50 protein-coding genes and 1 pseudogene (2 of these 51 running past the window's edge) are annotated in these 57289 nt (G+C 72.9%); 17 read left to right on the forward strand and 34 right to left on the reverse strand.

The window, feature by feature from the left end; all coding sequences use genetic code 11:
* The 3 genes in view from AB0E85_RS01340 to AB0E85_RS01350 are tightly spaced (at most 42 nt apart) and all read left to right on the forward strand, a layout consistent with a single transcriptional unit that may run on beyond the window.
* Positions 1-1734 carry the 3' portion of an acetate--CoA ligase family protein gene (locus AB0E85_RS01340; protein WP_361921232.1) on the forward strand. 492 nt of this gene lie to the left of the window's left edge, so only the last 1734 of its 2226 coding nucleotides appear in the window; its start codon lies beyond the left edge, outside the window; its stop codon occupies positions 1732-1734.
* The gene (locus tag AB0E85_RS01345) at positions 1734-2519 is read left to right on the forward strand and encodes an enoyl-CoA hydratase-related protein (RefSeq protein WP_361921234.1); all 786 of its coding nucleotides are present in this window, start codon (positions 1734-1736) and stop codon (positions 2517-2519) included. The genes AB0E85_RS01340 and AB0E85_RS01345 overlap by 1 nt, the downstream gene beginning before the upstream one ends.
* Before the next feature lie 42 nt (positions 2520-2561).
* A complete protein-coding gene (locus AB0E85_RS01350; protein ID WP_361921236.1) occupies positions 2562-3179 on the forward strand; it encodes a flavin reductase family protein in 618 nt (205 codons plus the stop codon).
* Positions 3180-3194: 15 nt separating this feature from the next.
* Here AB0E85_RS01350 and AB0E85_RS01355 read toward each other — a convergent pair whose 3' ends face one another.
* Entirely contained in the window at positions 3195-4316 is a 1122-nt protein-coding gene (locus tag AB0E85_RS01355) for a class I SAM-dependent methyltransferase (protein WP_361921238.1), read from the reverse strand.
* Between the two features lie 168 nt (positions 4317-4484).
* On the opposite strand from AB0E85_RS01355, the gene AB0E85_RS01360 reads away from it, so the two are divergent.
* Positions 4485-4952, forward strand: a complete 468-nt coding sequence (locus AB0E85_RS01360; protein ID WP_361921240.1) for a hypothetical protein — start codon at positions 4485-4487, stop codon at positions 4950-4952.
* Between the two features lie 19 nt (positions 4953-4971).
* On the opposite strand, the gene AB0E85_RS01365 is transcribed toward AB0E85_RS01360, so the two are convergent.
* Positions 4972-6273 (reverse strand): MFS transporter, encoded by a 1302-nt coding sequence (locus tag AB0E85_RS01365; RefSeq protein ID WP_361921241.1) that lies wholly within the window; start codon positions 6271-6273, stop codon positions 4972-4974.
* Between the two features lie 71 nt (positions 6274-6344).
* Here AB0E85_RS01365 and AB0E85_RS01370 point away from each other — a divergent pair, with 71 nt between their 5' ends.
* On the forward strand, positions 6345-7358 hold the full coding sequence (locus AB0E85_RS01370; protein WP_361921243.1) for a helix-turn-helix domain-containing protein: 1014 nt from the start codon (positions 6345-6347) through the stop codon (positions 7356-7358).
* Here the strand turns inward: AB0E85_RS01370 and AB0E85_RS01375 are convergent.
* From AB0E85_RS01375 to AB0E85_RS01385, 3 genes are all read right to left on the reverse strand, one after another.
* Positions 7348-8397 (reverse strand): Zn-dependent alcohol dehydrogenase, encoded by a 1050-nt coding sequence (locus tag AB0E85_RS01375; RefSeq protein WP_361921244.1) that lies wholly within the window; start codon positions 8395-8397, stop codon positions 7348-7350. The two genes, AB0E85_RS01370 and AB0E85_RS01375, sit on opposite strands and share 11 nt — an antisense overlap.
* Entirely contained in the window at positions 8397-9545 is a 1149-nt protein-coding gene (locus AB0E85_RS01380; RefSeq protein ID WP_361921246.1) for an acyl-CoA dehydrogenase family protein, read from the reverse strand. The genes AB0E85_RS01375 and AB0E85_RS01380 overlap by 1 nt, the downstream gene beginning before the upstream one ends.
* A 112-nt stretch (positions 9546-9657) precedes the next feature.
* Positions 9658-10572, reverse strand: a complete 915-nt coding sequence (locus AB0E85_RS01385) for an SDR family oxidoreductase (protein WP_361921248.1) — start codon at positions 10570-10572, stop codon at positions 9658-9660.
* A gap of 104 nt (positions 10573-10676) precedes the next feature.
* Between AB0E85_RS01385 and AB0E85_RS01390 the strand changes: the two genes are divergently transcribed.
* Positions 10677-11603: a cyclase family protein gene (locus AB0E85_RS01390; RefSeq protein WP_361921250.1), complete on the forward strand. Its 927-nt coding sequence runs from the start codon at positions 10677-10679 to the stop codon at positions 11601-11603.
* 469 nt (positions 11604-12072) lie between these two features.
* Here AB0E85_RS01390 and AB0E85_RS01395 read toward each other — a convergent pair whose 3' ends face one another.
* The 4 genes from AB0E85_RS01395 to AB0E85_RS01410 form a co-directional block, all read right to left on the reverse strand.
* Complete coding sequence (locus AB0E85_RS01395) at positions 12073-12549, reverse strand: ATP-binding protein (RefSeq protein WP_361921450.1); 477 nt, start codon at positions 12547-12549, stop codon at positions 12073-12075.
* A 442-nt stretch (positions 12550-12991) separates the two neighbouring features.
* Complete coding sequence (locus AB0E85_RS01400) at positions 12992-14029, reverse strand: acyl-CoA dehydrogenase (RefSeq protein ID WP_361921452.1); 1038 nt, start codon at positions 14027-14029, stop codon at positions 12992-12994.
* Positions 14030-14034: 5 nt separating this feature from the next.
* Positions 14035-15168 carry an acyl-CoA dehydrogenase family protein gene (locus tag AB0E85_RS01405; RefSeq protein ID WP_361921252.1) on the reverse strand — a complete coding sequence of 378 codons (1134 nt, stop codon included), beginning with the start codon at positions 15166-15168 and terminating at the stop codon, positions 14035-14037.
* The gene (locus AB0E85_RS01410) at positions 15168-16364 is read right to left on the reverse strand and encodes an amidohydrolase family protein (protein WP_361921254.1); all 1197 of its coding nucleotides are present in this window, start codon (positions 16362-16364) and stop codon (positions 15168-15170) included. The genes AB0E85_RS01405 and AB0E85_RS01410 overlap by 1 nt, the downstream gene beginning before the upstream one ends.
* A gap of 89 nt (positions 16365-16453) precedes the next feature.
* Between AB0E85_RS01410 and AB0E85_RS01415 the strand changes: the two genes are divergently transcribed.
* Positions 16454-17956 carry an AMP-binding protein gene (locus tag AB0E85_RS01415; RefSeq protein ID WP_361921256.1) on the forward strand — a complete coding sequence of 501 codons (1503 nt, stop codon included), beginning with the start codon at positions 16454-16456 and terminating at the stop codon, positions 17954-17956.
* 172 nt (positions 17957-18128) lie between these two features.
* On the opposite strand, the gene AB0E85_RS01420 is transcribed toward AB0E85_RS01415, so the two are convergent.
* Together AB0E85_RS01420 and AB0E85_RS01425 are read right to left on the reverse strand one after the other, a co-directional pair.
* The gene (locus AB0E85_RS01420) at positions 18129-18641 is read right to left on the reverse strand and encodes an EF-hand domain-containing protein (RefSeq protein WP_361921258.1); all 513 of its coding nucleotides are present in this window, start codon (positions 18639-18641) and stop codon (positions 18129-18131) included.
* Positions 18642-18809: 168 nt separating this feature from the next.
* Entirely contained in the window at positions 18810-19190 is a 381-nt protein-coding gene (locus tag AB0E85_RS01425) for an STAS domain-containing protein (RefSeq protein WP_030849533.1), read from the reverse strand.
* 362 nt (positions 19191-19552) lie between these two features.
* Between AB0E85_RS01425 and AB0E85_RS01430 the strand changes: the two genes are divergently transcribed.
* Both AB0E85_RS01430 and AB0E85_RS01435 read left to right on the forward strand, forming a co-directional pair.
* Positions 19553-20134 (forward strand): sigma-70 family RNA polymerase sigma factor, encoded by a 582-nt coding sequence (locus AB0E85_RS01430; RefSeq protein ID WP_361921260.1) that lies wholly within the window; start codon positions 19553-19555, stop codon positions 20132-20134.
* A complete protein-coding gene (locus tag AB0E85_RS01435) occupies positions 20131-21450 on the forward strand; it encodes a zf-HC2 domain-containing protein (RefSeq protein WP_361921262.1) in 1320 nt (439 codons plus the stop codon). Before AB0E85_RS01430 ends, AB0E85_RS01435 begins: the two co-directional genes overlap by 4 nt.
* A gap of 105 nt (positions 21451-21555) precedes the next feature.
* Here AB0E85_RS01435 and purU read toward each other — a convergent pair whose 3' ends face one another.
* Complete coding sequence (purU, locus tag AB0E85_RS01440) at positions 21556-22437, reverse strand: formyltetrahydrofolate deformylase (RefSeq protein ID WP_107456893.1); 882 nt, start codon at positions 22435-22437, stop codon at positions 21556-21558.
* A gap of 71 nt (positions 22438-22508) precedes the next feature.
* A complete protein-coding gene (locus AB0E85_RS01445; protein ID WP_033312170.1) occupies positions 22509-23009 on the reverse strand; it encodes a hypothetical protein in 501 nt (166 codons plus the stop codon).
* A 117-nt stretch (positions 23010-23126) separates the two neighbouring features.
* Between AB0E85_RS01445 and AB0E85_RS01450 the strand changes: the two genes are divergently transcribed.
* Positions 23127-24437 carry an ABC transporter substrate-binding protein gene (locus AB0E85_RS01450; protein ID WP_361921264.1) on the forward strand — a complete coding sequence of 437 codons (1311 nt, stop codon included), beginning with the start codon at positions 23127-23129 and terminating at the stop codon, positions 24435-24437.
* 43 nt (positions 24438-24480) lie between these two features.
* Here the strand turns inward: AB0E85_RS01450 and AB0E85_RS01455 are convergent, their stop codons facing one another.
* Positions 24481-26553: a hypothetical protein gene (locus AB0E85_RS01455; protein ID WP_361921266.1), complete on the reverse strand. Its 2073-nt coding sequence runs from the start codon at positions 26551-26553 to the stop codon at positions 24481-24483.
* Between the two features lie 201 nt (positions 26554-26754).
* Complete coding sequence (locus AB0E85_RS01460; protein ID WP_361921268.1) at positions 26755-28140, reverse strand: transcriptional regulator; 1386 nt, start codon at positions 28138-28140, stop codon at positions 26755-26757.
* A gap of 305 nt (positions 28141-28445) precedes the next feature.
* Here AB0E85_RS01460 and AB0E85_RS01465 point away from each other — a divergent pair, with 305 nt between their 5' ends.
* The 3 genes from AB0E85_RS01465 (at position 28446) to AB0E85_RS01475 (ending at position 31590) form a co-directional block, all read left to right on the forward strand.
* Positions 28446-29108: a bifunctional DNA primase/polymerase gene (locus tag AB0E85_RS01465; RefSeq protein WP_097217294.1), complete on the forward strand. Its 663-nt coding sequence runs from the start codon at positions 28446-28448 to the stop codon at positions 29106-29108.
* Positions 29109-29209: 101 nt separating this feature from the next.
* Positions 29210-30001, forward strand: coding sequence for an ABC transporter ATP-binding protein (locus tag AB0E85_RS01470; protein WP_033312174.1), 792 nt, complete (start codon positions 29210-29212; stop codon positions 29999-30001).
* Complete coding sequence (locus tag AB0E85_RS01475) at positions 29998-31590, forward strand: transporter (protein ID WP_361921271.1); 1593 nt, start codon at positions 29998-30000, stop codon at positions 31588-31590. Before AB0E85_RS01470 ends, AB0E85_RS01475 begins: the two co-directional genes overlap by 4 nt.
* Before the next feature lie 431 nt (positions 31591-32021).
* Here AB0E85_RS01475 and AB0E85_RS01480 read toward each other — a convergent pair whose 3' ends face one another.
* Complete coding sequence (locus AB0E85_RS01480; RefSeq protein ID WP_361921272.1) at positions 32022-32939, reverse strand: alpha/beta hydrolase; 918 nt, start codon at positions 32937-32939, stop codon at positions 32022-32024.
* A gap of 648 nt (positions 32940-33587) precedes the next feature.
* Positions 33588-34280, reverse strand: a complete 693-nt coding sequence (locus tag AB0E85_RS01485; RefSeq protein WP_020276329.1) for a metal-dependent transcriptional regulator — start codon at positions 34278-34280, stop codon at positions 33588-33590.
* A 270-nt stretch (positions 34281-34550) separates the two neighbouring features.
* Between AB0E85_RS01485 and AB0E85_RS01490 the strand changes: the two genes are divergently transcribed.
* Positions 34551-35306, forward strand: coding sequence for an SIS domain-containing protein (locus tag AB0E85_RS01490; protein WP_361921274.1), 756 nt, complete (start codon positions 34551-34553; stop codon positions 35304-35306).
* Positions 35307-35412: 106 nt separating this feature from the next.
* Here AB0E85_RS01490 and AB0E85_RS01495 read toward each other — a convergent pair whose 3' ends face one another.
* Positions 35413-36867 (reverse strand): PAS domain-containing protein, encoded by a 1455-nt coding sequence (locus AB0E85_RS01495; RefSeq protein WP_361921276.1) that lies wholly within the window; start codon positions 36865-36867, stop codon positions 35413-35415.
* 411 nt (positions 36868-37278) lie between these two features.
* Here AB0E85_RS01495 and AB0E85_RS01500 point away from each other — a divergent pair.
* Positions 37279-37588: pseudogene (locus AB0E85_RS01500) on the forward strand (hypothetical protein).
* A 20-nt stretch (positions 37589-37608) separates the two neighbouring features.
* On the opposite strand, the gene AB0E85_RS01505 reads toward AB0E85_RS01500, so the two are convergent.
* Positions 37609-38709, reverse strand: coding sequence for a citrate synthase 2 (locus AB0E85_RS01505; RefSeq protein WP_033312181.1), 1101 nt, complete (start codon positions 38707-38709; stop codon positions 37609-37611).
* Between the two features lie 284 nt (positions 38710-38993).
* On the opposite strand from AB0E85_RS01505, the gene pdxH reads away from it, so the two are divergent.
* On the forward strand, positions 38994-39662 hold the full coding sequence (gene pdxH, locus AB0E85_RS01510; protein WP_361921278.1) for a pyridoxamine 5'-phosphate oxidase: 669 nt from the start codon (positions 38994-38996) through the stop codon (positions 39660-39662).
* A gap of 3 nt (positions 39663-39665) precedes the next feature.
* On the opposite strand, the gene AB0E85_RS01515 is transcribed toward pdxH, so the two are convergent.
* The 8 genes from AB0E85_RS01515 to AB0E85_RS01550 all read right to left on the reverse strand — a co-directional run bounded on the left by AB0E85_RS01515 (position 39666) and on the right by AB0E85_RS01550 (position 46574).
* A complete protein-coding gene (locus tag AB0E85_RS01515; protein WP_361921280.1) occupies positions 39666-40067 on the reverse strand; it encodes a DNA-binding protein in 402 nt (133 codons plus the stop codon).
* Complete coding sequence (locus tag AB0E85_RS01520) at positions 40064-40312, reverse strand: type II toxin-antitoxin system CcdA family antitoxin (protein WP_361921282.1); 249 nt, start codon at positions 40310-40312, stop codon at positions 40064-40066. Before AB0E85_RS01520 ends, AB0E85_RS01515 begins: the two co-directional genes overlap by 4 nt.
* Before the next feature lie 54 nt (positions 40313-40366).
* Positions 40367-40978 carry a TetR/AcrR family transcriptional regulator gene (locus AB0E85_RS01525; protein WP_062927511.1) on the reverse strand — a complete coding sequence of 204 codons (612 nt, stop codon included), beginning with the start codon at positions 40976-40978 and terminating at the stop codon, positions 40367-40369.
* Positions 40966-41700 (reverse strand): enoyl-CoA hydratase family protein, encoded by a 735-nt coding sequence (locus AB0E85_RS01530; RefSeq protein WP_361921284.1) that lies wholly within the window; start codon positions 41698-41700, stop codon positions 40966-40968. Before AB0E85_RS01530 ends, AB0E85_RS01525 begins: the two co-directional genes overlap by 13 nt.
* Entirely contained in the window at positions 41697-43265 is a 1569-nt protein-coding gene (locus tag AB0E85_RS01535) for a 4-coumarate--CoA ligase family protein (RefSeq protein ID WP_361921286.1), read from the reverse strand. The genes AB0E85_RS01530 and AB0E85_RS01535 overlap by 4 nt, the downstream gene beginning before the upstream one ends.
* A 39-nt stretch (positions 43266-43304) precedes the next feature.
* Complete coding sequence (locus AB0E85_RS01540; protein WP_361921288.1) at positions 43305-44426, reverse strand: acyl-CoA dehydrogenase family protein; 1122 nt, start codon at positions 44424-44426, stop codon at positions 43305-43307.
* A 57-nt stretch (positions 44427-44483) separates the two neighbouring features.
* Complete coding sequence (locus AB0E85_RS01545) at positions 44484-46328, reverse strand: biotin carboxylase N-terminal domain-containing protein (protein ID WP_361921290.1); 1845 nt, start codon at positions 46326-46328, stop codon at positions 44484-44486.
* Positions 46329-46412: 84 nt separating this feature from the next.
* Positions 46413-46574 carry an Arc family DNA-binding protein gene (locus AB0E85_RS01550; protein ID WP_361921292.1) on the reverse strand — a complete coding sequence of 54 codons (162 nt, stop codon included), beginning with the start codon at positions 46572-46574 and terminating at the stop codon, positions 46413-46415.
* A 28-nt stretch (positions 46575-46602) separates the two neighbouring features.
* Between AB0E85_RS01550 and AB0E85_RS01555 the strand changes: the two genes are divergently transcribed.
* Positions 46603-47829 carry a transposase gene (locus AB0E85_RS01555; protein WP_361921294.1) on the forward strand — a complete coding sequence of 409 codons (1227 nt, stop codon included), beginning with the start codon at positions 46603-46605 and terminating at the stop codon, positions 47827-47829.
* A 48-nt stretch (positions 47830-47877) separates the two neighbouring features.
* Here the strand turns inward: AB0E85_RS01555 and AB0E85_RS01560 are convergent, their stop codons facing one another.
* The 7 genes from AB0E85_RS01560 to AB0E85_RS01590 all read right to left on the reverse strand — a co-directional run.
* A complete protein-coding gene (locus AB0E85_RS01560; protein ID WP_361921296.1) occupies positions 47878-49476 on the reverse strand; it encodes a carboxyl transferase domain-containing protein in 1599 nt (532 codons plus the stop codon).
* Positions 49473-51143 carry an acyclic terpene utilization AtuA family protein gene (locus AB0E85_RS01565; RefSeq protein WP_361921298.1) on the reverse strand — a complete coding sequence of 557 codons (1671 nt, stop codon included), beginning with the start codon at positions 51141-51143 and terminating at the stop codon, positions 49473-49475. Before AB0E85_RS01565 ends, AB0E85_RS01560 begins: the two co-directional genes overlap by 4 nt.
* Positions 51144-51174: 31 nt before the next feature.
* Positions 51175-51969 carry a TIGR03084 family metal-binding protein gene (locus tag AB0E85_RS01570; RefSeq protein WP_361921300.1) on the reverse strand — a complete coding sequence of 265 codons (795 nt, stop codon included), beginning with the start codon at positions 51967-51969 and terminating at the stop codon, positions 51175-51177.
* Between the two features lie 263 nt (positions 51970-52232).
* Complete coding sequence (locus tag AB0E85_RS01575; protein ID WP_361921302.1) at positions 52233-52835, reverse strand: DinB family protein; 603 nt, start codon at positions 52833-52835, stop codon at positions 52233-52235.
* A 67-nt stretch (positions 52836-52902) separates the two neighbouring features.
* Entirely contained in the window at positions 52903-53868 is a 966-nt protein-coding gene (locus AB0E85_RS01580; protein WP_361921304.1) for an EamA family transporter, read from the reverse strand.
* Positions 53869-54030: 162 nt separating this feature from the next.
* Entirely contained in the window at positions 54031-55167 is a 1137-nt protein-coding gene (locus tag AB0E85_RS01585; protein WP_361921306.1) for a peptidoglycan bridge formation glycyltransferase FemA/FemB family protein, read from the reverse strand.
* 120 nt (positions 55168-55287) lie between these two features.
* Positions 55288-57289, reverse strand: partial view of an FAD-binding and (Fe-S)-binding domain-containing protein gene (locus AB0E85_RS01590; RefSeq protein ID WP_361921308.1) — the 3' portion only. The gene runs 902 nt beyond the window's last position; the window shows 2002 of its 2904 coding nt (coding positions 903-2904); its start codon lies beyond the right edge, outside the window — the gene reads right to left on this strand; the stop codon is at positions 55288-55290.

Consider the following 57289-nt stretch of genomic DNA (forward strand, 5'->3'; position numbering starts at 1 on the left):
CTGGCCGCCGCCGTCGAGCAGTCGGGGCTGCGGCTGCTGGGGCCCAACACCAACCTCAACGCCTTCGAGCGGTTCCGCGACGACCTTCAGGGGCCGGCGATCGCGCTGATCACCCAGTCCGGCCACCAGGGCCGCCCGGTCTTCGCCCTCCAGGAGCTCGGCATCCGCCTCTCCCACTGGGCCCCGACCGGCAACGAGGCAGACCTGGACAGTGCCGACTTCGTCTCCTGGTTCGCCGAGCAGCCCGAGGTCGGCGCCATCGCCTGTTACCTGGAAGGGCTCAAGGACGGCCGCTCCTTCCTGCTCGCCGCCGACCGGGCCGCCCGGCGTGGAGTCCCGGTCGTGGCCGTCAAGGTGGGCCGTACCGAGACCGGCGCCCGCACGGCCGCCTCCCACACCGGCAAACTCACCGGCGCGGATGCCGTGGTGGACGCGGCGCTGCGCCAGTACGGCGTGATCCGGGTCGACGGGCTGGACGAACTCCAGGACACCGCCGCCCTGCTGGCCCGGGCCCGGCCGCCGCGCGCGGACGGGGTCGTCGTCTACTCGATCTCGGGCGGCACGGGCGCGCACGTCGCCGACCTGGCGACCGCCGCCGGCCTGAGCCTGCCGGTCCTGTCCGAGGCCAGGCAGGCCGAGCTGCACCAGTGGATACCCGAGTACCTGAACGTCGCCAACCCGGTCGACAACGGCGGGCATCCGGTGGGGGACGAACGCGGCCGGAAGATCATCGACGCGATCCTCGGCGATCCGGCGGTCGGCGTGCTGATCTGCCCGGTCACCGGGCCGTTCCCGCCGCTCAGCGACCGGCTCGTCCGGGATCTGGTGGACGCGGCCGAGCAGACCGACAAGCTGGTCTGCGTGGTCTGGGGTTCGCCGGTCGGCACCGAGCCCGCCTACCGCGAGGTCCTGCTCGGTTCCTCCCGCGTGGCCACGTTCCGCACGGTCGGCAACTGTCTCACCGCCGTCCGCGCCTACCTCGCCCACCACCGCTTCACGGCCCGCTACCGCTCACCCTTCGACGAGGCCCCGCGCACCCCGTCGCCGTCCTACCGCAAGGCGCAGGCGCTGATGCAGCCCGGCCGGCAGCTCAGCGAGCACGCAGCGAAGCAGTTGCTGCGGGCGTACGGCATCCGCGTCCCGCGCGAGCAGCTGGTGACCAGCGCGGCGGCGGCCGTCCGCGCGGCCGGGCTCGTGGGCTACCCGGTGGTGATGAAGGCCTCCGGGGCGCGCATCGCCCACAAGACCGAACTGGGCCTGGTGAAGATCGGATTGACCTCGGCCAGCCAGGTCCGCGACGCCTACCGGGAGCTGACCGACATCGCCCGTTACGAGGACGTCGCCCTGGACGGCGTCCTGGTCTGCCAGATGGTGGAGCACGGTGTCGAGATGGTCGTCGGTGTCGCCCACGACGACCTGTTCGGACCGACCGTGACCGTCGGACTCGGCGGTGTGCTCGTCGAGGTGCTGCGCGACACCGCCGTGGGGGTGCCGCCCTTCGGGGAGGAGCAGGCGCGGGACATGCTCGCCGGGCTGCGCGGACGGGCCCTGCTCGACGGCGTGCGAGGACGGCCGGCGGCGGATCTGGACGCGCTGGTCGAGGTCGTCCTGCGCGTGCAGCGCATGGCCCTGGAACTCGGCGACCAGCTCGCCGAGCTGGACATCAATCCGCTGATGGTCCTGCCGCAGGGGCAGGGCGCGGTGGCGCTCGACGCGCTGGCGGTGTGCCGCTGATGCCGGCCCTCCTGCACGCGACGGCCGGCCAGGTCCTCTCCCTCACCCTCAATCGGCCCGAGGCGCTCAACGCCCTCACGCCGGACCAGCGGGACGAGATCGTCCGGCTGCTGTCCGAGGCGTCGGCGACCCCCGCGGTGCGGGCCGTCGTGATCACGGGGACGGGCCGGGCCTTCTGCTCCGGAGCGGACCTCCGGGGCACCGGGACATCCGGCGAACGCCTCCCGGGCGATGTCGCCCGCACCCTCCGCACCGGCGCCCAGCGGCTGATCGGCGCCGTGCTCGACTGCGAGAAGCCGGTGATCGCGGCGGTGAACGGCACAGCGGCCGGCCTCGGCGCGCATCTGGCGTTCGCCTGCGATCTGGTCCTCGCGGCCGAGTCCGCCCGCTTCATCGAGGTGTTCGTACGCCGCGGACTGGTCCCCGACGGCGGTGGCGCCTACCTCCTGCCCCGTCTCATCGGCCCGCAGCGCGCGAAGGAGCTGATGTTCTTCGGCGACGCGCTCAGCGCGCCGGACGCCGAACGCCTCGGGCTCGTCAACCGGGTCGTCCGCGACGAGGAGCTGGAGAAGACGACGCACGCCTGGGCCGAGCGCCTCGCCTCCGGACCGACCCGGGCTCTGGCACTGACCAAGCAGCTCGTCAACGCCTCCCTCGACACCGACCGCGCGTCCGCCTTCGCCGCCGAGGCCGCCGCGCAGGAGATCAACATGACGACGGCGGACGCACGGGACGGCGTGCGCAGCTTCGTGGAACGACGGAGCGCGGAGTTCGAAGGGCGCTGACTCTTCCTATCTGACGAAGCGTCAGTTTCAATGACGGATGTGATGGGACAAGCAGGGATGGCGGAAGCCGCCGTCCGCTACCTCAGGTCGAACCGCACACCCGCCCCGGAGCCCGTCGAAGCGATGCCGCGCCCCGATCTGCGCTGCGTCGCCGAGGACGAGCGCGCACCACTCGACCCGCGTGAGTTCCGGCGCGTCCTCGGCACCTTCGCCACGGGCGTCGCGGTCGTCACCGCACCGCCCGCCGCCGACGGCGGCTCCCCCGCCGGCTTCGCCTGCCAGTCCTTCACGTCCCTCTCCCTCACCCCGCCCCTGGTGGCCTTCATGGTCGGCCGTACGTCGACCACGTGGCCCCTGATCGCCCGCGCCGGGGTGTTCTGCGTGAACGTCCTGGCCGCCGGCCAGGGCGAGTTGTGCCGCGCGTTCGCGGTGAGCGGGGCGGACAAGTTCGCGGGCGTCGCCCACGACGCCGCGCCGGTGTCGGGCTCGCCCCGGCTGGCGGGCGCCGTGGCGTGGATCGACTGCGCGATCCACGCCGTCCACACCGGCGGCGACCACCTCATCGTGGTCGGCCGGGTGAACGCCCTCGGCACGGCGGACGACCCGTCCGAACCGCTGCTCTTCCACCGGGGGCGCTTCACCCGGCCGGCACACCCGTAGGGCCCGTCGTCCGGCTCACGCCACCGCCAGCCGCCACAGTGACGTGACCTCGGCGGCCCGTGCGGCGTGCAGCGGATCACCGGTGTCCCGCACCCGCGCGTGGCGCGGACGGGTGTCCAGCCGGCCGACGACCCGTAACCCGGCCTCTTCCACGGCGGCCATCAACTCCTCCCGGCCACGCAGCCCGAGCCGTTCGGCGAGGTCGGACAGGACGAGCCAGCCCTCACCGCCGGGTTCCAGCCGGCCGGCGAGCCCGCCCAGGAAGCCACGCAGCATCCCACCGCCCGCGTCGTAGACCCCGAGGTCGAGGTCGGAGGCGGGCCGGGCGGGCACCCAGGGCGGGTTGCAGACGACGACGCCGGCACGTCCCCCGGGGTACAGGCCGGGCCCGGTGACGCGGACCGTCGCCGCGAGCCCCAGCCGCCGCAGGTTCGCCCGGGCGCACTCCCGTGCCCGGGCGCTGACGTCCGTGGCCACCACCCGCGCGGCCCCGCGCCGGGCCAGTACGGCGGCCAGCACACCGGTGCCCGTGCCCAGGTCGAACGCCGTCCGCACGGCACCGCCGCACGGCATGGGCGCCCGCGCGACAAGATCGACGTACTCGCTCCTGGTCGGCGCGAACACCCCGTAATGCGGGTGGATCCGCGCGCCCAGGGCCGGTACGTGCACGCCCCTCTCCCGCCACTCCCGGGCGCCGATCACACCCAGCAGTTCCGTGAGGGCGACGGCGACCGGCCCCCCGGCCGGCGGCCCGTAGGCCTCGTCGCACGCCCGTCGCACATCCGGGGCGCGGCGCAGCGCCAGGGTGTGGTCGTCCTCCAGCAGGACGAGCAGCTTGCCGAGCACGCGGGCGCGGTGGGCGCGGAAGCGGCGTTGCGCGTGGAACACCTCGGCGGGAGGACCCGCCGCATCGGGCGCGCTCCGGCCGACGCGGCGGTCCAGGGCGCGCAGCAGTTGCCGGGCGTTGTGGAAATCCCCGCGCCACAGCAACGCGGTGCCCTCACAGGCCAGCCGGTGGGCGACGGCGGCCCGCATCCCGTCGTCGGCGACGACGACCCGGCGGGGCAGGGGCAGCCCGGACTCAGAGTGCCAGCGGGCGGAACGGGGTCGCACCTCGACCCAGTGGATCGTGGACACGGCAGACTCCTCGGAAGATCGAACGTGAGTGAACGCGCGACGTCACGACGATCACGTCGCCGAGGACCATGCCGAGTGTCATCGACTCACCTTTCGAGGAAGTGCGGTGGCCGCGTTCAGAATAGGCCGACCGGGCGGAGCGTCGCGTCGGACCAGGGAGGCAGAACCGTGAACGCCGAAGACAGACCACGGGAACCGGCCGAGCACGCCCGCTTCGCCGCTCACCTGGCCGAGCTGGAACAGGTCGGCGAAGCACGCGAGATGGAGCTGGTCGGCGGCGTCCTCGCCGACCCGGACCGCGTCATGGCCGAGGCAGCCGTGGTGCGGCACCTCGACCGCCGGGCCGCACAGCTGTGGCCGGAACCCGCCTGGGAGGAGTGGGCGGCGGCCGTGGGCAGGGTGGTGACCGGACGGCCCTTCCTGGTCCGTCGCCTCCAGGAGTGGTCCCTGTTCCGGGCCCTCGCCCTCCGACTCCCGTGGCGAACAGAGGACTTGCTGGCGTCGTCGGACTGGCTCCAGCTCAAGGCCGCCGCCGGACCGAGCCCTTGTGCCCTCGATGTCCTCGCCGAGAGCGGCCGGACGAAGAGGATCCGCAACGCCGCCCGGACGAGCCGCGCGCGGCGGACCGAGGGCTGAGGACCGGAAACGGCCCGGTTCAGGTCGCGACCGGCTCGCTCCCCGCCCGCCGCCGGATCACCAGCGCCATCAGCGCCGCCGCCGCGCACAGCGCCCCCGACGCGTACCAGACCACGTCGTACGACCCGAAGGCGTCCCGCGCGACGCCGCCCAGGAAGGCCACGAGGGCGGCGCCGACCTGGTGGGAGGCGAGGACCCAGCCGAACACGATCGCGCTGTCCTCGCCGTACTGCTCGCGGCACAGGGCGAGGGTGGGCGGGACGGTGGCGACCCAGTCGAGGCCGTAGAAGACGATGAAGAAGATCATCGGCGGGTGGACCGCGGGCCCCAGCAGGAGCGGGAGGAACAACAGCGACACGCCCCGCAGCGCGTAGTACACCGCTAGCAGGCGTCGCGGCTCGAAGCGGTCCGTGAACCAGCCGGAGGCGATCGTGCCGACCACGTCGAAGACGCCGATGACCGCGAGCAGGGAGGCGGCGGCCTGGACGGGCATGTGGTGGTCGTGGGCCGCGGGGATGAAGTGGGTCTGGATCAGGCCGTTCGTGGAGGCGCCGCAGATCGCGAAGGTGCCGGCGAGCAGCCAGAACGGGCCGGTGCGCACGGCCTGGAGCAGGACGGTCACGGCCCGGCGGGCGGCGCCGGGAACGGGCGGCGGCTTCGGCACGAACTCGGCGGCGCCGTACGGCTTCTGGCCCACGTCCGCGGGGTGGTCGTGCAGCAGGAGCCAGACGAACGGGACGACCGCGAGCGCGGCGAGGGCGACCGTCACGGCGGCCGGGCGCCAGTCGTACCGGTCGATGATCCAGGACAGCAGGGGCAGGAAGATCAGCTGGCCGGAGGCCGAGGCGGCGGTGAGGATGCCGCTGACCAGACCGCGCCGAGCGGTGAACCAGCGGTTGGTGACGGTCGCCGCGAAGGCCAGCGCCATGGAGCCGGAGCCGAGACCGACCAGCAGACCCCAGCAGAGCATCAGCTGCCACGCCGCGGTCATCCACACCGTGAGCCAGGAGCCGGCCGCGATCACGGTGAGCGCGACCGCGACGACCCGGCGGATGCCGAAGCGGTCCATCAGGGCCGCCGCGAACGGGGCCGTCAGACCGTACAGCGCGAGGTTCACCGAGACAGCGGCGCCGATCGTGCCGTGCGACCAGTCGAACTCCTCGTGCAACGGGTCGATGAGCAGGCCCGGCACGGAACGGAAGGCGGCGGCGCCGATGATCGTCACGAAGGTGACGGCGGCGACGAACCAGGCGCGGTGCACCCGCGCGCGACTCGGCTTCGGCGGCTGCCGCACAGCCGCTCCTTCGGTTGTCTGGGTCACGCCATAGAGCTTCCGACCTGCGGCCCGCTCCATCGAGTGGCCCGAAGGCCAGCATTCGTTAGGATCGGGCCATGAGCCGTGAGCCGGAGTTCCGCCCGCACCGGGTCGTCGTCCTCGCCCTCGACGGTCTGCTCCCCTTCGAGCTGGGCATCCCGCACCGCATCTTCGGCCGCCCGAGGGACGCCCGGGGGCGCCTGCTGTACGACGTCGTCACCTGCTCGGTCCGCCCGCCGGGCCCGGTGCGGACCGACGCCGACTTCGCCGTCCAGGTCGAGCACGGCCCCGAGATCCTGGCCACCGCCGACACCGTGATCGTCCCGGCGTCGTACGAACTCGGCCCGGTCTTCGAACAGGGCGTGCTGACCGGCGAACTGGCCGCCGCCCTGGCTCACATCCGCCCGGGCACCCGGCTCGCCTCGATCTGCACCGGCGTCTACGTCCTCGCCGCCGCGGGTCTCCTCGACGGCCGCCCCGCCACCACGCACTGGGCCGACGCCGACCGCTTCCAGCGGCTCTTCCCGCACATCCGGGTCGATCCGGACGTCCTGTTCATCGACGACGGCGACGTCCTGACCTCGGCGGGCGTCGCGGCCGGCATCGACCTGTGCCTGCACATGGTGCGCCGCGACCACGGCACGGCGGTCGCCAACGACGTGGCCCGCCGCACGGTCGTGCCGCCGCACCGCGACGGCGGTCAGGCGCAGTACATCCACCGGCCCGTGCCCGACCCGCAGCAGGCGACCACGACCTCGGCCCGCGCCTGGGCCCTGGGCCGTCTCCACGAGCCGATCCAGCTGCGCGACATGGCGGCGCAGGAGTCCATGTCGGTGCGCACCTTCACCCGCCGCTTCCGTGAGGAGACCGGCGTCAGCCCCGGCCAGTGGCTCACCCAGCAGCGCGTGGAGCGGGCCCGGCAGCTCCTGGAGTCCACCGACCGCTCCGTCGACCGGGTGGCGCGGGAGGCGGGCTTCGGCACGGCCCAGTCGATGCGCCAGCACCTCCAGTCGGCCCTCGGTGTCACGCCCACCGCCTACCGGAGCACCTTCCGGACGGAGAAGGAAACCGCCGCCGCCCTCAGAAGGTGAGCACCGCCCGCGCCACCCGCCCCGCCTCCGCGTCCGCCGCCGCCTTCTCGAAGTCCTCGACCGGATGGGTCCGGGTGACCAGTTCGTCGAGCAGGAGCCGCCCTTGGCGGTACAGCCCGGCGTACAGGGCGATGTCCCGCTGGGGGCGGGAGGAGCCGTAGCGGCAGCCCAGGACGGACTTGTCGAGGTACATCGACGAGACGCGGAAGGACGCCTCGGCCGTGGCGGGCGGGACCCCGAGCAGGATCGCCTGGCCGTGCCGGTCCAGGGAGTCGATGGCCTGCCGGATCAGCTCCACCCGGCCGACGCACTCGAAGGCGTGGTCCACGCCCGTGGGCAGCAGCTCGCGCAGGCCCTCGGTGGACGTCAGGAAGTCGGTCGCGCCGAACCGGCGTGCCGCCTCCTCCTTCGCCGGGTTGGCGTCGACGGCCACGATCCGCCCGGCGCCCGCGAGCCGGGCCCCCTGAAGCACGTTCAGGCCGATGCCGCCCGTCCCGATGACCAGGACGCTGTCGCCGCGGTCCACCCGGGCCCGGTTCAGTACGGCGCCCACCCCGGTGAGCACCCCGCACCCGATGAGCGCCGCCGAGGCCATCGGAATGTCGTCGGGGATCCGCACGGCCTGGACGGCCTTGACGACCGTGCGCTCGGCGAACGCCGAGTTGGACGCGAACTGGTGCACCGGCGAGCCGTCGTGGCGGAACGGCCGGCCCGGACGTCCGATGGCCTGCCGGCACATGGTCGGCCGGCCCCGGTCGCACTCGGCGCACGTACCGCAGTTGGCCAGGGTGGACAGCGCCACGTGGTCACCGGGCGCGACATGGGTGACGCCCCCACCCACCGCCTCCACGACCCCGGCTCCCTCATGGCCCAGCACCACGGGCACGGGGAAGGGGATGGTCCCGTCCACCACCGACAGATCGCTGTGGCACAGTCCGGCCGCCGCGATCGCGACCCGCACCTCACCCGGTCCGGGCTCGCGCACCTCCAGGTCCGTCACGACCCGGACCTGCTTGCCGTCGAAGATCACGCCTCGCATCACACGGCCCCCTTGGGCTCCCTGGGCAGGCCGAGCACGCGCTCGGCGATGATCGTGCGCTGGATCTGGTCCGAGCCGCCGTAGATCGTGTCGGCCCGGGAGAAGAGGAACAGGTGCTGCGCGGCGTCCAGTTCGTACGGCTCGCCGGCCGACCAGTCGGTGGGGCCGACGGCCGCCCCCGCGCCCCGCACCAGCACCGCCAGCTCCCCGAGCCGCTGGTGCCAGCCCGCCCACAGCAGCTTGGCCACGCTCGGGGCACCCGCGTCACCGGAACCCCCCAGCGTGCGCAGGGCGTTCCAGCGCATCGCCCGCAGCTCGGCCCACGATCGCACGAGCCGTTCCCGTACGACGGGGTCGTGCACCGCGCCCGACGCGACGGCCGCGCGCACCACGCCCGCCAGTTCCTCGGCGAACCCGATCTGCTGGGCCAGCGTGGACACCCCGCGTTCGAAGCCGAGCAGGCTCATGGCGACGCGCCAGCCGTCGCCCTCGCCGCCGACGACGTGCTCGGCGTGCGCGCCGTCGAAGAAGACCTCGTTGAAGTCGCTGGTGCCCGTCATCTGGCGGATGGGGCGGACCTCGATCCGGCCGGGCTGGTCCATGGGGACGAGGAGGAAGGTCAGCCCGTGGTGCCGTACCGAGCCGGGTTCGGTCCTGGCCAGCACGAAACACCAGTCGGCCTCGTGCGCGAGCGACGTCCAGATCTTCTGCCCGGTGACGCGGTACGCACGGCCGTCCCGCTCGCGCACGGCCGCGGTACGGATCCCGGCCAGGTCCGACCCGGCGCCGGGTTCGCTGTAGCCCTGGCACCAGAGTTCCTCGCCGGCGGCGATCGGCGGCAGGAACCGCGACTTCTGCTCGTCGGTGCCGTGGGCGAGGAGCGTGGGCGCGAACAGGTTCTCCCCGATGTGCCCGGAGCGCGGGGGCGCGGCGGATCGCGCGTACTCCTCGGCCCAGACGACCTGCTGGGTGAGGGTGGCCCTGCGGTTCCCGTACCCGTCCCCGCCCCACCCGAGCCCGATCCACCCGGCCGCACCGAGGGTGCGCTCCCAGGTACGGCGGTCCGCAACGCCGCTGACGTGCGCGGCCAGCCAGTCACGGGCTTCACTGCGAAACGCGTCGTCCTCCGGCCCGAAGTCGAAGTCCATCAGGGTGCTCCTCTCGATGCCGCACGGGCGGATTCCCCAGGGGCGCGGGGAACTGCGCGACAAGCCACAACGCACCCGCACCCGCACCCGCCGAAAGGACCGAAGTCCCCGGCTACCGGGCGTTCGGCCGCTCCCCCCGACCCGCCGCCCTCTCCATCTCCCGCACGCGCTCCAGCAACGGCATCGGATCCACCCCCACCGACCCGGGCAGGAACTCCGCGATCCGTTCCACGGTCCATCCGCCGGAGGCGTACGCCGCCCGCAGCTCCCGCGGCTGTGCCCACACCGCGATCTTCGCCCCGGCCACGGTGTACACCTGCCCGGTGATCCCCTCCCGGGAGGCGGCGTCGGACAGCAGGTACACCACCAGCGCGGCGACGTCCTCCGGCTCCCCGATCTCGGCCAGTTCCATCGGCACCCCGGCCGACATCCGGGTCCGTGCGACCGGCGCGACCGCGTTCGCGGTCACCCCGTACTTGTGCAGCCCCAGCGCCGCGCTGCGCACCAGCGAGACGATCCCGCCCTTCGCGGCGCTGTAGTTGGCCTGGGAGACGGACCCCTGGTGGTTGCCGCTGGTGAAGCCGATGAGCGTCCCGGACCGCTGCTTCCGCATGACCGCGGAGGCCGCCCGGAACACCGTGAACGTGCCCTTCAGATGGGTGGCGACGACCGGGTCCCACTCCTCCTCGGTCATGTTGAACAGCATCCGCTCGCGCAGGATCCCGGCCACGCAGACCACACCGTCCAGCCGCCCGTACGACTCCAGCGCCACATCGACGACCCGCTGTCCGCCGGTCATCGTGGAGATGTCGTCGGCGACGGCCACCGCCTCCCCGCCCGCGGCCTCGATCTCCTTGACCACGGCCCGGGCGATCTCGCTCGCCGGTGACGCGCCGTCGACCGAGACGCCGTAGTCGTTGACGACGACCTTCGCCCCCTCGGCCGCCGCCGCGAGCGCCACCGCCCTGCCGATGCCCCGCCCGGCCCCCGTGACGGCGACGACCTTGTCTGCCAAGAAGTTCCCCACGCCCGGCCCCTTCCCGTCCCACGGTTTCTGACGGACCGTTAGATTCTTGTGTGCCGAATTCTACGGCCCGTCAGATACGGGAAGACAAGCCCCGCGGAGGACTCATGTCGCTGCCGGACGTGTTCCACGACATCGCCAAGCGCGTGAACAACTGGGGCCGTTGGGGAGCCGACGACGAGATCGGCACCCTGAACCTGATCACCGACGAGGTCGTCAGGCGGGCCGCGGCGACCGTCCGCACCGGCCGGCGCGTCCCCCTCGCACTGCCCCTCCAGCAGGACGGCGTGCAGACCGGCATGATCCCCGGCCGCGTCAACCCTCTGCACACCATGGTGCAGATCAACCAGGAGATCTTCGGGCCGGGCGCGGTCGCGTGCAGCGACGACGTCGTGACCATGGGCCTCCAGGCGGCCACCCACTGGGACGCCCTGTCCCACGTCTCGCACTCCGGCCGGCTCTACAACGGCCGCCCCGCCCACACCGTCACCGCACACGGCGGTGCCGGCTTCAGCGGCATCGGCACGGTCCGGCACGTCGTCTCGCGCGGGGTACTGCTGGACGTCGCCCGGGCCCGCGGCACGGACCGGCTCGACGGCGGGTACGCCGTCACCCCCGCGGACCTGGACGCCGCCGAGGAGCTGGCCGGCACGCGGGTGCGGGCGGGGGACGTCGTGCTCGTGCGGACCGGACAGGTCCAGGCGTACCTGGGCGGGGACCGGCACGGCTACGCCTACCCCTCGCCGGGGCTGTCGATCCGGACACCGGAGTGGTTCCACGCGCGCGATGTCGCGGCCGTCGCCGACGACACCCTGACCTTCGAGGTGTTCCCGCCCGAGGTGGAGGACCTCTGGCTCCCCGTGCACGCCCTCGACCTCGTGGAGATGGGCATGCCCCAAGGCCAGAACTGGAATCTCGAAGAGTTGTCCACAGCCTGTGGAGAAGAGGGCCGGTACGTCTTCCTGCTGACCGCGACCCCGGAGCCCTTCACCGGGGCGACCGGCTCCCCGGTGGCTCCCGTCGCCGTCCTGTAGGCAGCCGGTCCGGGACCCGCCCGCCGGGCGCCCGGCGGACCGGCGCGACCGGGCCGCCATCCCCCTACAGCCGGATGGCGGCGCCGCGCTGCTCGCCCCGAGCACGGCAGCGCGCGCCGCCACCCGACTCCGGCGCTCCCGCCCCGACTCCCCGCCCCTGTAGGGAGCCGACGCCGAATCACGACCCGCACTCGCCGAGGGCTGCCGTCCGCCGAAGCCCTCGTCGTCCCCTCACGGCGAATCGCTGCCCACCAGCGTGAGCAAACGGTCACGACGCGTCAACAGGAGTCCGGAGAAATATCGCTTATGCGGCTTTTGCCGTAGGCGCGCACGGAAGCACGTCCCGGCGCATCGCCGCATGCCCTGACGGAACCAGCCGACCCGCCGTGCATCCGTGCCCCGGCCCCGCCGCACGAACCCGCGGCATGTGCCGCCGTAACCCCACGCCCGGCCGGAACGGGCGGCGGTGCTACACCGCCTCGTACGCCAGACCCTCGAAAGCCGCCCCGCCGCACGCCACCGCGCCGCCCCCGCACGACGTCGTGAGATCCGGGGACTTCGCACACCGGTCCACCTCGCACCAGATGCGCTTTCCGGTGGCCTCGACGCTCCAGCCCCAGCGGTCGGCGAGGCCGTCGACGAGCGCCAGGCCCCGGCCGCCGGTCGCGTCGTCGCCGGCGCACCGGGGCACGGGGGCCCGGCCGCTGCGGTCCGCGACCTCCAGACGGACCGTGGCCTCCTCCGTCACCACGTGCGGCAGGGACAGCCGCAGGACGGCGGGACGGCCGGTGTGCACCACCGCGTTGGTGACGAGCTCGGAGACGAGCAGGATCAGCGTCTCGGCGAGGGGTTCGTCGGCCTGTATGCCGGACCCGGCCAGGCGGGAGCGGGCCCACCGCCGGGCCCGCCCCACTTCTGCGGGGTCGGGCCGGATCTCCAGCTGCACTTGAAGCACCTGCACCGCTCACACCATCCGAACCGGCGGACACTTAGGCTCGCGCCTCACGAGGGCCACGATCGTAGCCATTTTCTGCATGGCCAGAACAACGGCCGGGACAAGGATCACGGAACGTGAATCCCTTGTGGGACAGCATGGTTGACGTACAGTCACGCCAACAAGCGCTTCGGGCATATTCCAGCGCGAAGGAGTACCCGTGCGGCATACTGTGCGACGCTCGCCGCGGGCAGTCGAACAGGCGGCGCCACGGGGTCGCACTGCGCTCGGAGCCACTCGCATCTGACACAAGGTACCGGAGCGGGCAATCGACTCCAGGCCGTTACGAGTCACACTGAGGACACAAGCCGATATCAACGCTCCGTAATTCCGGTATGCCACGATCCGTGACATCCATGGGAGCGGTCCCGCGATACCGCAGCCAGACGGCCCGTCAGACCGTCCCGGGCGTCAGAGCCGCCGCGAGCAACTCCTCACTCTCCGTTACCCCACCCGCACGCTGGGTTCGAACCCATGCGCGTTTCAGATGCAGATGGACCTCGGACTCCCAGGTGAAGCCCATCCCGCCGTGCACCTGGAGACAGTCGCGGGCGCCCCGCACGGCGGCCTCGTCGGCGAGGATCCGGGCCGCGGCGATGTCGGCCGGGTCGGCGGTCACGGCAGCCGCGTACACCGCTGCGCGGGCCGTCTCCGCACGGACCAAGATCCCCGCGCACAGATGCGCCACCGCCTGGAAGGCTCCGATGGGCCGTCCGAACTGTTCGCGCGCCCGGGCGTGTTGCGCCGCCAGTTCGCAGACGCGGCCGGCCGTGCCGAGTTGCTCGGCGGCGGTGAGCAGGACGGCGACGGGGTCGGGGGCGGGACGCGCGGCGGGCACGCGGTGCAGGGGCGTCAGCGGGTCGAGCGAGCGCAGCGGCACGGCCCCGCCGGCGTCCCCGCGCACGGCGTCCGCCTCCGCCAGCCACTCCACGAGCCCGCCGTCCACGGCAGCCACCACCGTCTCCCCGGTGGCCGCACCCGGTACGGCACCGGCCGCGAGGTGCGTGGCGACGAGCGGCCCGGGCAGCAGCGCCCGTCCCGCCTCCTCGAACACCAACACGGCCTCCACGAGCCCGAGTCCGACCCCGCCGTCCGTCTCCGGCACCCGCAGTGCGAAGAACCCGAGGTCACCGAGGGCCCGCCACAGTCCCCGGTCGAGCCGCGGCGACCCGGCCGCGCGCCCCGCCTCCGGCCCGCCGGCCCCGCCGGGTCCCCCGGAACTCCCCGCCCCGGCCTGCCCCCTGCCGCCAGGCGCCGCTGCCTCAGGGGCCACGCCCGCACCACCGCCGCCCGGCTCCCCTTCCTCGCGTACACCACCCCCGTCGGCCTCCTCCACCGCCGCCCGCAGCGCCCGGCCGTCGAACCGCCGCGCCAGCGCCTCGCGCACCCCGTCCCGCAGTGCCCGCTGGTCGTCCGTCAGCCGGAACCGCACGGCGCTCACCGTCCCTTCGGCAGGCCGAGGATGCGCTCGGCGATGATGCTGTGCTGGACCTGCGAGGTGCCGGCCGCGATGGTGTACGCCAGGGCGGAGAGCCGGTCGGGGGTCCACGGCCGGTCCAGGTCGAGGCAGTCGGGCCCCAGCACCTCGGCGGCGGCGTCGTAGAGCTCCTGGCGGGCGTGCGAGTAGCGGAGCTTGAAGACCGAGCCGCCCGCGCCCGGTACTCCGCCGCAGGCCTCCGCCGCGCTCACGTTCCACTGCGTGAGCCGCCACAGCGCCCGGAACTCCGCATCGAGCCTGCCCAGCCGGCGCCTGAGGGCCGCGTCGTCCCAGCGGCCGTTCTTGCGGGCTTCGACGGCCAGTTCGGCCAGGACCCGGCGACAGGCGACGACCTCGCCCGCGAAGGCCGTGCCCCGCTCGAAGGACAGCGTCACCAGGGTCACCCGCCAGCCGTCGTCCTCGTCCCCCACCCGGTTGGCCACCGGCACCCGCACCTCGTCCAGGAACACCTCGGCGAACTCGGCCGGCCCGGCGAGCGTGCGCAGCGGCCGTACGGTGATGCCGGGCGCGTCCATGGGCAGGGCGAGCCAGGTGATGCCCCGGTGCTTCGGGGCGGCCGGGCCGGTGCGGACCAACAGTTCGCACCAGTCGGCGACTTCGGCGTGCGAGGTCCAGATCTTGGAACCGGTCACCACGTAGTCGTCGCCGTCGCGCCACGCGCGGGTGCGCAGCGCCGCGAGGTCGGACCCGGCCTCCGGCTCGCTGAAGCCCTGGCACCAGACCTCCTCGCCGCGCAGGATCGGCGGCAGCCAGCGCGCCCGCTGTGCGTCCGTGCCCTCGGCGGCGATGGTCGGCCCGGCGTGCAGCAGGCCCACGAAGTTGGCGCCCACGTAGGGCGCTCCGGCCTTCTCGGTCTCCTCCAGGAAGATCAGGCGGACGCTCGGGGTGGCGTCCCAGTGGACGCCGGCGTATCCGGCCTCGTACAGCCTGCGCTGCCAGCCGAGGTCGTACGCCCGCCGCCCCGGCCAGTCCTCGGGGGACGGCCTGGGCGGGAGACCGGGGAGCGTGCGCGCGAGCCATTCCCGCAGCCGGGCCCGGAAGTCCTCCTCCTCGGGCGTGTACGACAGGTCCATCAGCGGTCGAGGTCCAGGTCCAGCATCCGGATGGCGTTGCCGCGCATCAGCTTGTACACCGTCTCGTCGTCGAGGCCCTTGACGTGGTCGAGGGCGACCTCCTTGGTGTGCGGGAAGGTCGAGTCGACGTGCGGGTAGTCGGTCTCGAAGGTGGCGTTGTCCCGGCCGACCACGTCGATCGACGCCACGCCGTGCCGGTCGCGGAAGAAGCAGCAGAACATCTGCCGGTAGTAGTACGTCGACGGCGGCTCGGGGATCGTGTCGCGGACACCGCCCCAGGCGCGGTGCTCCTCCCAGACGTCGTCGGCGCGCTCCAGGGCGTACGGGATCCAGCCCATCTGGCCTTCCGAGTAGGCGAGTTTGAGGTGCGGGAACTTCACCAGGACGCCGCTGAAGAGGAAGTCCATCATCGAGGCCATCGCGTTGTTGAAGCTGAGCGAGGCCTGCACGGCGGGCGGGGCGTCCGGGGAGGCGGCCGGCATCTGGGACGAGGACCCGATGTGCATGTTGACGACCGTCCCGGTCTCCTGGCAGACGGCGAAGAACGGGTCCCAGTAGCCGGAGTGGATGGACGGCAGTCCGAGGTGGGTGGGGATCTCCGAGAAGGTCACCGCCCGCACCCCGCGCGCGGCGTTGCGGCGGATCTCCGCGACGGCCAGGCCGATGTCCCACAGCGGGATCAGGCACAGCGGGATGAGCCGCCCGCCGCTGTCGCCGCACCACTCCTCGACCATCCAGTCGTTGTAGGCGCGCACGCAGGCCAGGGCGACCTCCTTGTCGTGCGCCTCGGCGAAGGTCTGGCCGCAGAACCGCGGGAAGCTGGGGAAGCAGAGGCTCGCCTCGACGTGGTTGAGATCCATGTCCTTCAGGCGTTCCTTGGGGTCCCAGCAGCCGGGCCGCATCTCCTCGCGGGTGATGCCCTCCAGGGTCATCGCGTCCCGGTCGAAGCCGACGGCGGCGATGTTGCGCTTGTACGGGAACTTCAGGTCCTCGTAGATCCACCAGTCGGTGGGCTGGCCGTCGGGGTCCATGGTGATCCGGTACTTGCCGCCGACGTAGACGAGTTCACCGATCCCGGCGGTCAGGGGCTTCGGGCCGCGCTCGCGGTACCTGGCCGGCAGCCAGGTGTCGAAGAGGTGGGCGGGCTCGATCACGTGGTCGTCGACGCTGATGATGCGGGGCAGTTCGGTCGCCATGGGTCCCCTCCGCCGGACGGTACTTATCTGATGCAGCGTCAGATAGCATCGCACCTGACGACCCGTCAGCCAAGCAGCAGGGGGCAGTCGTGAACGAGACCCCGCACGCCCTGAGTTCGTCCCGCACCCTGTGGGACCTGGTCACCCGCCGCGCGGCCCTCACGCCGGACCGCCCGCTCTTCCTCCAGGACGGCCGGACGCTGACCTTCGGGGCGCTGCGCACGCGTGCCGAGCGGGTCGCGGCCGGGCTGTACGGCATGGGCGTGCGCCCCGGCACGGTGGTCGCCTGGCAGCTGCCCACCCGGATCGAGACGGCCGTGCTGTCCTTCGCCCTGGCTCGTCTCGGCGCCGTGCAGACGCCGGTGATCCCCTTCTACCGGGACCGCGAGGTCGGCTTCGCGCTGCGCGAGTCCAAGGCGGAGTTCTTCGCGGTGCCGGGCACCTGGCGCGGCTTCGACCACGGTGGGATGGCCCGGCGGCTGGGCGCGCGGGGCGTCTTCGAGGCCTACGACGACCTCCCCGACGGCGATCCGTCCCTCCTGCCTCCTCCGCCCTCCGACGGCACCGCCGTCCGCTGGATCTACTGGACGTCCGGCACGACCTCCGACCCCAAGGGCGTGCTGCACACGGACCGTTCACTGCTCGCGGGCGGCTCCTGCCTGGCGCACGCGCTGCGCCCCTCGGCGCACGACGTGGGGTCGATCGCCTTCCCGTACGCCCACATCGGCGGACCCGACTACACGGTGATGCTGCTGCTGTACGGCTTCCCGGCGGTGCTGTTCGAGCAGTTCGCCCTGCCGGACGCCCTGGAGGCGTACCGCGCGCACGGGGTGACGATGGCGGGCGGGTCGACGGCGTTCTACTCGATGTTCCTGGCGGAGCAGCGCAAGCGGCCGGGCGAGCCGGTGGTGCCGTCGCTGCGGCTGCTGGCGGGCGGCGGCGCGCCCAAGCCGCCGGAGTTGTACCACGCCGTCGTGCGCGAGATGGGCGTGCGGCTCACCCACGGGTACGGCATGACCGAGGTGCCGATGATCACCATGGGCGACCCGGACGACACTCCCGAGCTGCTCGCGACGACCGAGGGACGGCCGCCGGAGGGGATGGAGATCCGGATCGTGGACGGGGAGGTGCGGCTGCGGGGCGAGGCCGTGTGCCGGGGGTATCTCGACCCGGGGCAGACGGCGCAGGCCTTCGACGAGGAGGGATTCCTGCGCACCGGCGACCTCGGGCGCCTGACGGAGACCGGGCACCTGGTCCTCACCGGCCGGCTCAAGGACGTGATCATCCGCAAGGGCGAGAACATCTCGGCCCAGGAGATCGAGGACCTGCTGCACCGGCATCCGGCCGTCGGGGACGTGGCGGTGATCGGGCTGCCGGACGAGGCACGCGGCGAGCTGGTGTGCGCGGTGGTGGAACAGCCCCCGGACACGGAGGTGTTGACACTCGCCGCCGTGACCGCCTTCCTGCGCGCCGAGGGACTGTCGGTGCACAAGCTGCCGGAACGGCTGGAGATCGTGGACGCCCTTCCACGGGGCGAGACCCTGCGCAAGGTACTGAAGTACAAACTCCGCGCCCGCTACGCGGCCACGTAACCCTTCAGGGGCGCGGGGAACTGCGCGAACAACCACCGACGGCCCGCAGCCGCCGCCCCCGAACAACCCCTACGGCGAAGGGGCCCTCAGGGGCGCGGGGAACTGCGCGAGCAACCACCGACACCCCGCAGCCGCCCCTCGGCAACAACCCCTACGGCGCGGACCCGTGGCACTACTCCGGCACGGTGAAGTAGCGGGCGAAGGCGGGTACGACCTCGGCCTCGCCGACCTTGCCGTCACCGTCCGCGTCGAGCGCGGCGGCGGCCGGCACGGCGAGGTCCTCGGGAACACCGAGGCACTTCAGGACGCGGCCCGCCTCCTCGACCGTCGCGGCGCCGTCCCCGTCGGTGTCGGCGACGTCCAGCGCCGCGTGCAGGAAGGGGCGGGCGATCTCGGCGAACCGGTCGGGGTTGTCGCGCAGGCGCTTGACCGCGCCGTTGACGAACTCCTCGCGCGTGATGCGCTGGTCGCCGTCGCGGTCCGCGATGCCGGCCATGCCCTGCCAGAAGGCCTCGGCACCGCCGTACAGGGCCTGCCCCTTGTCGGACCGGGCCGTCACGGCGAACTCCGTGAGCAGCGCCTTGGCGGCGCCGTAGAAGTCCTCGCGGTCGATGTAGCCGTTGCCGTCCTGGTCGAAGGTGGCGAACCGGGCGGCGATCCTGCGCTCGTACTCGCTGCTGACCATGTCTCTTTCGGGCCGCCTTACGTCGGGTGGGGTGCGTCTCGGTCGGAGCGTACGACGGAGGGAGCCGTTCGGGCGCGGGAAAACGTCACTTGTGCCAAGACCGGGGGAATTCCGGGACAACGGCGTGTCGGAACGGCAACACTCCGTCTACCGTGCGTCATCGCGACGTCACGCGGAGAGGGGTTCGCCCTCGTCGCCGAGGGCCGCGTCCACGTCGCCGTACACGTCGAACAGCCTGCGCACGCCCAGCGCGCCGAGGACCCGGTTGACGTGGGACCCGTCCGCCGCGCCCCGGGCGGGCAGCACGAGGCGCAGCCGGCCCTGGCAGGAGCGGATCAGCCGGCGGGCGGCGATGAGCACGCCGACGCCGCTGGAGTCGCAGAAGAACACCTCGGACAGATCCAGGACGAGACAGTGGTGCCCCTCGGCCACCACGTCGTGCACGCGCTGACGCAGCACCGGTGACGTCACCAGATCCAGCTCGCCCGACACCTGGAGCACGGCCCATTCGCCCTGCTCGCCGCCGGTCACTTTGAAGGTCACCACCACGCCCCTCGCTCGCCAAACCGGAAGCAGACCCTACGCTTCCTTGCAGCGCGGCTGCCCAGCGGCAGTTCCCTGAAACACAACCCGAAAAACGGATCCCCCGCGGAAGAGGCTTGTTTTAGTCGGCTTCGATCCTGTTCGATCCTCTTCAGTCAGGTCTGATCGGAGGGTGGTGGGGTAGGCGCGAGCCCAAAGGCATCCTGCGCGAGCCCCCTCGGCCCTCTACCACCTGCGGCCGGTCAGGGGGCGCACATTGCCACAAAGGGGCGTGCGCTACCGGACGTGCCGACTACATTCGAGGAGACACCGGGGACAGGCTGGACAGAGCACGGGCGCGGGACACGAGCAGGGGGTGAGGGGGCCGCATGGCGAAAAAGGACGTACCGCCTCGCTGGGACCGCAAGATGCAGCAGCGGCTCGCCCGCGGGGAAGCCGCCGCCCTCGGTGAGCTCTACGACCGGTTCGCCTCCCTCGTGCACGGCCTCGCCCACCGCGTGCTCGGCGACGAACGCGCCGCCGACGGCATCACGCGCGAGGTCTTCGTCCACGTCTGGGAGCATCCCGACTCCTACGACCCCAAGCAGGGTCCGCTGCGCACCTGGGTCGCCACACTGACCCACCGGCTGGCGGTGCAGCGGCTGCGCGCCACCGAGACCGCCGCCCTCGCCCGCGACGGCGCCGGCACCACGGAGGAACTGGAGCACAGGGTGCGCCGCGCCTCGGTCGCCGCCCGCGCCGACTACATCGTGCAGTCCATGCCGGTCCCGCTGCGCTCGGCCCTGGAACGGGCCTACTTCCAGCGCCGCGACTACCGCCAGACCGCCGCCGACCTCGGCATCACCGAGGACGAGGCCCGCCGCCGGCTGCGCCTGGGCCTGCAACTGCTCTCCACCGCCCACGACACCGAGGCACCGGGCGCACCGCCCGGGTACGGGGGTGCGGTGTGAACGGGCCGGAACGGTTCGAGGCGCACGACGGCGACGACGGGGAGAACGGCCACGAGGCGGAGAACGGCCCGGAGGGGAAGGACGACACCCCGGCGCCCGGGGGCCCGCCGCGGATACCCCTGCCCCGCGCCTCCGTCGAGGACGGCGGGCTGCCGCTGCCCCCGCCGGCGGACCTCGGCGTCACGGCACCGCCGCCCGCCCCGCCCGTCCTCGAACACCCCGTGCTGAAGGCCCTGCTCGGCGCCTGGGCGCTGGCCGCCTGCTCGGCCGAGGAGGCCACGGCCGTCGAGGAGCACCTCGGCGACTGCGGCTCCTGCGCCGACGAGGCCCGGCGACTGCGCGAGGCGGTCGGCCTGCTGCAACGCCCCGAGAGCCTCGACCTGGACCCGGGGCTGCGCACCCGTGTCCTGGACACCTGCCTGGAACGGCGCCGGCCGCACATCCCGGTACCGGACTGGGCCGCCGCGTACGACGCCGAGACCGCGCGTCTGGACGCCCTGCTCCAGGACTTCGGCGAGGCCGAGTGGCACGCGCCGGTACGGCTGCGCTGGTTCCGCTCCGACGCGGCGACGAGCCGCCGCACCACCGTCGCCGGCGTCATCGCGCACCTGCTCAGTGTCGACGGCCTGGTGGCGGTCGCGCTCGGCCTGGACGATCCGCTGGGCGACGTCCCGTCCCGGAAGCCGACCCCGGCGGCCCGCACCGAGGCGTTCTGGCGCGCCTCGCACTTCCCGCCCACCCGGTTCGTCCGCGCGCCCTGGCGGGAGCAGAGCCACGGTCTCGTGCGCACGGTGTCCTTCACGGGCGGCGGCGCGGAGAAGACGCCGGTGTCGTACGGCGACTTCGAACTGCCCCTGCACGACGCGATGCTCGACCGCGCCTTCGAGTGCTGGGTGCACGCGGAGGACATCGCCGACGCGGTCGACTACCCCTACGACCCGCCCTCGCCCCGCCATCTGCACCGCATGATCGACCTGGCGGCCCGGATGCTGCCGACGGCGCTGGCCCACCGCCGCCGGGCCAGCCTGGCCTCCCCCGCCCGCCATCGCCATCTGGTCGCGGCGGGCGAACCGGGCCGCAGCCTCCGCCTGGAGATCGAGGGCTCGGGCGGCGGCGAGTGGCTGATCCCCCTCGACTCCCCCGCGGCGAAGGGCTCCGCCGAGCACGAGGTGGCCCACGTGGCCCTGGACGGCGTCGAGTTCTGCCGCCTGGCCGCCGGCCATGTGCCCCCGCAGGAGGCGGCGGCAGGCCAGGTGGGAGACAGGGAGGCGATCAGAGATGTCCTCTTCGCGGCTGCTTCACTGAGCCGGATGTGAGGTTTTTTGGGGGCGCGGGGCTCTGTCTGACATGCGGCTCCGCCGCGTGGGCGCGAACAACCACACACAACCCGCACCCGCCATAAAAGGGGACAACTCGGGCTACTAGGCGAAAATCACCGTCCGCCGCCCATTGAGCAGAATCCGCCGCTCCGCATGCCACTTCACGGCCCGCGCCAGCGCCTGGCACTCCACGTCCCGCCCGATCGCGACCAACCCCTCGGGCGTCACGTCGTGCCCGACCCGCTCGACCTCCTGCTCGATGATCGGCCCCTCGTCGAGATCGGCCGTCACGTAATGAGCGGTCGCACCGATCAGCTTCACACCCCGGGCATGCGCCTGGTGATACGGCTTCGCGCCCTTGAAGCTCGGCAGGAACGAGTGGTGGATGTTGATGATCCGCCCGGAGAGCGCCTTGCACAGGTCGTCCGACAGCACCTGCATGTACCGGGCGAGCACCACCAGCTCCACGCCCTCGTCCCGCACGATCCCCAGCAGCTGCGCCTCGGCCTCGGCCTTCGTGTCCTTCGTCACCGGAATGTGGTGGAAGGGGATGTTGTAAGACGCCACCAGCTCGGCGAAGTCCGTGTGGTTCGACACCACTCCGGCGATCTCCACCGGCAGCGCGCCGGTGCGGGCACGGAACAGCAGGTCGTTCAGGCAGTGCCCGAACTTGCTGACCATCAGCAGGATGCGCATCTTCTGGTCGCCCCGGTGGATCTGCCAGTCCATCTGGAACGAGTCGCCGATGGCCGCGAAGCTGGCCCGCAGCTTGTCCACGGTCACCGGCGCGTCCGCCGAGAAGTGGACGCGCATGAAGAACAGCCCCGTGTCGTGGTCGCCGAACTGCTGGCTGTCCTCGATGTTGCAGCCGGTCATGAACAGATAGCTCGACACGGCGTGCACGATGCCCTTCCTGTCCGGGCAGGAGAGGGTGAGGACGTACTGGTCGGCCGGGACCGCGGCGCTGGTGGACTGCTCGTTCATGCAGGACAGGGTCCCACAGGGGGCGACACCACCGGCAATCGTCCCGCTGTGCGGACCGGCGAGGACAGGCCTTAGGCCGACCTCGTCATGATCTGGAGCACGTCCAGGCTGCGCGGCGCCGTGTCCGGCTCCTCACCGTCACCGGCCGCGAGCCGCACATGGGCCTCCCGGGCGGCCCGGACCGCCTCCGGCCACGCCTCGTGCTCCAGGTACGCGGCGACCGGGGCGTCCGGCCCGACCTGGTGCATGATCCGCAGCACGCGCAGCACCGCGGTGTCGACGAGGGCCGCCTCCTGAGCGTCACGGAAGATCGTGCCGACGTACTTCTCGGCGGACCAGTGGTCCAGCCAGGTGTCCTCGACCAGCCGGTACACCGCGTCGGTCACGTCGCCGTAGCCGTCCACACCGGCCAGCCAGACGTCCCGCTGGAACCCGGGATCGGAGAGCATGTGCAGGGCCGAGCGCACGTTGCTGCGCCAGCGCCACCACGGCATGTCGTTGACAGGCATGCCGCCCATGGTGGATGAGCGACGGCCACGACGGGAAGAGTTCTCCGAAGCTTGCACGGTCATCGATCGTACGTTCCCCTCCACATCGGTCACACCGGCCCCCGCAATTCACCTGTGCGTCACCAATTGTTGACCCGAGATCACTCACGGGTTAGCCGTGTGGCGGAATCGTGCAGGACCATGACCGGCAGGCGACGCACCCGCAGCACATTCCTCCCCGGCCTCCTCACCCGTCACGCCAGAAAAGGCGCCATCGCCGCGGGCACGGCGGTCGCGTGCGCGTCGCTCCTCGCCGGATGCGGTGTCGTCCCCGGCACCACGGGGGATGCCGGGGACGACACCATCACCGTCATGACCTGGGCCCCGCAGAGCACCAAGGCCACCAACAAGCCCGGCATGCCCGCCTTCGCCCACGCCTACGCCCGCTGGATCAACGCCAAGGGCGGGATCAACGGCCGCAAGCTCAACGTGCTGACCTGCAACGACCACAACGACAGCGTGGCCGCCGCCAAGTGCGCCCGGCGGGCCGCCAAGGAGAACGTGGTCGCAGTCGTCGGATCCTACAGCCAGTACGCGGACTCCTTCTTCCCGTCGCTGGAGGGCGCCGGCATCCCCTACATCGGCGGCTACGGCGCCACCAACGCCGAGTTCACCAGCCCCCTGTCCTACCCCGTCAACGGCGGCCAGCCCGCGCTGCTGGCCGGGCTCGGCAGCGCCCTCGCCGAGTGCGGGCCCGTCGCGCTGATCCGGCCCGACACCATCGCGGGCGACCAGCTGCCCCCGCTGCTCGACTCCGGTCTCAAGGCAGGCGGGCACCGGGCCTCGAACGACCAGCGGGCGGCGGAGGACGCCACCGAGTACGACGGCCAGGCCGCGCGAGCCCTGCGCACGACGGGCACCGACGCGACGGACCAGGGGTGTGTGGTGCCCGCCCTGGGGGACCGCAACGGCACCTTCATGGACTCCTTCCGGCGCGCCCGCGAGGACTACCCCGAGGTGCGGACGGCCACCGTGCTGGGCAGCGTCGACCAGACGGTGATCGACGCCACCGGCGGGGCGTCGGGCCCCTACGAGGGCTCGTACATCACCGGCTGGTACCCGGTGGCGAACGATCCGCGCTGGGACGGGATGAAGCGGGTGATCCGCGAGCAGGCCTTCGGCGACAACCGCATCGACCCCGCGGACGCCGGAGTGCAGACCACGTGGATCGCCTACACGGTGTTCCGGCAGGTCGTCGAGTCGCTCGGCGACGGCGAGGTGTCCGCCGACACGGTGGCAGGGGCCCTGGACGACGGCCTGAAGGTCACCACGGGCGGCCTCACGCCGACGCTGCGATGGCGGTTCCAGGACAAGCTCGCCGCCGTGGGCTTCCCGCGCCTGGTCAATGCGAACGTGACCCTCCAGGTGGTGCGGGAGGGGCGGCTGGTCTCGGCGCGCAAGGGCTTCGTCGACACGACCGGGACGCTGGAGAACGCCGACGTGAACTACTGAGCGCCGCCGCCCGGCCGTTCACGTCCCGCTCGGACCGCCCCCGTCACAGCTGCGTCGGCTGCCGCTCGGTCAGGCCGTACTTCTTCGCGATGCCGTTCCACAGGCCGGCCGCCTTGGCCTTCTCCGTGCTGGCGACGCCGCTGGCCCGGTTGCCGGCCTGGGTCTGGCCGGTGGGCCGGGCCTGCCCCTTCTTGCAGCCCTTCTTGCCGGCCGTCTGGTCGGCCCAGGCCGCGTAGTGGTTGTCGGCCGAGGCGGAGGCCTGCCAGGCCTTGGTGAGGGCGGTGGTCAGCGCGGCGTGACCGGGCAGCCGGTCGACCTCGATGCCGGAGAGCCGGGTGACCAGCCCGGTGCGCTGCTTGGCCGCGTCACGCAGGTCCTTGGCGGCCTGGGCGAGGTTGTCGCAGCCCTTGACGTCGGCGACGGCTCTGATCACCGTGGAGCGGCTGTTGCCGCTGTCGGCGAGGAGCTTGTCCAGTTCGACCGCCTGGGCCCGGGCCGGGTCGGCGGACGGGGAGGCGGAGCCGTCCGACGCGGGTGCGGAGGCGGCCACCGTCTTGTTGTCACCGCCGTCGTCGTCACCGCCGCCTCCGCCACCGGCGAGCAGCGCGCCCGCGCCGACGCCGAGGACGGCGATGCCGATGCCGACGGCGGCGATGACGGGGACGCGCGAGCCGGTACGGCCACCGCGCGACCGGCCTCCGGCGGGCGGGTCCTGGGGCGTGTGGGGAGCGGCGTACGAGGGCTGCGGGCGGGGCTGCTCGACGCGGGGCATCTGCTGCGTGGCCCCGGCGGGGCTCTCGGCGCCGCCCTGGCTGCGGAAGAGGTTGTCGAACTCGGCGGGCGGCTGTTTGTCCCCGCCGGGCACCGGCGGGATGACCTGCGTCGCATCGGCGTCCGGATGCGAGGCGCCCGGATGCGAGGCGGCCGGCAGCGGCCCGGCTCCCGCCCCGGGCCGGGGCCCGGTGCCGAGGAACCGCGTCGCCTCGGGGTCCTCCCCGGAAGGCATCTCGGGCGGCAGCGCCCCCGGGCCCACCGGGGGTATGTACTGCGTCGCCCCCTCGTCGGCGGACGGCGCGACGGGCGGCAGGTACTGCGTGGCCGCGGCGGCCGCGTCCCCGGGGACGGGCGGTATGTACTGGGTGGCCCCCTCGTCGGCGGGCGCGGGCAGCGGGGCGCCCCCGCCGGTGGCCCCGTACGCACCGGAGACCGGCGGCAGACCGCCGCCGTACACATCGGCGCCCGGCTGCGGCTGAGCTCCTCCGCCCGGGGCGCCGTAGGCGTCGGCGGCAGCCGGCAGTCCGGCACCGTACGCACCGGCGCCCGGCTGCGGCTGAGCTCCACCCTGCGGATACCCGTACCCGGAGCCACCCTGGGCCCCCTGCCCGCCGGCCCCCGGCTGCGGCTGGGCCGCACCACCGGCGGAGGCGCCATGGCCGCCCACGGCAGGCGGCAGACCGGCACCGTACGCACCGGCCCCCGGCTGCGGCTGGGCTCCACCCTGCGGATACCCGTACCCGGAGCCTCCGTGAGCCCCCTGCCCGCCGGCCCCCGGCTGCGGCTGGGCTGTGCCGCCGGCCGAGGCGCCATAGGCGGCGGTGCCCTGCGGCACGGCGCCGGAGCCCTCCGGAGGCAGCGGGGCTCCCGCGCCGGTGGCGCCGTACGGGTCGTAGCCGGTGTGGCTCGCGGGCGGCTGGGCCGTGCCGTACGGGCCGGGCTCGGCCGGTACGCCGGTGTAGGGGTCAGGCTGCCGGCCGCCCTCCTGCGGGAGTGCGCCCGGAGCGTGCGCGTCCCACGCGGGCGGCTCCGGCGCGCTCCACTGCTGGGGCTGGGACTGCTGGGGCTGGGACTGCTGGGGCTGGGACTGCCAGGTCCGGCCCGGCGGCGGGGGCGGGGTCTGCTGCTCGCCGGGGCCCCACGGCAGGCCCCAGGTCTGGCCCTCCGCGGGGGCCGAGGCCTGCGGCTCGCCCGCAGGGGGCGGGCCGGACCGGCGGCCCTGGGCGTCGCCCGGTCCGCCCGTCATGCCCGGCAGCAGGGGTTCGCCACCGTCGGAGGGCAGCACGATGCCTTCGCGCGCGGGGCGCGCCGAGGGCTCCTCGCCCTGTCCACTCTGCGTCACCGGGACTCCTACTTATGGGGGACCTTGTGAATCGTCGGGTCACGCTACCGGGTCCCCAGAGCCCCGTGCCACGCAGCACAGGGCCCGACCTCCTGCCCTGTGAGCGCGGTAACACCGGCGGATCACAGGGCGTTGCTCATGTCACCTCCTGCACACCCCGTGGCCGTTTCCCGCACGTTCACGCATCCGCAGACCGTGTGTTCACGCAGCCGCCTGAAGGTCGAGCCGTGCCCCGAACTCCCTTACCACCGCCTCGTCCCGGTACGGCTCCAGCCGCTGCTGGAAGTCCTCCAGGTACTCGGCGCCCCGGTTGGAGCGCAGCCCCTCCAGCAGTTCCACGGCCTTCATGCCGGTGCTGCACGCCTCTTCGATCTCCCGCTGCTGCACCTGCGCCGTGGCCAACAGCACATAGCCGATCGCCCGGCGGCGCGCCCGTGTCTCGGGATGCCCCGCCAGCGACTCCTGCGCGCACCGGGCCGCCGCCTCCGCCTGCCCCAGGTCCCGGTGGCAGTGGGCCAACTCGTCAGCGAGGTAGGCCTCGTCGAAGTGCGCGATCCACACCGGGTCGTCCCCGGCCGCCGGGTCGGCCGCCTCCAGGGCGCTGACCGCGCGCCCCGCCGAGGACTGGGCGGCGCGCACGTCGCCCATGAGGGCGTGCCCGCGCGCCTCCGCCGCCAGGAACATCGACTCCGCCCGCGGCGACACGCGCCCCCGCGCCCCCTCCTGCGCCGCCCGCGCCAACTGCGCGATCTCCCGCGGGTTTCCGAGCTGCGCGGCGAGATGGCTCATGGAGGCCGCGAGGACGTACCCGCCGTAGCCGCGGTCCCCGGCGGCCTGCGCCAACCGCAGTGCCTGGATGTAGTAGCGCTGGGCCAGGCCGGGCTGGCCGGTGTCGACGGCCATGTACCCGGCGAGCTCCGTCAGCCGCGCCACCGCGGCGAACAGGTCCCGCCCCACCGCCTCCCGGTACGACCCCGCGAGCAGCCCCGAGACCACGCTGTTGAGGTAGTGCACGACGACCGGCCGCACATGCCCGCTGCCGTACTGGTGGTCGAGATCCACCAGCGCCTGCGTCATGGCCTGGACCGCCTGCACGTCGGACTGCCCCACCCGGGGCCCGGCCGAGCGCGAGACCTGCGCGTCGGGCGCCGAGATCAGCCAGTCCCTGCTGGGCTCGACGAGCGCGGACGCGGCGACGGAGGAGCCGGACAGGAAGTCCCGCCGCCCCACGTCACTGCGCCACAGCTCGCAGACCTGCTCGATGGCCCCCAGCACCGTCGGCGAGAACTGGAGGCCCACGCCCGAGGCGAGGTTCTTGCCGTTGGCCATGCCGATCTCGTCGATGGTGACCGTACGGCCGAGTTTGCGGCCCAGCGCCTCGGCGATGATCGCCGGGGCCCGGCCCCGCGGCTGCTGACCGCGCAGCCAGCGCGCCACCGACGTCTTGTCGTAGCGCAGGTCGAGGCCGTGCTCGGCACCGCACATGTTGACCCGGCGGGCCAGGCCGGCGTTGGAGCATCCGGCTTCCTGGATGAGCGCCTGCAACCGTTCGTTCGGCTGCCGGGCGACGAGCGGCCTTGCGGCCATGGCGTACCCCCTGAGGCTGCGGTGCCTGCCCACGCACCGAGTTGACGTGTCTTCCGCGGCCGAACCCCTCACGTCCCGGCGAAAAGATCCGGCCGTGAAGATCAATGCCCCGCCGACCAGGCGAAAATGCGAGGCATGTGAGGAATGCCGGGGTAACGGCTGTTGCCGGCCCCCCTCGTGGCTACCCAGCTCCGCGACGGATCCTCCTGCGCGCCCCCGCACATGCACCCATGCGCCCCGCGAACAGGGGCGATGCTCTCCCCCGCGCACACGGGTGGGCGTAACCCCTGGTGACGACCAGAGTTGTGTTCATCGTGGAAGAGACGATCGCCGGCACCGAAGCCGCTCAGATCCCGAAGCAGCGCGGGGAATCGCTGCTGGAGACCGCTGTTCGCTACGCCGAGGAGCGCCACTGGGACGTGTTCCCCGGCACCTGGCTGGAAGCCGTCGACGGCAGCCAGCGCTGTTCCTGCGGTGACGCGGCGTGTCCGGCGCCCGGGTCGCACCCGGCGCGCCCGGACTGGGCGACGCAGGCGACGGGCAGTGCGACGGTCGCGCGACGGATGTGGCAGAAGCAGCCGACCGCGTCGATCCTGCTGCCGACGGGGCGGACGTTCGACGCGATCTCCGTGCCGGAGACGGCCGGGTTCCTGGCGCTCGCGCGCATGGAGCGGATGGAGCTGACGCTCGGGCCGGTGACGCTCACGCCGGACCGGCGGATGGAGTTCTTCGTGCTGCCGGGGGCCGGGGTGAAGGTGCCCGACCTGGTGCGGAAGCTGGGGTGGTCGGTTTCGTCGCTGGATCTGACCGTGCTGGGCGAGGGGGCGTACGTGGCGGCGCCGCCCACGCGGTTCGGGTCCCGGGGGGCCGTGCAGTGGGCCTGCCGGCCGACTCCGGCGAATCGGTGGCTGCCGGATGCGGAGGAGTTGATCTCGCCGTTGGCCTATGCGTGCGGGCGGGATCGGTAGCGCCTGATCGTCTGCCTGGTTGCCTTGATCGGCGGCTGCGGGCCGGTTGTGGTTGTTCGCGCAGTTCCCCGCGCCCCTGAGAAGCCACCGTAGGGTGCAAGGTGACGGAGGGAGGCGCGGTGGGATCCAGCGCTGTGCGGGTGCGGGGGCTCTGGAAGCGGTTCGGGCAGCAGGTCGCTGTCGCCGGGGTCGATCTCGACTTGCCCGCGGGCAAGTTCATCGGGCTCGTCGGACCGAACGGGGCCGGGAAGACCACCACCTTGTCGATGGTGACCGGGCTGCTCAGGCCCGATCACGGGACCGTCGAGGTGGTCGGGCACGACGTGTGGCAGGACCCCGTCGAGGTGAAGGCGCGGATCGGGGTGCTGCCGGAGGGACTGCGGCTCTTCGAGCGGCTCTCCGGGCGGGAACTACTGGCGTACAGCGGGCGGTTGCGCGGGCTGCCCGGTGCCGAGGTCGACAAGCGGGCCACGCAGCTCCTCGACGTCCTCGATCTGGCCGGGGCCCAGCACAAGCTGGTCGTCGACTACTCGACCGGCATGCGCAAGAAGATCGGGCTGGCCAGCGCTCTCCTCCACAATCCCGAAGTGCTGTTCCTGGACGAGCCGTTCGAGGGGGTCGACCCCGTCTCCGCGCAGACCATCCGAGGCGTCCTGGAACGGTACACGGCCTCGGGCGCCACGGTCGTGTTCTCTTCCCACGTCATGGAGCTCGTCGAGTCGCTGTGCGACTGGGTCGCCGTCATGGCCGCCGGGCGGATCCGCGCCACCGGCACGCTCGCCGAGGTACGCGGGGACGCGCCCTCGTTGCAGCGGGCGTTCCTCGAACTCGTCGGCGCGCAGAGCCGGGACGCCGGGTCGGATCTCGACTGGCTGGGCGGCGGTGCCCGGTGAGCGCCGCCGCGATCACCCCCGTCTTCGTACGGCTGAAGCTGTCGCTGCTGCGCAACGGGCTGCGGCAGTCCGGCGGGCGGAAGGCCGCCTACATCACCTCGGCCGTCGTCGCCCTGCTGTTCGCCGCGCTCCAGCTCATCGGCCTGATCGCGCTGCGCGGCCACGCGCACGCCGAGTCGGTGGTCGTGCTGGCCGTGGCGGTGCTGGGGCTCGGGTGGGCGGTGATGCCGCTGTTCTTCCCCAGCGGGGACGAGACCCTCGACCCGACCCGGCTGGTGATGCTGCCGCTGCGGCCCCGGCCGCTGGTGCGGGCGCTGCTCACGGCCTCGCTGGTGGGCATCGGGCCGCTGTTCACGCTGTGCCTGCTGGTCGGTTCCGTGATCGCGGTGGCACGGGGCGGGGCCGCGTTCGTGGTGGGTGTGGTCGCCGTCGTGCCGGCGCTGCTGGTGTGCGTGGCCCTCGCGCGGGCCGTCGCCGCGGCCAACGTACGGCTGTTGACCAGCCGCAAGGGGCGGGACCTCGCGGTGCTCAGCGGGCTCGTCATCGCGATCGGCGCGCAGGTCGTCAACTTCGGTGCGCAGCGGCTCGGGGCGTCCGGGCTGGGCGAACTCGACCCGGCGGCCGGGGTGCTCCAGTGGGTGCCGCCGGCGTCGGCGATCGGGGCCGTGCACGCGGTCAGCGAGGGCTCGTACGGTCGCGCTGCCGCCCAACTGGCGCTCACCGCGGCAGCGCTGGTGGCGCTGCTGGCCCTCTGGTCGCGGCATCTGACCCGGCTGATGACCTCACCCGACGGATCCACCCTGCCGGGCGCCGAGTCGGCCGCCAAGGAGCGGTCCTCGACCGGGCTGGGGCGGCTGCTGCCGGCGGGCCGTACGGGCACGGTCATGGAGCGCAGCCTGCGGTACGTCTGGCGCGACCCGAAGACCAAGGCCGCCTGGGTGACGTCGCTGGCCATCGGGCTGATCGTGCCGGTGTTCAACGCCTGGCAGGGCACCGGGTCGGTGTACTTCGCGTGCTTCGCCGCCGGGATGCTCGGCATCCAGATGTACAACCAGTTCGGACAGGACACCTCGGCGTTCTGGATGGTCGCGATGACGATCTCCTCGACGCGTGACGCCTACGTCGAACTGCGCGCCCGGGCGTACGCCCTGCTGCTGATCACCCTGCCGTACGCCACGCTCGTGACCGTCCTGACGACGGCCATGCTCGGCGACTGGCGGCGGCTGTCCGAGGCGCTGGGGCTGTCCTTCGCGCTGCTCGGCGCGATGCTCGCGACCGGGGCGTGGACGTCCGCCCGTTTCCCCTACTCCATCCCGCAGGAGGGCTACAAGAACGTCGCCCCCGGGCAGACCGGGCTCGCCTGGATCTCCATCTTCGGCGGGATGATGGCGGCCGCCCTGCTGTGCGCGCCCGTCATCGCACTCACGATCTGGCTGAACGTGAGCGCCGACGGCGACGACTGGACGTGGCTGCTGCTGCCGGTGGGCACGGCGTACGGGGCGGGGCTCGCGGCGGCGGGGCTGAAACTGGCCGCACCACGGACGGCCCGGCGGCTGCCGGAGATCCTGGCGGCGGTCAGCAAGGGGTGACGGACCGCCGCCTCCTCACCGGCCGCCGACCAGGGGCGGGGCTCCGGAGGCCTGCCGCCGGCGATGGGTGACACACCCGGCGGAGGACTGCCGCAGGCCAGGGGGGATGCGCCCGGCCGAGCACTGCCGTCGACACGGAGACGCGCCCGGCCGAGCACTGCCGTCGCCACGGAGACGCGCCCGGCCGAGCACTGCCGCCTGCAGGGGGGGCGCCCAGCCGAGCACTCCCGCCGACAAGGAGACGCGCCCAGCCGAGCACTCCCGCCCGCAAGGGACGCATCCGGCCGAGCACTCCCGCCTGCACGGGACGTGCCCAGCCGAGGACTGCCGCCCGCAAGGGACGCGCCCAGCCGAGCACTCCCACCCGCAAGGGGACGCGACCGGCCGAGCACTGACGTCGACAAGGGACGCGCCCGGCCGGGGACTGCCCGTCAGTTGTCGCCCAGCGAGTCCAGGAACGGCTCGATCGCGGCGCGCCAGGCCTCCGGCTGGTCGTAGTGCACCAGGTGGCCGGCGTCGGCGACCTCCGCGTACTGGCCGCGCGGCAGGACCCGGACCATCTCCTGGGCCTCGGCGCGGCCCAGCTCGCCGTCCAGGCCGCGCACGACCAGGGCGGGGCAGCGGACCTGGGTCAGCTCCTCCCAGTGCGCGTCGTACACCCATGTCTCGCGGGAGCGGAGCATCTGCTCCGGCTCGAAGACCGGGCGCCAGCCGTCCGGGGACTCGGCCATGACCTCGGCGTAGAACTCGCCGCGGGCCGGGTTGGGCCGCTCCACCCAGGGGTCGTCCTCGCCGAACCACTTGCGGACGTCGGCGAGGGTGGCGAAGGGCAACGGCCAGGCCTTGAACCACTGGCCCCACTCGCGCTGCGAGGCGGCGCCGAGCGCGGAGGCCCGCATGTCGCAGATGATCAGCCCGCGGACCAGGTCGGGACGCCTGGCGGCGAGCTGCCAGGCGGTCAGCGCACCCATGGCGTGGCCGATGAGGACGACTGGGGCGAGACCGAGCTGCTCCAGAGCGGCCTCGGCGTCGTCGACGTAGGCGTCACGCGTGAAGGAGCCCTGCGGGGGTTTGTCGCTGCGGCCGTGGCCGCGCTGGTCGAGGGCGACCGCGCGGTAGCGCGCGGAGAGCCAGCGGGCGGTGTAGGCCCAGTGTGAGGCACGGCCCATGAGGCCGTGCAGTAACAGCACACCCGGGGAGCCCTCGGGCGCGGTGTGCCCGTCGTGCGCCCCCTGCCCGGCGAGCGCCCCCTGCCCGTCCCGCGCCGGATCGGTCTTGGGCGGGTCCCCGAACTCCCAGGCCGCCAGGCGTACGCCGCCCGTCCCGGTCACGTCGATGCGTCGCGCCATGTCCTGGCACCCCCCAAGCTTCGCGCGGACCGCGGCTCCCTGAGCCGACGGTCCTGTGAACCGTGTTCTGCCTGCTGTGCCTTCTGCCGTGCTGGTTGCCGTACCTGTCGATGCCAGTGTGCCGTGCGCCGCCCGCAGACTATCGAAAGCGCATTCGAGAACGGGGGTCTCGCGGGCAACACCCCTCGTTCGAGTGACTACCCCCGGGGATTGATCGCCGCTGCCGCGGGGAGATCTTCAGCGGGAGGCGGACCGCTCGGGGAAACCGGTCCGAGGGGAATGACCCTGAGAGCTCGGGGCTCCGGGTCAGCACAGGGGAGGACAGGCCCCGGCGCCACACGGCGCCGGGGCCCTCCACGTCTCCACGGCACATCCTCCCGCCCCCTCCCCGGCCGGGCGACATCGCTGTCGAGCCCGGCCCAGAGCCCCTCAGGTCATATGCCTCACGCGACAGCGTCGCACGGGAAGCGTACGAGCGCTGCCATTCGACGGACTGGATCCCGGATTCGGTCCGGATCACGCCAACGCCACAAGAGCCCCCCGCGCAACGGGAGTTGGCACCAGCCGACCGCCCGGATCAGGACTCGCCGACCCGGGCCGGATCAGGCCGGGTCGGCTCGGACCGGACCGGATCAGGCCCGGGCCGGATCAGGGCTTGGCGACGAACACGTGGGACGCGACGTCCGACTCCAGCTCGGCCGCCTCGCCGCCGCTGCCCACCAGCACCCCGCCCGCCGACTCCGTCACGCTCACCACCGAGCCGGGCTGCACGCCCGCCCGCCGCAGCGTGTACATCAGCTGCGCGTCCGTCTGGATCGGCTCACCGATCCGGCGCACCACGACCGTCTTGCCCTCGGCGCCCGGGGCGAGACTGGCCAGCGACACCATGCCCTCGTCCAGGAAGGGGTCGGCGCCGTCCTTCTCGCCGAGCTCCTCCAGACCCGGGATCGGATTGCCGTACGGCGACTCCGTCGGGTGCCGCAGCAGCTCCAGGACACGGCGCTCCACGGCCTCGCTCATCACGTGCTCCCAGCGGCACGCCTCGGCGTGGACCTGCTCCCACTCCAGACCGATCACGTCGACGAGCAGACACTCCGCGAGGCGGTGCTTGCGCATCACACGCGTGGCCAGCCGGCGGCCCTCGTCGGTCAGCTCCAGGTGCCGGTCGCTGGCGACGGACACCAGGCCGTCGCGCTCCATGCGCGCCACGGTCTGGCTGACGGTCGGCCCGCTCTGGTCCAGCCGCTCGGCGATACGGGCGCGCATGGGGACCACACCCTCTTCCTCCAGCTCGAGGATGGTGCGGAGATACATCTCCGTGGTGTCGATCAGTCCGGACATACGTGCCCCTCGAATGAGATCTGCCGGAGGCTGGACGGCTCACCGGCGTGTGCGCTGGCCCTGCACCCAATTCTGCCGGATACCACCGACAACCGTGCCGCGGGAGGGAAAGCCGGAGATTACCCGGCCGTCCGCCAGGGTACGGACTTCCCTTTCGGGCGCTTCCCGGCACTCGGCCCACGCCCCCCACGGCCGTATTGACACCGCACTGGTCCAGACCGCACCGTGATGCGCGACACGAGCCGCGAGGCCAGCCTGAAGGGACCCCGTATGAGCGACCGCGCGCCGGCCGGCCAGTTCATCGACGCCGCGATCGGCCTGCTGCGGCGGCTGCGCGACGAGGAGGCCGAAGGCATCGCCGCCGCCGGGACGCTCCTCGCCGACACCGTCGCCGACGGCGGCCGGCTCTTCGCCTTCGGCGCCGGACACTCCTCCCTCGCCGCGCAGGACCTCGTCTACCGCGCCGGCGGCCTCGCCCTGATGAACCTGCTCGTCGTCCCGGGCGTCGTCGGCGTCGACGTCATGCCCGCACCCCTCGGCTCCGCCCTGGAACGCGTCGACGGCCTCGCGAGCGCCGTCCTCGACAGCAGTCCGCTCCGCGCGGGTGACGCCCTCCTGATCATCTCCCTGTCGGGGCGCAACACCCTGCCCGTCGAGATGGCCATGAACGCGCGCGCCCTGGGCGTCAAGGTCATCGGCGTGACCTCGGTGGCCTACGCCTCGCAGACGAAGTCCCGGCACGCCTCCGGGACGTACCTCAAGGACCACTGCGACCTCGTCCTCGACTCGAAGATCGCGGTCGGCGACGCGGAACTGACCCACGACGACATCCCCGCCCCCTTCGCCCCCGCCTCGACGGTCGTCACCTCGGCCCTCCTCCAGGCCGTCATGGCGGCGGCCGCCACCACCCTCGCCGACCGCGGCATCGAGCCGCCCCTGCTGCGCTCCGGGAACGTCGACGGCGGCCACGACTGGAACGCCCGGGTGATGGAGCAGTACCGCGACCGGATCTTCTACCGGCACTGACGGGCCGGCGGACCGGGTCCGCGACCTCGGCACCGGCACCGAACAGGCCGGCACAAGCGGGTGCGCCCGCCCCGCACTCACCGGATCCGCGCCGGGCGCCCCTCACTCACTCGCCCGACAGCCCCGCCAGATCCAGCGCCGCAGCGATCCGGACCGCCACGTCCTCCGCGTACATCGCGTCGGACCGCTCGAAGGCACTGCGGCCGGCGCCCCGCAGGAACGTCACGACGCCCAGCGTCCGGCCCCGGCTGCGCAGCACCGCGCACAGGGCGTGCACCGCGTCCGGGGGCCACTGGCGGGCCAGCGCCCACTCGCGGGCCGCCTCCGGCGGGGCGGCGCCCGCACTCGCCCGCAGGGCTCCCACCCGCTCCACGCACTGCACGGCCGGATGCCCCTCGGCGTAGCGAACGGGCAGCCCCGCCTGACCGGCCAGCCTGCTCGGGCCCGGCGCTCCGGACGGAGTGGCGGCGACCCGGACCAGCCGGACCGGCCCCTCGGCCTCCGCGTCGGTGAGCGCACCGCCGGCGACCCGGTCGATCAAACCGTGGTCGGCGAAACCGGCCAGGGCGAAGTCCAGATGGACCGTCGCCGCCTCCGCCGGGTCCTCGCACTCGGCGGCGGCCCGCGAAGCGCGGTGCAGCTGCTGCGCACGGAAGCGCAGCAGGGACGCCTCCTGCTCGGCCTGCTTGGCCTCCGTCACATCCTGGAACAACCAGCCCACACCCAGCGGAACCGGCTCCTCCGCCAGCGGCGAGGCCAGCCGCAGGAAGCCGCTGCGCCAGCACCGCCGCTGCTCGCCCTCCTTGGCGCGCACGCTCACCCACACCTCGGCGGGCGCGGGCGGCGCGCCCTCCGCCAGCACATGCTGGAGCGCGCTCTCCAGCTCCTCCACACCGTGCGACAGCAGCTCCCCGAGCGGCCGGCCCAGCACCGACGTACGGCCCGTGCCCAGCGCGCGGGCCGCGTGCGCGTTCACCACCGCCGGCCGCAGATCGACGTCCACCAGCACGACACCCCAGCTGGCATCCTCGAACAGGGCCTCGCTCAGCGCGATCGAGCGCTCCAGATCGATCTGCGCGTGCACCTCGCTGAACGCGCAGTACACCCCCGCCGGCTTGCCGTCGGGCCCGCGCACCGCCGCCGACTGCGTACGGACGAGCACCCGCCCGCCGTCCTTCGTCAGCAGGGCGAACTCGTGCACCTGCCGCCCCGGCGCGTGCATCACCGACAGCAGCCGCCCCTCGACCTCCTCGGCGTCCGCACTGCGCACGGCCCACCCGGCCAGCCCGCGTCGCCCCACGGCCTCGTCCGCGCCCCAGCCCAGAATCCGCTCGGCCTCACGGTTCCAGTGCGTCACGACTCCATCGGCGTCGAACGCGCACAGCGCCGCGTCCATGCCGTCCAGCAAAGCGGCAAGCAGATCCGAACCATCCGAACTCTCCCGCTCGGGCTCGTCCGGCCCCAGCTCGTCGGTGGTCCCACTACGCCGGGAAGCACTCACCTGGACCCCCTGCAGGCTGCGTCCGCACGTACGGCACGTCGGTTCGCTCCTTGCAATCATTCAACTGGAACGTGACCCAGCGCACACCGAGTTCCCACAACATTGAAGGAATCGTTGTACGGCGGCAATCCCCACGTCAACGGCCCGGAGACGGCCCGCGACGCAGGCCCCCACTCCCGTTCCCCCAAAAAAGCGGTTGATCCGGAGCCGAACGCTTTCCTAGGGTTCCAGGTACACGAGAGAGGAGGTGGTTCGGCAGATGTATGGAAACCGGACGCGTGAGGTGGCTGCGGGCTAGCGGCCCGTCACCACACTCAGTGCGGTGCCGAGCCAGCGCGTGAGCGAGCGTGCAGCCGGCCCAATCTCAGGCAGTCACCCGACCCGCGAGTCGCCGGTACGTCCGGCCGGCTCCTCCCCAGGAGGAACCAGACTCGCGGGTCGTCTGCGTTTTTCGGCGTCTTCCGGGGGGCGATGACCGTGGGTGCGTGGCGCGAGGACCGGATCGGGAGCGCCCTGAGGGGTGAGAACCCGGCCGTGATGCGGCGGCTGGAGGATTCTCGGGAACGCCGACGGGTTTCTCCACGCTCATATGTGGCCGCGGTACGACTGGGAGCCCGCAGAGCTCGTGCGGCGGCCCGTGTGGCTCTACCCGCGGGGGATGTGGGGCGAGGAGCGGTACGCGCTCGGGGCTCGGCACGGCCCTCTGCGGGAGGCCATCGGGGAGGAGCTGGACCGGCTCTCGGAGCGAGACGGGCGGACGGCCTCACCCGGGGGTGGGTGAGGCCGTCCGGGTGGGGAGGGTCAGTGGGCGATGTCCCCGTAGCCCTCGATGTCGTGCGGGTCGCGGGTGCCCGGGCCGATGTAGCGGGCCGAGGGGCGGACCAGGCGGCCGGTGCGCTTCTGCTCCAGGATGTGGGCGGACCAGCCGGCCGTGCGGGCGCAGGTGAACATGGACGTGAACATGTGCGCCGGGACCTCGGCGAAGTCCAGGACGATGGCCGCCCAGAACTCGACGTTGGTGGCGAGGACGCGGTCGGGGCGGCGGGCGTGGAGTTCCGCGAGGGCCGCCTTCTCCAGGGCCTCGGCGACCTCGAAGCGGGGGGCTCCCAGCTCGCGGGCGGTGCGGCGCAGGACCCTGGCCCGCGGGTCCTCGGCGCGGTAGACGCGGTGGCCGAAGCCCATGAGGCGTTCGCCCTTGTCGAGGGCGTTTTTGACGTAGGCCTCCGCGTCGCCCGTGCGTTCGATCTCCTCGATCATGCCGAGGACGCGGGAGGGGGCGCCGCCGTGCAGCGGGCCGGACATCGCGCCCACGGCGCCGGAGAGCGCTGCTGCCACGTCCGCGCCGGTCGAGGCGATGACCCTCGCCGTGAACGTGGACGCGTTCATGCCGTGCTCCGCGGCGCTCGTCCAGTACGCGTCCACCGCCGCCACGTGCTTGGGGTCCGGCTCGCCACGCCAGCGGATCATGAAGCGTTCGACGACGGACTGCGCCTTGTCGATCTCCCGCTGCGGAACCATCGGCAGGCCCTGCCCGCGGGCGGACTGGGCGACGTAGGACAGAGCCATGACGGCCGCGCGGGCCAGGTCCTCGCGGGCCTCCTCGGCGTCGATGTCGAGGAGGGGTTTGAGGCCCCAGACGGGCGCGAGCATGGCCAGGGCGGACTGGACGTCCACGCGGATGTCGCCGGAGTGCACGGGGATGGGGAAGGGCTCGGCGGGCGGCAGACCGGGGTTGAACGCGCCGTCGACGAGCAGGCCCCAGACGTTGCCGAACGAGACGTGGCCGACGAGGTCCTCGATGTCGACGCCCCGGTACCGGAGTGCGCCGCCCTCCTTGTCCGGTTCGGCGATCTCCGTCTCGAACGCGACGACTCCTTCGAGCCCGGGTACGAAGTCGGACATCAGGCGGCTCCTCGTGGTGGAAGTGACAGATGGTGTGATGTGGGGTGGGACTGCGAACCATGTGTCAGTCGGCTTGCGAAGCGGGCGGCCGTCCGGTGGATCCACGGTCGTGTGCGGCGACTCGCGGTCCTGGCCGGTTGCCCCTGTGATGCCCCGTCCGGCCGACGGTCACCCAACCGGAACGGCACGGAAACGATAACTCCGAGTGCCACGGTTGGGGAGGGTTCGCGGCACTCAGTGCCAGGCAGTGACGAAGGACACCGTCCGTACGGCAAGATGACCGGGTGACCGACCGCGACGACGTTCCCTTCGATCTGGCCTCGATGCGCAAGCAGTACCGGGCCGAGGGGCTCTCCGAGACCGAGCTCGCCGCCACCCCCGTCGAGCAGTTCGCGCGCTGGTTCAAGCAGGCGGCGACGGACGGCGGGCTGTTCGAGCCGAACGCCATGATCGTCTCGACGGCCGACGCCGAGGGGCGGTCGAGTGCCCGCACGGTGCTGTTGAAGCACTTCGACGAGCAGGGCTTCGTCTTCTACACGAACTACGACTCCCGCAAGGCCCGTGACCTGGCGGAGAACCCTTTCGTCTCGCTGCTGTTCCCGTGGCACCCCATGGCCCGGCAGGTCATCGTGAGCGGGATCGCCCGGCGTACCGGCCGGGACGAGACGGCGGCCTACTTCCGCACCCGCCCGCACGGCTCACAGCTGGGGGCGTGGGCCAGCGCCCAGTCCTCGGTGGTCTCCACCCGGGCGGACATCGACGGCGCGTACGCGGAGCTGGCCGCGCGCTACCCGGAGGGCGAGCAGGTGCCGGTGCCCCCGCACTGGGGCGGCTTCCGGGTGGCGCCGCAGTCGGTGGAGTTCTGGCAGGGCCGCGAGAACCGGCTGCACGACCGGTTGCGGTACGTGGAGCAGCCGGACGGGAGCTGGCGGGTGGAGCGGCTCAGTCCGTGAGTTTCAGATGCCGATGAGCCGGACTCGGTCGCCGCACAGCCGCGCCATGTCGTCGACATCGGACGTCAGCACGGCCACCGGGCCCGGCTGCCGCAGTGCCACCTCGGCGACGGTCGCGTCGATCGCGTACTTGTGGCCGTGCAGCCCGGCGGCCTTCAGCAGTTCCGCGGATGCTCTCGCGGCGGCCTCGGTCACCGGCTCGACCTTGACCCGCGAAAGCGCCCACCGCAGCCGGGGCATGTTCACCCGCGCATGGCTGACTTCCACGATGGTGTTGGCGCCGATGACGAAATCGGCGCCCATGGCGTGCAGCACCTGGAACATCGCCAGGATCTTGCGGTCCTGGGCGATCCAGGCGGAGAGCCCCTGAGAGTCCAGGACGGCCGTCTCGACGTGCTCCATCACGCAGCACCCGCCGATCCGCCGGTATCCGTCGTGCCGAAGATCCTGGAGCGGGCCTCGGCCAGTTCCTCCTCGGTGAAGGCCCCGTGCTCCTCCTGGTGGCGCATCAGGTCGGCGCCGAGCAGCTGATGCCGCAGCTGGCGTGCCACCGCCTCGGCGACATAGCCGGAGACGTTGTCGGTGAGCTTCCTGAGTTCGGCGACCTGATCGGTCGGCAGGGTCACCGTGATGCGTGTCGTGTCCGCCATACTCCGAGCATACTGCGGTATGCGCAGCCCGCGTCCGCGCTGACACCTGCCCCCTCAGCCCAGCGTCTCCTCCAGCAGCCCGGCCCACTGGGCCACCACCCGCTCGCGGCGGGCCGCGTCGTCCGTGAGGAGGTTGGCGAGGCCCAGGCCGCGGGCCATGTCGAGGAGGCCCTGGACGGTTTCGCGGACGCCGGGGAGGGATTCGTCGGCGGCGAGGAGGTCGACGGCTATGCGGTGGGTCTCGCGGCCGACGCGGGATTCGAGCTCGGTGACGCGGGGCCGCAGCTGCTCCTCGTTGGAGGCGGCGACCCAGAGGTGGAGGGCGGCGCGGAACAACGGCCCCGTGTAGAGGTCGACCAGGGCGGCGACGACGGCGTGCCGGTCGCCTGCCGCGCCCTCGGGGAACAGGGCGCGCAGGGCCGTGGAGCGTTCCTCGGCGACGTATTCGACGGCCGCCGTGAAGAGGTCCTCGCGGGTCGGGAAGTGGTGCTGGGCGGCGCCGCGGGAGACGCCGGCGCGTTCGGCGACGACGGAGACGGTGGATCCCGCCCAGCCGTGTTCGGCGAGGCAGGACACGGCGGCTTCGAGGAGCCGCTGCCGGGTGGCCCGGCTGCGGTCCTGCTTGGGGACTCTCTCCGCACGGTCGGCCGTGCTCACACCACCCATGCCGCATCCCGTCGTTCGAGGAAGGCCGTCATCCCCTCGCGGGCCTGCGGGGAGGAGAAGAGCCGCGCCGAGAGCGCGGTCAGGGCGTCCGCGTCCCGGTCGAAGGCTTCCAGCACCCTAGCCGTGAGCAGCCGTTTCGTCTCGGCCAGGGCGTCGGGGGCGGAGCGGCGCAGACCGTCGAGGATGGGGTCGAGGGCCTTGTCGACATCGCTGTCACAGGTCGTGAGCAGGCCCGTTGCCACCGCCTCCGCCGCGTCGAAGCGTTCGCCGGTGAGGTAGTGGCGGGCCAGTGCGCGGGGGTCGGCGCGGGGCAGGAGCGGGAGGGAGATGACGGCTGGGGCGACTCCGATGCGGACCTCGGTGAAGGCGAAGGTGGCGTCCGTGGAGGCGGCGGCGATGTCGCAGGCGGCCAGGAGGCCGAGGCCGCCCGCGCGGACGTGGCCGGTGACCCGGGCGACGACCGGTTTGGGCAGCTCGACGATCTGCCGCAGCAGGGCGACCAGGGCCTCGGGGCGCGGCGGGTCCTTGAGGTCCGCGCCCGCGCTGAAGGTGTTGCCGGTGTGGGTGAGGACGATCGCGCGGACGCCTGGGTCCTTGCCGGCGGCGGTGAGCGCGTCGGCCAGGTCGCCGGCCAGGGCCGCCGACAGGGCGTTGCGGTTGTGCGGTGCGTCGAGGGACAGGGTTTCCACGGCTCGCGTGCGGGTGCGGGTGATCAGCGTCATGCGCTCTCCCTGAGCTGTCGGCGGAGGATCTTGCCGGAGGCCGCGCGGGGGACGCCGACGATGAAGGTGACGTGGCGTATCCGCTTGTAGGGGGCGACGCGTTCGGCGACGTACATCATGATCTCGGCCTCGGTGAGGTCGGTGGCGGACGGCTGGCGGACCACGTAGGCGTGCGGGGCCTCGTTGCCGTCGTCGTCGTACCGGCCGATGACGGCGGCGTCGGCGATGCCCGGGTGGGTGAGGAGCAGGGCCTCCAGTTCGGCGGGGGCCACCTGGAAGCCCTTGTACTTGATGAGTTCCTTGACGCGGTCGACGACGAACAGCCAGCCGTCGCCGTCCACATGCCCCACGTCGCCGGTGTGCAGCCAGCCGTCGGGGTCGATCATGGCGGTGGTGGCGTCGGGGCGGCCGAGGTAGCCCTTCATGATCTGGGGTCCGCGGATGAGGATCTCGCCGGGTTCGCCGGCGGGGAGGTCCTTGCCGGGGTCGTCGAGGGAGACGATGCGCATCTCGGTGCCGGCGATGAGTTTGCCGACGGTTCCGGGCGGGGCGTCGCTCATGGCGTCCAGGGGGACGACGTGCGTGCCGGGCGACAGTTCCGTCATGCCGTAGGCCTGGCCTACGGGCGGCAGGCCGAGGCGCTGGGAGCAGGCGAGGGCGAGCCGGGCGTCCAGGGGTGCGGCGGCGCTGACGATGTACTTCAGGGACGACAGGTCGTACTGGGCGACGGCCGGGTGCTTGGCGAGGGCCAGGACGATCGGCGGGGCCACGTACAGGGCGGTGATGCGGTGGTCCTGGACGGCCGCGAGGAACTGTTCCAGGTCGAAGCGGGGCAGGACGACGACGGTGGCGCCCTGTCGCAGGGGGGCGTTCATCAGGGCGGTGAGGCCGTAGATGTGGAAGAAGGGAAGAACCGCCAGGACTCGGTCTCCCGGGCCGGCGGGGATCGCCGGGTGGAGTTGCGCGAGGTTGGTGGCGATCTGGCGGTGGGTGAGCATCACGCCCTTGGGGGTGCCGGTGGTGCCGGAGGAGTACGGCAGGGCGGCGACGTCCTCGGCGGGGTCGATGGCGATCTGCGGTTCGGGGGCCGCCGAGGCCAGCATGTCGATCAAGGAGCGGTGGCCGCTCGCGCTGTCGCAGACGAAGATCTCGCGTACACCGCCCGCGAGTTCGGCGGCCCGGCGGGCGACGTCCAGCAGCGGTGACACGGTGACGATCCAGCGGGCCGCCGAGTCCCGCAGTTGTTTGGCGAACTCCTCGGCGGTGGCGAGCGGGTGCACGGTCGTGACGGTGGCGCCCGCGCGGGTGGCCGCGTAGAAGGCGGTCGGGAAGGCGATGGTGTTGGGGCTGTGCAGGGCGAGGACGTCGCCCTTGCGGACCCCGGCCTCGGCGAGGGCGGCGGCGACGCGCCGGTGGAAGCGGTCGACCTGCTCGTAGGTGAGGGTGGTGCCGTCGGTGCCGTCGATCAGCGCCGGGAGGTCGCCGAACTCGGCGGCCCCGGCGAGGACGGCGTCGTGGATGGGCAGGTCGACGGGCGGGACGTCTGCGTACTCGCTGCGGAACATGGCGGGTTCCTCCTCGCGGCGCGGGCCGTCTCAGGGTCCTCAGTACGACTTGGGCAGGCCCAGGGTCTGGTGGGAGACGTAGTTGAGAATCATCTCCCGGCTCACCGGCGCAATACGAGCCACGCGCGCGGCCGTTATCAGCCGGGCCAGGCCGTACTCGCGGGTGAGGCCGTTGCCGCCGAGGGTGTGCACGGCCTGGTCGACGGCCTTCACGCAGGCTTCCGCGGCGGCGTACTTGGCCATGTTGGCGGCCTCTCCGGCGCCCATGTCGTCGCCCGCGTCGTAGAGGGCGGCGGCCTTCTGCATCATCAGGCGGGCGAGTTCGAGGTCGATGTGGGCCGCGGCCAGCGGGTGGGCGATGGCCTGGTGGGCGCCGATGGGGGCGTTCCAGACGGTGCGGTCGCGGGCGTACTCGATGGCCTTGGCGAGGGCGTGGCGGCCCATGCCGATGGCGAAGGCGGCCGTCATGACGCGTTCGGGGTTGAGGCCGGCGAAGAGCTGGAGCAGGCCCGCGTCCTCGTCGCCGACCAGGGCGTCGGCCGGCAGCCGTACGTCGTCCAGGACCAGTTCGAACTGCTTCTCGGCGGCGTTCAGTTCCATGTCGATGGGGCGGCGGGTGAAGCCGGGGGTGTCGCGCGGGACGATGAAGAGGCAGGGCTTGAGGCGGCCGGTGCGGGCGTCCTCGGTGCGGCCGACGACGAGGGTCGCGTCGGCGATGTCCACGCCGGAGATGAAGACCTTGCGGCCGGTGAGGAGCCAGTCGGTGCCGTCCCTGCGTGCCGTGGTGGTGATGCGGTGGCTGTTGGAGCCGGCGTCGGGTTCGGTGATGCCGAAGGCCATCCGGCGGGTGCCGTCTGCCAGGCCCGGGAGCCAGGCTTCCTTTTGTGCGTCTGTGCCGAAGCGGGCGATCACGGTGCCGCAGATGGCCGGGGAGACGATCATCATCAGCAGGGGGTTGCCCGCGGCGCCGAGTTCTTCGAGGACGAGGGAGAGTTCGGAGATGCCGGCGCCGCCACCGCCGTATGCCTCCGGCAGGTTGACGCCGATGTAGCCGAGCTTGGCCGCGTCCAGCCAGAGTTGGGTGTTGTCGGTGTCCTGGCCGTGGCGTTTGCCGAAGGCGGAGACGGCTTCTCGTAGGGCCTTGTGGTCTTCGGTTTCCATGGGGGTCCTCCTTCGGGTGCGGGTTCGTGGTGGCTTGTCGCGCAGTTCCCCGCGCCCCTAAGGGGTCTCCTTCACCACCGCCAGGAGCGCGCCCGGGTCTACCTGTTGTCCGGGTACGGCGTGCAGCCCGGTCAGCGTTCCCGTCACCGGGGCCGTGATCTTGTGCTGCATCTTCATGGCCTCCAGCCAGAGGAGGGGCTGTCCGGCTTCCACCGCCGTTCCCTCGGTCAGGTTCTCCGCGACGCGGACGACCGTGCCCGGCATGGGGGCCAGGAGGGAGCCGGGGGCGTGCTGGGTGGTGGGGTCGGGGAAGCGGGGCAGGGCGGTCAGGGCGGTGGTGTTGACGTGGACCCGGTCTCCGTAGCGGGAGACCTCGTACGTGCGCTCCACCCCGTCCACTTCGAGTACGACCAGGCCCGTGTCGGCGTGCACCACCCGCACCCCGTCCGCCTCCAGGCCCCCGCGGCCGTGCCGGTAGCGGGCCTCGTGCTCCTCGTCCGCCATCAGGTACCGCTTGGTCTGCGGCTGGGAGGGGACGTTGCGCCAGCCGCCGAAGCGGGAGCGGCCGTGGGCGTCGGCGAGGGCGGCGGCCAGGGGGGCGTGCGGGTCGGGAGTGGGCTCGGTCAGCTCCGGCAGGTGGCGGTCGTAGAAGCCGGTGTCCATGCGGGCGGCGGTGAACTCGGGGTGCCGCAGGGAGCGGACCAGGAGGTCGCGGTTGGTGACGGGGCCGTGGATCACCGCGCGGTCCAGGGCGGCGGCCAGCTTGCGGATCGCCTCGGCGCGGGTGGGGGCGTGGGCGACGATCTTGGCGAGCATGGGGTCATAGTGGACGCCGATGTCGTCGCCGTCGGTGTAGCCGGTGTCCAGGCGTACGGCGCCGGGGACGGTGAGGCGGTGAAGTCGGCCGGCCTGCGGTGCCCAGTCCCTGGCCGGGTCCTCGGCGTAGAGGCGGGCCTCGACGGCGTGTCCCCGCGCGCGTGGGGGTTCGTCCGCGAGGGCGTGGCCCTCGGCGACGCGGAGCTGCTCGGCGACGAGATCGACCCCGAACACCGCCTCCGTCACGGGGTGTTCGACCTGGAGGCGGGTGTTCATCTCCAGGAAGTGCGCCCTCTCGCCCGCGACGAGGAACTCCACGGTTCCGGCGCCGACGTACCCCACCGCGCGGGCGGCCCGTACGGCGAGGGCGCGAAGCTCCTCGTGGAGCGCGGCGGACAGTCCGGGCGCCGGTGCCTCCTCGATCACCTTCTGGTGGCGGCGCTGGAGGGAGCAGTCGCGGGTGCCGAGCGCCCACACGGTGCCGTGGGTGTCGGCGAGGATCTGCACTTCGACGTGGCGGCCGTCGACCACGTACGGCTCGACGAAGACCTCGCCGTCGCCGAAGGCACTCGCCGCTTCGGCGCGGGCGGCGGCCAGTTCGGCGTCCAGGTCCGCCAAGTGCCGTACGACGCGCATGCCGCGGCCGCCGCCGCCCGCCGCCGCCTTGACCAGCACGGGCAGGTGGGTCTCGGTGACCTCGGTGAGGGGCTGGATGCCCATGAGCTGCTTGGCGCGGGTCTTGGACGCCATCGCCTCGATCGCCTCGGGGGGCGGGCCGATCCAGATCAGGCCCGCGTCCTGGACGGCCCGGGCGAAGGCGGCGTTCTCGGAGAGGAAGCCGTAGCCGGGGTGCACGGCGTCCGCCCCGGCGGCGACGGCGGCCTTCACGATCAGGTTTCCGCGCAGGTAGGTCTCGGCGGGCGCCGACCCCGGGAGTCGTACGCTCACGTCGGCCACGCGCGCGTGGAGGGCGCCGGCGTCGGCGTCCGAGTGCACGGCGACGGTACGGATGCCCAGGTCGTGGCAGGTGCGGAAGACGCGGCAGGCGATCTCGCCCCGGTTGGCGACCAGCACAGAAGTCATCACCGGGCACCTCCGAGGATGCCCCGGCCTTCAGGCCGGGGAGGAATCGGACTCCTGCGGAGCAGGGCAAGGAAAGAGCAATCGCCGTCAGGGCGATTGGTCGTCTGGCGGGACGTCGCCGCGACCGACCTCAAGCCGGTGCAGGATCTCGGAGTTGAGGGACCTGCGGGCGCGCTTGGCCTCGGAGACCAGCCATGCGTGAAGGTCGGCGGGCAAGCGGAGCGTGATGCGTACTTCTTCATGATCCATACTCCAAGTGTAGTGGTACAGTGGTGTCATGACGACACGACAGATGGCGGTGGAAGGTACGGGGCACGCCCGGTACACCTACCGGCTCCGCGTGTCGTCCACGGCCCGCACCGCGCTGCTCGCCGAGTGGGACCGCTGCCGCTGGATCTGGAATGAATGCGTTGCCAAGTCCCGGCACATACACGCCCACAACCGCGCGCACCCGGACGACAAGCTGACGTGTGGCCCGGCCCAGCTCGACAAGATGCTGACCGAGGCCCGCGCCAAACTCCCGTGGCTCCGCGAAGGCGCCTCGGTGCCGCAGCAGCAGACCATCCGGGACTTTGGCACGGCCCGTTCCAAGGCACTGAAGGACATCGACAAGCGCCTGCCGATCCGGCAGCGCGCGGGCATGCCCAGGATGAAGAAGAAGCGCGAGGCGCTGCCGACGCTGAACTACACCGTCCGGGGCTTCCGCTTGAAGGATGGCCGTCTGCACCTCGCGGGCGGGATCGTGCTGACAGTGGTGTGGTCGCGGGATCTGCCGTCCGTGCCGTCCTCGGTGCGTGTGTACCAAGACAGTCTCGGGCACTGGTACGCGTCGTTCGTCGCCGCCGCCGAGGTCCAGCCGCTCCCCGAGACCGGCCGTGTGCTCGGCGTGGACTGGGGCGTCAAGGAGACCGCCACCACCACATCCGACGCGCACGACCTGCCGCACGCCCAGCACGGGAAGACTGCCGGGCAGAAGCTCGCCCGCTACCAGCGGATGATGGCCCGTCGTAAGCCCGCGCGCGGGCACGCCGCATCCAAGGGCTACCGGCAAGCTCACGCGCAGGCCGCGAAGCTGCACAAGAAGGTCGCCCGGCAGCGGCAGGACACCGCCCGCAAGTGGGCCAAGCGCGTCGTCCGCGACCACGACGCCATCGCCGTCGAGGACTTCCGGCCGAAGTTCCTCGCGAAGACCACCATGGCCCGCAAAGCCGCCGACGCGGCCATCGGCGCCACCAAGACTGCCCTGATCGAGATGGGCCGCAAGCACGGGCGGGACGTCCGCCTCGTGCTTCCCGCGCACACCACCATGGACTGCGCGTTCTGCGGAGCGAGAACCAAGCACGCACTTCCTCTTTCGGAACGTACCTACACCTGCACCGCGTGCGGAGCCGTATCCTCTCGGGACAAGAACTCCGCGCGCGTGATGCTGGTCCGGGCTGGTCTCAACCCGGCTGGTGCTGAGGGCGTAGGACCCCCGGGAGCGCTGCTCCCGGAGGCAGCCTGAGCCAGGAATCCCCCTCCTTCAGGAGGGGGAGGAGTCAATGAAGGTTCCTCACATCCGGAAGACGCCGAAGCCGCCGCGCGCGCCCTCGTAGGGGGCCGTGTGGATCGCGGACAGGCACAGGCCGAGGACGGTGCGGGTGTCGCGCGGGTCGATGACGCCGTCGTCGTAGAGCCGTCCCGACAGGAACATGGGCAGCGACTCGGACTCGATCTGCTGCTCGACCATGGCGCGCAGCGCGGCGTCCGCCTCCTGGTCGTAGGGCTGGCCCTTGGCGGCGGCGGACTGGCGGGCGACGATCGACAGCACGCCCGCGAGCTGCTGCGGGCCCATGACGGCCGACTTGGCGCTGGGCCAGGCGAACAGGAAGCGGGGGTCGTAGGCGCGGCCGCACATGCCGTAGTGGCCGGCCCCGTAGGAGGCGCCCAGCAGCACCGACAGGTGCGGGACCTTCGAGTTGCCGACGGCGTTGATCATCATCGCGCCGTGCTTGATGATGCCGCCCTGTTCGTACTCCTTGCCGACCATGTAGCCGGTGGTGTTGTGCAGGAACAGCAGGGGGATGTCGCGCTGGTTGGCGAGCTGGATGAACTGGGCGGCCTTCTGGGACTCCTCGCTGAACAGCACGCCCCGGGCGTTCGCCAGGACACCCACGGGATAGCCGTGGAGCGTGGCCCAGCCGGTGGCCAGGCTCGTCCCGTACAGCGGCTTGAACTCGTCGAAGTCGGAGGCGTCGACGATCCGGGCGATGACCTCGCGCGGGTCGAAGGGGCTCTTCAGGTCGCCGGGGACGATGCCCAGCAGCTCCTCCGCGTCGTACTTGGGCGGCTCGGCGGGACCGGGGTCCCCGTACGCCTTGCGGTGGTTGAGGCGGGCGACGACGCGCCGGGCCTGCCGGAGCGCGTCCTGCTCGTCGACGGCGAAGTGGTCGGCGAGGCCGGAGACGCGGGCGTGCATCTCGGCACCACCCAGGGACTCGTCGTCGCTCTCCTCCCCGGTCGCCATCTTCACCAGCGGCGGGCCGCCGAGGAACACCTTCGCCCGCTCCTTGACCATGATCACGTGGTCGGACATGCCGGGGATGTAGGCGCCGCCGGCGGTGGAGTTGCCGAAGACGACCGCGACGGTCGGGATGCCGGCGGCCGACAGCCGGGTGAGGTCGCGGAAGATGGCACCGCCGGGGATGAAGATCTCCTTCTGCGACGGCAGATCGGCTCCGCCGGACTCCACCAGGCTGATGCAGGGCAGCCGGTTGGCGAGCGCGATGTCGTTGGCGCGCAGCGCCTTCCTCAGCGACCAGGGGTTGCTGGCGCCGCCGCGCACGGTCGGGTCGTTGGCGGTGATCAGGCATTCCACACCCTCGACGACCCCGATGCCGGTGACGAGGGACGCGCCGACGGTGTACTCACTGCCCCAGGCGGCCAGCGGCGACAGCTCCAGGAACGGCGTGTCCGGGTCGAGGAGCAGCTCGATGCGCTCGCGGGCGAGGAGCTTGCCGCGCTTTCGGTGCCGGGCGATGTACTTCTCGCCGCCGCCCGCGAGGGCCTTGGCGTGCTCGGCGTCGAGTTCGGCGAGCTTGGCGAGCATGGCCTCGCGATGGGCCCGGTGCTCCGGGTCGTTCGGGTCCAGGGCGGAGGTCAGAACGGTCACAGGAGGGCCTCCGGCAGGTCCAGGTGGCGGGAGCGCAGCCATTCGCCGAGGGCCTTGGCCTGCGGGTCGAAGCGGTGCTGCGCGGCGACGCCGGCGCCGAGGATCCCCTCGACGACGAAGTTGAGGGCGCGCAGGTTCGGCAGCGCGTGCCGTACGACGGTCAGTTCGCGGCTCTCGGGGATCAGCTCCCGGAACCGGTCGACGGTCAGCTCGTGCGCGAGCCACCGCCAGGCGGCGTCCGTGCGGGCCCACACCCCGACGTTGGCGTTGCCGCCCTTGTCCCCGCTGCGGGCGCCCGCGACGAGGCCGAGGGGCGCCCTGGTGACCGGCCCGGGCGCCAGCGGCTCGGGGAGCGGAGGCTCCGGGACTTCGTCGAGTACGCGGGTGTCGTGGGGCGGCGGCACCGCAACCCGGTCTCCGTCATAGAGGACCGCCACATGGTCGACCGCACCATGGGGGACGTACACGTCCTCGAAGACCCCATAGGGCGAGCCCTTGCCTGGTGGTGCCAGCACATGGAAGCCGGGGTAACTGGCCAGCGCCAGTTCCACGGCCGCGCCGCTCAACGCCCGCCCGACGACCTCCTGGTCGGGGTCCCGCACGACGAGCCGCAGCAGCGCGCTCGCCGTCTCCTCGCTCGGGGCGTCGGCGCGGTCGGTGCGGGCGAGTTCCCAGCGCACGTCGGCGACCTTGCCGAGGGCGGGTTCCATCTGGTCCCGTACCAGGGCGGCCTTGGCCTCGATGTCGAGGCCGGTGAGCACGAAGACGACCTCGTTGCGGAAGCCGCCGAGCCGGTTGAGCCCGACCTTGAGGGTGGGCGGCGGTGCCTCTCCGCGCACGCCCTCGATCCGCACCCGGTCGGGCCCGTCCTGGCTCAGCCGTACGGTGTCCAGCCGGGCGGTGACGTCGGGGCCCGCGTACCGGGCACCGGCCGTCTCGTACAGCAGCTGCGCGGTGACCGTGCCGGTGTCGACGAAGCCGCCGGTGCCGGGGTGCTTGGTGATGACGCAGCCGCCGTCCTCGTGCAGCTCGGCGAGCGGGAAGCCGGGGCGGCGGACGTCGCCGTCCCGGAAGAAGGCGTAGTTGCCGCCGGTGGCCTGCGCGCCGCACTCCAGGACGTGCCCGGCGACTACGGCGCCCGCGAGCCGGTCATGGTCCGTCTCGCTCCACCCGAAGTGGGCGGCGGCCGGGCCGGTGACGAGGGCGGCGTCCGTCACGCGCCCGGTGACGACGACGTCGGCGCCCGCCCGCAGGCACTGCGCGATGCCGAAGCCGCCGAGGTAGGCGTGGGCGGCGAGGGTGCCGGGGTAGGCGGCGGTGAGGTCGTCGCCCGTCACATGGGCGACGCGCACGGGGATGCCCAGCCGGCCGGCCAACCGCCGTACGGCGTCGGCGAGTCCGGCGGGGTTGAGCCCGCCCGCGTTGGTGACGATCCTGACGCCCCGTTCGTGCGCGAGGCCCAGGCAGTCCTCCAACTGCCGCAGGAACGTGCGGGCGTATCCGGCGGCCGGGTCCTTGAGGCGGTCGCGGCCGAGGATGAGCATGGTCAGCTCGGCGAGGTAGTCACCGGTGAGGACGTCGAGTTCGCCGCCGGTGAGCATCTCGCGCATCGCGTCGAACCGGTCGCCGTAGAAGCCGGAGGCGTTGCCTATGCGGAGGGTCGTCACGGGGCCGCCTTCTCGCCGCCGCGCCCGGGCGTCACGAGCCGGCCTCCTTCGGCGTGCGTCCACGGCCGGGCGGTCCCGCGAAGGCCTGCGCGATGCCGAGCCAGCGGTCGGTATCGGGGCCCTCGGCGTGCAGGGCGAGGTCGGTGCGGTGGGCGCGCCGGGTGACCAGGAGGCAGAAGTCGAGGGCGGGTCCGGTGACGCGCTGCGCGGCGTCCTCGGGGCCGTACGTCCACAGGTCGCCGGAGGGAGCGCGCAGTTCGACGCGGAAGGGGTCGGCGGGCGGGGTGAGGCCGTGCACGCCGTAGGCGAAGTCCCGGGTCCGCACCCCGAGCCATGCCACATGCCGCAGCCGGTCGGTGGGTGGGCGCACCACACCCAGGGCGTCGGCCACGTCCTGCCCGTGGGCCCAGGTCTCCATGAGCCGGGCCGTCGCCATGGAGGCGGCCGACATGGGCGGGCCGTACCAGGGGAAGCGCGCGCCGGGCGGGGCCGCCCGCAGGGCCTCCTCCAGTGCCGTACGGCCGCCGCGCCACCGGGCGAGCAGCTCGCCGGGCGGGGTTCCCGCGCCTTCTTCGGCGCCCTCGTCGACGAAGGAGCCGGGCGCGGCGAGGGCCTTCTCGACCAGTGCGTGGAAGCCGTCGGCGTCCGTGACGGCGAGCAGGGCCGAGCGGTCCGTCCAGGCGAGGTGGGCGATCTGGTGGGCCACGGTCCAGCCGGGCGCGGGCGTGGCGAGCGACCAGCGCGGCGGGGACAGCCCGGCCACGAGGCGGTCGAGTTCCTCGCTCTCCTCGCGCAGATCGTCGATCACGGAGGTCGGATCGGACACGGGCGCTCCCCTCGGGGCACGGCGGTGTGCGGGGTGGTGCGGCGTGCTGAGGAGCATGGCAGCGGCGCCGGAAACAATCAAGCGTGCTTGCATGAATTGTTGCGGCGGGCGGGAGGTCGGTGGAGCGTGCCGGGCGTCGCGGGGCGGGCGGGACCTGCGGCCCAAGCGCGGGGCGGGGGGGGGGGACCTGCGGCCCAAGCGCGGGGCGGGCGGGACCCTGCGGCCCCTCGGCTCACACGTGCGACCGCCCGGCACCTCGGCGCTCAGCCGGCCGCGCCCGCTTCTCTCGCCGCCTCCTCCAGCCTGCGCCGGTGGGCCTCCCGCCCGGCCCGGTCGCCCGGGGGCATGTTGGCCTTGCCCGGCGTCAGGCCGACCGCGCCGTCGATGAGTTCGCGGACGATGTCGGCGTGACCGGCGTGACGGCTGGTGTCGGCGATCACCCGCACGAGGATGTGGTGCAGGGTGGTCTCCCGCCGCTCTTCGGGCCACCAGGGGACGTGACCGGTCGCGTCCAGCGGCAGGGCCGTGATCGTGGCGTCCGCGTGCTCCCAGGCCCGGCGGTACAGTCCCGCGATGTCCTCGCGCGACTCGTCCGGGGTGGCCCACATGTCGGCGTTGGGTTCGGCGTCCCGCGTGTACCACCACGCCGGCGGGTTCTCGTCGAAGAAAGGCCGGCCGAAGGTGTCGCCGAAGTAGCCCAGCTCCACCCCGGCGGTGTGCTTGACCAGCCCGAGCAGATTGGTGCCGGTCGGCGTCAGGGGGCGGCGGATGTCGTACTCGGAGAGCCCGTCGAGCTTCCACAGCAGGGCGTCACGCCCGTCTTGGAGGTAGCGGAGGAGATCGGCCTTCGGGTCCGGTGTGGTCATGCGGGCAGTGTGGCACCGGGCACCGACAACCGGGCCGGACGAGCCCCCGCTCCCCGCGCGGGGCGGCTCAGCCCTCCAGGCCCGCGCTCTCCAGCGCCGCCCGCTTCCTGCGTCCGCCGCCCACCTGGGTGCGCACCGCGCCCATGCTCGCCGCGACGACGAGGGCGATCGCGGCGGCCTCGGCGGCGCTGAGGGCCTGGTCGAGGATGAGGAAGCCGGCCGTCGCGGCGATGGCCGGTTCCAGGCTCATCAGGATCGCGAAAGTGGAGGCCGGCAGGCGGCGCAGGGCGAGGAGTTCGAGCGTGTAGGGCAGCACCGAGGAGAGCAGGGCCACCGCCGCGCCCAGGCCCAGCGTCACCGGGTCGAGCAGCTTCGTCCCCGACTCGGCGATGCCCAGGGGCAGGAACAGCACCGCTCCCACCGCCATGGCCAGCGCCAGCCCGTCCGCCTGCGGGAAGCGGCGGCCCGTACGGGCGCTGAAGACGATGTAGGCCGCCCACATGGCGCCGGCCCCCAGGGCGAAGGCCGCTCCAGTGGGGTCGAGGCCGCTGAAGCCGCCCCCGCCCAGGAGGAAGACACCGGCGAGGGCCAGTGCGGCCCAGACGAAATTGATCGCGCGGCGGGAGGCGAAGACCGACAGGGCGAGCGGGCCGAGGACCTCCAGCGTGACCGCGGGGCCCAGCGGGATGCGGGCGACGGCCTGGTAGAAGAGGCCGTTCATGGCGGCCATGGTGATGCCGAAGACGACGACGGTGCCCCAGTCGGTGCGCGAGTGGCCGCGCAGCCGCGGGCGGCAGACCAGGAGCAGTACGACGGCCGCGACCAGCAGGCGCAGCGCCACGACGCCGAGGGCCCCCGCCCTCGGCATCAGCGTGACCGCCAGGGCGCCGCCGAACTGCACGGAGATCCCGCCCGCGAGCACCAGGCCCACGGGCCCGAGGGAGCCGAGCCGGCCCGGGCCGGAGGCCGGCGCGGTGGCGGCACCGGCGGCGGTCGTGGACGAGGGGGAGGTGGCGGTCTCCGGCGTGGTCACGGGCGGGTCCTGTGCTCGGAATCGGTGTCAGGGGTGCAGCGGGTGTGCGGTGCGTACACCGGAGCACACGCTACGTACAGCACGGTGCACTGCACAGTCCAGGGTAATGGACTCCGTCAGGTGCGTGAACCCCTTTTGCCTCTGTCTCGGGCTGTGAGACGTTCAGCGTCGGGCGAGGTACAGGTTCAGCGCCTTGTACAGCAGCCGGTTGAGCGGGTAGTCCCATTCGCCGAGGTACTCCACGGCCTCACCGCCGGTGCCCACCTTGAAGCGCAGCAGGCCCAGCAGGTGGCTGGACTCCTCCAGGGTGTCGGTGATGCCGCGCAGGTCGTAGACGGCGGCGCCGAGTTCGTGCGCGTCGGTCATCATGCGCCACTGCACGGCGCTGCTCGGCTGGACCTCGCGGCGGCGGCCGGTGGAGGCGCCGTAGGAGTACCAGACGTGGTCGCCGACGGTCAGCATCGTGGCCGCGGCGAGCACCTCACCGTCGTGATAGGCGAGGTAGAGCCGCATCCGGTCCGGGTGTTCGGCGGTGAGCGCGCTCCACATGCGCTGGAAGTAGGGCAGCGGGCGCGGGACGAAGCGGTCCCGCTCGGCGGTCTCGCAGTACAGCTCGTGGAAGGCCGGCAGGTCCTCCAGGTCGCCGCGCACGACCTTCACCCCGGCCTTCTCCGCCTTCTTGATGTTGCGGCGCCACTGCTGGTTCAGGCCGTTGTGGATGTCGTCCAGCGACCGGCCGGCGAAGGGCACCTGGAAGACGTAGCGGGGCTGCCCGGCGGCGAAGCCGTCCTCACCGGACGCCTCGGACTGCCGCCAGCCCATCCGGCGTAGGCTGTCCGCGACCTGGCCGGCCCGCGCTTCGTACGACGTCGCGCGCACGTCGCGCAGCCGCCGGGCGGCCGGGTGCGCGATCGCCGCCTTGACCGCGTCGGCGCTCCAGCGGCGCACCACGACCGGCGGGCCCATCCGCACCGCGAAGGCGCCCTGCCGTCTCAGGTGCGCGAGCATCGGCTCCAGCAGCCGTTCGAGGCCGGGCTCGTGCCAGTCGATCAGCGGGCCCTCGGGGAGGTAGGCCAGGTACCGCGGCAGCCCGGGCAGGCGCGGCCCGGGCAGGGGGCGCAGCAGCACCAGTCCCGCGCCGACGAGCTGCCCGCCGCCGCCGAACCAGCCGAGGCTCTCCGCCTTCCAGTCGGGCTTCACCTCGCCCCAGGACGGGACCTGGGTGTGGCTGGCGGAGGGGCGGGCCCTGACGAACGCGAGGTGCTCGTCACGGGTGATCGGCTGGACGCGGACGCTCATGCGCGGGTTCCTTCGAGCAGCGGCCCCCGAGGGGCGGTGACTGGTTCCGCGAGCCTAGGAGCGGCTTCGGCCCTCCCCCGGTTCAGACACTCGGGTCCGCCCCGCCGTGGCCCGAACGCCTCACGAGCCGTCGCGTCCGGGGTCCTCGTCCAGCGCCTCGGCCAGCACCTCCGCAAGGTGCCTGCCCCGTACGCCCGCCAGCTGCTGAAGCTGGGTGCGGCAGGAGAAACCGTCCGCCAGGACGACCGTGCCGTCCTGGGCGTCCCGTACGGACGGCAGGAGCTGTTCCTCCGCGCAGGCGGCGGACACCTCCCAGTGGCCCTTCTCGAAGCCGAAGTTCCCCGCGAGACCGCAGCAGCCGCCGCTCAGTTCGCCGGTGAGCCGGGCCGCTTCCCGCAGCCGGCGGTCGGCGGCGTCGCCGAGCACCGCGTGCTGGTGGCAGTGGGTCTGGCCGGCCACCGGGCGGTCCACGCGCGGCGGTCTCCAGCCGGGGGCGTGGCGCTCCAGCGTCTCCGCGAAGGTGAGCACCCGCCCGGCGAGGCGGGCCGCGCGCGGGTCGTCGTGCAGCAGTTCGGGGACGTCCGTGCGCAGGGCCGCGGCGCAGCTCGGCTCCAGGACCACGACCGGCGCGCCGGTCTCCAGCACCGGCTCCATCAGGTCGAGGGTGCGGCGCATGACGGCCCGGGCGCGGTCCAGCTGCCCCGTCGACACGTACGTCAGCCCGCAGCAGACCCGGCCCCGGCCCCGCAGCAGCGCCGCCGGATCGAGGGCGACGGTCCTGCCGTCGCCCACCGGCGGCTTCGCCAGGTGCACGGTCGGCGGCAGCGCCACCCGCAGCCCGGCCGCCTCCAGGACCCGTACGGCTGCCTGCCCCACGGCCGGGGAGAGGTGCTCGGTGAAGGTGTCGGGCCACAGGATGACGAGGTCACCGGCACCGGTGGTCCTCTCATCCCGCCGCCCCTCCCACCACCGGCTGAAGGTCCGCCGGGCCACCCGCGGGAGCTCCCGCTCGGGCGCGATGCCGCCCAGCCGCTTCGCCGCCCACGCGACCGGCCGTACCGCGGACAGGGCGTTGACCAGCCACGCCGTGCGCGTGCGGGCCACCGCCCGCAGCCACACCGGCAGCCGGCCCATCGAGTGGTGCGCGGCCGGCCGGCGCCGCCCGGCGTAGTGGTGGTGCAGGAACTCCGCCTTGTACGTGGCCATGTCGACCCCGACCGGGCAGTCCGACCGGCAGCCCTTGCAGGACAGGCACAGGTCCAGCGCGTCCCGGACCTCGGCCGAGCGCCAGCCGTCCGTGACCACCTCACCGGCGAGCATCTCGTGCAGCAGCCGGGCCCGCCCGCGCGTGGAGTGCTCCTCCTCGCCCGTCGCGCGGAAGGACGGGCACATGACGCCCGGGCCGGACACCGACGTCGTACGGCACTTGGCGACGCCCACGCAGCGCCGCACCGCCGCCGGGAAGTCGCCGCCGTCGGCGGGGTAACCGAAGGCCACGTCGACCGGTTCGCGGGGCAGGACGGAGAAGCGCAGGCCGCTGTCGAGCGGCGCGGGGCGCACCAGCATCCCGGGGTTGAGCAGGTCGTCCGGGTCCCACACCCCCTTGATCCGCTCGAACAGGCCGACCATCTCCGGGCCGTACATCTTCGGCAGCAGCTCCGCCCGCGCCTGCCCGTCCCCGTGCTCCCCGGACAGCGACCCGCCGTGCGCCACCACCAGCTCCGCGAGCTCCTCCGAGAAGCGGCGGAAACGGGCGACACCGGCCTTCGTGAGCAGGTCGAAGTCGATCCGGACGTGGATGCAGCCGTCCCCGAAGTGCCCGTACGGCGTGCCGCGCAGTCCGTGCGCCGCCATCAGCGCCCGGAAGTCCCGCAGGTACGCCCCCAGCCGGGCGGGCGGCACCGCGCAGTCCTCCCAGCCCGGCCACGCCTCCGTCCCGTCGGGCATGCGGGTCGCCGTACCGCTCGCGTCCTCCCGGATCCGCCACAGGGCGCGCTGCCCCGCGGGGTCCGTGACCACGAGTGCGTCCAGGACGTCGGCGGCCCGCACGATCGCCTCCGCACGCGCGCGTGCCTCCCCCGCCGACTCCCCGCCGGTCTCCACGAACAGCCAGGCCCCGCCC

This window comes from Streptomyces sp. NPDC029044 (genome assembly GCF_040637495.1).
Classification (GTDB): Bacteria; Actinomycetota; Actinomycetes; order Streptomycetales; family Streptomycetaceae; genus Streptomyces.

What these genes read in the sequence shown, in the direction of transcription:
- AB0E85_RS01410 (WP_361921254.1), bottom strand. Translation starts at nt 16,364, where the DNA reads ATGGCGACCGAACTGCCCCGCATCATCAGCGTCGACGACCACGTGATC.
- purU (WP_107456893.1), bottom strand. Translation starts at nt 22,437, where the DNA reads ATGAACGAGCAGTCCACCAGCGCCGCGGTCCCGGCCGACCAGTACGTC.
- AB0E85_RS01375 (WP_361921244.1), bottom strand. Translation starts at nt 8,397, where the DNA reads ATGCGAGGCGTGATCTTCGACGGCAAGCAGGTCCGGGTCGTGACGGAC.
- AB0E85_RS01550 (WP_361921292.1), bottom strand. Translation starts at nt 46,574, where the DNA reads ATGGATCATGAAGAAGTACGCATCACGCTCCGCTTGCCCGCCGACCTT.
- AB0E85_RS01370 (WP_361921243.1), top strand. Translation starts at nt 6,345, where the DNA reads ATGAGCCGTGAGCCGGAGTTCCGCCCGCACCGGGTCGTCGTCCTCGCC.
- AB0E85_RS01445 (WP_033312170.1), bottom strand. Translation starts at nt 23,009, where the DNA reads ATGACCGTGCAAGCTTCGGAGAACTCTTCCCGTCGTGGCCGTCGCTCA.
- AB0E85_RS01380 (WP_361921246.1), bottom strand. Translation starts at nt 9,545, where the DNA reads ATGGACTTCGACTTCGGGCCGGAGGACGACGCGTTTCGCAGTGAAGCC.
- AB0E85_RS01420 (WP_361921258.1), bottom strand. Translation starts at nt 18,641, where the DNA reads ATGGTCAGCAGCGAGTACGAGCGCAGGATCGCCGCCCGGTTCGCCACC.
- AB0E85_RS01505 (WP_033312181.1), bottom strand. Translation starts at nt 38,709, where the DNA reads ATGTCCGACTTCGTACCCGGGCTCGAAGGAGTCGTCGCGTTCGAGACG.
- AB0E85_RS01480 (WP_361921272.1), bottom strand. Translation starts at nt 32,939, where the DNA reads ATGGCGCGACGCATCGACGTGACCGGGACGGGCGGCGTACGCCTGGCG.
- AB0E85_RS01460 (WP_361921268.1), bottom strand. Translation starts at nt 28,140, where the DNA reads ATGGCCGCAAGGCCGCTCGTCGCCCGGCAGCCGAACGAACGGTTGCAG.
- AB0E85_RS01585 (WP_361921306.1), bottom strand. Translation starts at nt 55,167, where the DNA reads ATGAGCGTCCGCGTCCAGCCGATCACCCGTGACGAGCACCTCGCGTTC.
- AB0E85_RS01535 (WP_361921286.1), bottom strand. Translation starts at nt 43,265, where the DNA reads ATGTTCCGCAGCGAGTACGCAGACGTCCCGCCCGTCGACCTGCCCATC.
- AB0E85_RS01520 (WP_361921282.1), bottom strand. Translation starts at nt 40,312, where the DNA reads ATGGCGGACACGACACGCATCACGGTGACCCTGCCGACCGATCAGGTC.
- AB0E85_RS01575 (WP_361921302.1), bottom strand. Translation starts at nt 52,835, where the DNA reads ATGACCACACCGGACCCGAAGGCCGATCTCCTCCGCTACCTCCAAGAC.
- AB0E85_RS01555 (WP_361921294.1), top strand. Translation starts at nt 46,603, where the DNA reads ATGACGACACGACAGATGGCGGTGGAAGGTACGGGGCACGCCCGGTAC.
- AB0E85_RS01485 (WP_020276329.1), bottom strand. Translation starts at nt 34,280, where the DNA reads ATGTCCGGACTGATCGACACCACGGAGATGTATCTCCGCACCATCCTC.
- AB0E85_RS01530 (WP_361921284.1), bottom strand. Translation starts at nt 41,700, where the DNA reads ATGACGCTGATCACCCGCACCCGCACGCGAGCCGTGGAAACCCTGTCC.
- AB0E85_RS01390 (WP_361921250.1), top strand. Translation starts at nt 10,677, where the DNA reads ATGTCGCTGCCGGACGTGTTCCACGACATCGCCAAGCGCGTGAACAAC.
- AB0E85_RS01525 (WP_062927511.1), bottom strand. Translation starts at nt 40,978, where the DNA reads ATGGGTGGTGTGAGCACGGCCGACCGTGCGGAGAGAGTCCCCAAGCAG.
- AB0E85_RS01430 (WP_361921260.1), top strand. Translation starts at nt 19,553, where the DNA reads ATGGCGAAAAAGGACGTACCGCCTCGCTGGGACCGCAAGATGCAGCAG.
- AB0E85_RS01450 (WP_361921264.1), top strand. Translation starts at nt 23,127, where the DNA reads ATGACCGGCAGGCGACGCACCCGCAGCACATTCCTCCCCGGCCTCCTC.
- AB0E85_RS01495 (WP_361921276.1), bottom strand. Translation starts at nt 36,867, where the DNA reads ATGATTGCAAGGAGCGAACCGACGTGCCGTACGTGCGGACGCAGCCTG.
- AB0E85_RS01345 (WP_361921234.1), top strand. Translation starts at nt 1,734, where the DNA reads ATGCCGGCCCTCCTGCACGCGACGGCCGGCCAGGTCCTCTCCCTCACC.
- AB0E85_RS01405 (WP_361921252.1), bottom strand. Translation starts at nt 15,168, where the DNA reads ATGGACCTGTCGTACACGCCCGAGGAGGAGGACTTCCGGGCCCGGCTG.
- AB0E85_RS01540 (WP_361921288.1), bottom strand. Translation starts at nt 44,426, where the DNA reads ATGGAAACCGAAGACCACAAGGCCCTACGAGAAGCCGTCTCCGCCTTC.
- AB0E85_RS01490 (WP_361921274.1), top strand. Translation starts at nt 34,551, where the DNA reads ATGAGCGACCGCGCGCCGGCCGGCCAGTTCATCGACGCCGCGATCGGC.
- AB0E85_RS01350 (WP_361921236.1), top strand. Translation starts at nt 2,562, where the DNA reads ATGGGACAAGCAGGGATGGCGGAAGCCGCCGTCCGCTACCTCAGGTCG.